General features: G+C 61.3%; 52 protein-coding genes (2 of these 52 cut by a window edge). 34 read left to right on the top strand and 18 right to left on the bottom strand.

The genetic code is table 11. The features are described 5' to 3' along the window. Together ACIPQ1_RS21695 and ACIPQ1_RS21690 are read left to right on the top strand one after the other, a co-directional pair. Positions 1-928 carry the end of an FdhF/YdeP family oxidoreductase gene (locus ACIPQ1_RS21695; RefSeq protein WP_446534755.1) on the top strand. It extends 1,421 nt beyond the left edge of the window, so the window shows 928 of its 2,349 coding nt (coding positions 1,422-2,349); its start codon lies beyond the left edge, outside the window; the stop codon is at positions 926-928. Between the two features lie 360 nt (positions 929-1,288). Further along, positions 1,289-1,774, top strand: coding sequence for a glycine zipper domain-containing protein (locus tag ACIPQ1_RS21690; protein WP_053181061.1), 486 nt, complete (start codon positions 1,289-1,291; stop codon positions 1,772-1,774). Between the two features lie 84 nt (positions 1,775-1,858). Here ACIPQ1_RS21690 and ACIPQ1_RS21685 read toward each other — a convergent pair whose 3' ends face one another. The 5 genes from ACIPQ1_RS21685 to ACIPQ1_RS21665 form a co-directional block, all read right to left on the bottom strand. Further along, positions 1,859-2,278, bottom strand: a complete 420-nt coding sequence (locus ACIPQ1_RS21685; RefSeq protein WP_411386203.1) for an acyl-CoA thioesterase — start codon at positions 2,276-2,278, stop codon at positions 1,859-1,861. A 42-nt stretch (positions 2,279-2,320) separates the two neighbouring features. After that, the gene (locus ACIPQ1_RS21680; RefSeq protein WP_446534754.1) at positions 2,321-3,547 is read right to left on the bottom strand and encodes a 3-hydroxyacyl-CoA dehydrogenase NAD-binding domain-containing protein; all 1,227 of its coding nucleotides are present in this window, start codon (positions 3,545-3,547) and stop codon (positions 2,321-2,323) included. A gap of 109 nt (positions 3,548-3,656) precedes the next feature. Next, positions 3,657-5,585 carry a RecQ family ATP-dependent DNA helicase gene (locus ACIPQ1_RS21675; RefSeq protein WP_446534753.1) on the bottom strand — a complete coding sequence of 643 codons (1,929 nt, stop codon included), beginning with the start codon at positions 5,583-5,585 and terminating at the stop codon, positions 3,657-3,659. Between the two features lie 181 nt (positions 5,586-5,766). Continuing rightward, on the bottom strand, positions 5,767-5,994 hold the full coding sequence (locus ACIPQ1_RS21670) for a DUF7683 domain-containing protein (RefSeq protein ID WP_250961846.1): 228 nt from the start codon (positions 5,992-5,994) through the stop codon (positions 5,767-5,769). Then, the gene (locus tag ACIPQ1_RS21665) at positions 5,991-7,202 is read right to left on the bottom strand and encodes a colicin E3/pyocin S6 family cytotoxin (protein ID WP_446534752.1); all 1,212 of its coding nucleotides are present in this window, start codon (positions 7,200-7,202) and stop codon (positions 5,991-5,993) included. The genes ACIPQ1_RS21670 and ACIPQ1_RS21665 overlap by 4 nt, the downstream gene beginning before the upstream one ends. Positions 7,203-7,392: 190 nt before the next feature. On the opposite strand from ACIPQ1_RS21665, the gene ACIPQ1_RS21660 reads away from it, so the two are divergent. After that, the gene (locus ACIPQ1_RS21660; RefSeq protein WP_446534751.1) at positions 7,393-7,755 is read left to right on the top strand and encodes a DUF1493 family protein; all 363 of its coding nucleotides are present in this window, start codon (positions 7,393-7,395) and stop codon (positions 7,753-7,755) included. A gap of 138 nt (positions 7,756-7,893) precedes the next feature. Here the strand turns inward: ACIPQ1_RS21660 and ACIPQ1_RS21655 are convergent, their stop codons facing one another. The 3 genes from ACIPQ1_RS21655 to ACIPQ1_RS21645 all read right to left on the bottom strand — a co-directional run bounded on the left by ACIPQ1_RS21655 (position 7,894) and on the right by ACIPQ1_RS21645 (position 11,216). Then, a complete protein-coding gene (locus tag ACIPQ1_RS21655; RefSeq protein WP_186707301.1) occupies positions 7,894-9,438 on the bottom strand; it encodes a phosphoenolpyruvate carboxykinase in 1,545 nt (514 codons plus the stop codon). A gap of 178 nt (positions 9,439-9,616) precedes the next feature. Further along, positions 9,617-10,519, bottom strand: a complete 903-nt coding sequence (gene hslO, locus ACIPQ1_RS21650) for an Hsp33 family molecular chaperone HslO (RefSeq protein ID WP_446534750.1) — start codon at positions 10,517-10,519, stop codon at positions 9,617-9,619. 292 nt (positions 10,520-10,811) lie between these two features. Continuing rightward, positions 10,812-11,216, bottom strand: coding sequence for an RNA-binding S4 domain-containing protein (locus ACIPQ1_RS21645; protein ID WP_060739670.1), 405 nt, complete (start codon positions 11,214-11,216; stop codon positions 10,812-10,814). A gap of 236 nt (positions 11,217-11,452) precedes the next feature. Here ACIPQ1_RS21645 and rimB point away from each other — a divergent pair, with 236 nt between their 5' ends. Further along, a complete protein-coding gene (gene rimB, locus ACIPQ1_RS21640; RefSeq protein ID WP_446534749.1) occupies positions 11,453-11,935 on the top strand; it encodes a retropepsin-like aspartic endopeptidase RimB in 483 nt (160 codons plus the stop codon). Continuing rightward, on the top strand, positions 11,932-12,837 hold the full coding sequence (rimK, locus tag ACIPQ1_RS21635) for a 30S ribosomal protein S6--L-glutamate ligase (protein ID WP_053117324.1): 906 nt from the start codon (positions 11,932-11,934) through the stop codon (positions 12,835-12,837). Before rimB ends, rimK begins: the two co-directional genes overlap by 4 nt. Positions 12,838-12,905: 68 nt before the next feature. Here rimK and ACIPQ1_RS21630 read toward each other — a convergent pair whose 3' ends face one another. Both ACIPQ1_RS21630 and ompR read right to left on the bottom strand, forming a co-directional pair. After that, the gene (locus ACIPQ1_RS21630; protein WP_186707303.1) at positions 12,906-14,219 is read right to left on the bottom strand and encodes an ATP-binding protein; all 1,314 of its coding nucleotides are present in this window, start codon (positions 14,217-14,219) and stop codon (positions 12,906-12,908) included. 114 nt (positions 14,220-14,333) lie between these two features. Then, complete coding sequence (gene ompR, locus ACIPQ1_RS21625; RefSeq protein WP_003196691.1) at positions 14,334-15,074, bottom strand: osmolarity response regulator transcription factor OmpR; 741 nt, start codon at positions 15,072-15,074, stop codon at positions 14,334-14,336. A gap of 358 nt (positions 15,075-15,432) precedes the next feature. On the opposite strand from ompR, the gene ACIPQ1_RS21620 reads away from it, so the two are divergent. From ACIPQ1_RS21620 to tauD, 7 genes are all read left to right on the top strand, one after another. Continuing rightward, complete coding sequence (locus tag ACIPQ1_RS21620; protein ID WP_446534748.1) at positions 15,433-17,757, top strand: Tex family protein; 2,325 nt, start codon at positions 15,433-15,435, stop codon at positions 17,755-17,757. Further along, positions 17,757-18,140 (top strand): PaaI family thioesterase, encoded by a 384-nt coding sequence (locus ACIPQ1_RS21615; RefSeq protein ID WP_250961837.1) that lies wholly within the window; start codon positions 17,757-17,759, stop codon positions 18,138-18,140. The genes ACIPQ1_RS21620 and ACIPQ1_RS21615 overlap by 1 nt, the downstream gene beginning before the upstream one ends. Before the next feature lie 269 nt (positions 18,141-18,409). Then, positions 18,410-19,993: a glutamate--cysteine ligase gene (gshA, locus tag ACIPQ1_RS21610; RefSeq protein WP_446534747.1), complete on the top strand. Its 1,584-nt coding sequence runs from the start codon at positions 18,410-18,412 to the stop codon at positions 19,991-19,993. Between the two features lie 247 nt (positions 19,994-20,240). After that, positions 20,241-21,218 carry a taurine ABC transporter substrate-binding protein gene (tauA, locus tag ACIPQ1_RS21605; protein ID WP_186707306.1) on the top strand — a complete coding sequence of 326 codons (978 nt, stop codon included), beginning with the start codon at positions 20,241-20,243 and terminating at the stop codon, positions 21,216-21,218. Positions 21,219-21,238: 20 nt separating this feature from the next. Then, entirely contained in the window at positions 21,239-22,033 is a 795-nt protein-coding gene (tauB, locus tag ACIPQ1_RS21600) for a taurine ABC transporter ATP-binding subunit (RefSeq protein ID WP_446534746.1), read from the top strand. After that, positions 22,030-22,869 (top strand): taurine ABC transporter permease TauC, encoded by an 840-nt coding sequence (tauC, locus tag ACIPQ1_RS21595; RefSeq protein ID WP_411386192.1) that lies wholly within the window; start codon positions 22,030-22,032, stop codon positions 22,867-22,869. Before tauB ends, tauC begins: the two co-directional genes overlap by 4 nt. Before the next feature lie 50 nt (positions 22,870-22,919). Next, the gene (tauD, locus tag ACIPQ1_RS21590) at positions 22,920-23,762 is read left to right on the top strand and encodes a taurine dioxygenase (protein WP_446534777.1); all 843 of its coding nucleotides are present in this window, start codon (positions 22,920-22,922) and stop codon (positions 23,760-23,762) included. A gap of 197 nt (positions 23,763-23,959) precedes the next feature. Here the strand turns inward: tauD and mgrA are convergent, their stop codons facing one another. Both mgrA and ACIPQ1_RS21580 read right to left on the bottom strand, forming a co-directional pair. Further along, positions 23,960-24,997, bottom strand: coding sequence for an L-glyceraldehyde 3-phosphate reductase (gene mgrA, locus ACIPQ1_RS21585; RefSeq protein WP_411386191.1), 1,038 nt, complete (start codon positions 24,995-24,997; stop codon positions 23,960-23,962). Positions 24,998-25,327: 330 nt separating this feature from the next. Beyond that, on the bottom strand, positions 25,328-26,218 hold the full coding sequence (locus ACIPQ1_RS21580) for a LysR family transcriptional regulator (RefSeq protein ID WP_250961832.1): 891 nt from the start codon (positions 26,216-26,218) through the stop codon (positions 25,328-25,330). A gap of 128 nt (positions 26,219-26,346) precedes the next feature. Between ACIPQ1_RS21580 and ACIPQ1_RS21575 the strand changes: the two genes are divergently transcribed. After that, complete coding sequence (locus tag ACIPQ1_RS21575) at positions 26,347-27,087, top strand: SDR family oxidoreductase (RefSeq protein ID WP_186729766.1); 741 nt, start codon at positions 26,347-26,349, stop codon at positions 27,085-27,087. A 129-nt stretch (positions 27,088-27,216) separates the two neighbouring features. Here the strand turns inward: ACIPQ1_RS21575 and betT are convergent, their stop codons facing one another. Then, the gene (gene betT / locus ACIPQ1_RS21570; RefSeq protein WP_411387449.1) at positions 27,217-29,178 is read right to left on the bottom strand and encodes a choline transporter BetT; all 1,962 of its coding nucleotides are present in this window, start codon (positions 29,176-29,178) and stop codon (positions 27,217-27,219) included. 481 nt (positions 29,179-29,659) lie between these two features. On the opposite strand from betT, the gene ACIPQ1_RS21565 reads away from it, so the two are divergent. The 12 genes from ACIPQ1_RS21565 (at position 29,660) to ACIPQ1_RS21510 (ending at position 42,046) form a co-directional block, all read left to right on the top strand. Further along, positions 29,660-30,658: a D-cysteine desulfhydrase gene (locus ACIPQ1_RS21565; protein ID WP_446534776.1), complete on the top strand. Its 999-nt coding sequence runs from the start codon at positions 29,660-29,662 to the stop codon at positions 30,656-30,658. Between the two features lie 316 nt (positions 30,659-30,974). After that, positions 30,975-31,775: a cystine ABC transporter substrate-binding protein gene (gene tcyJ / locus ACIPQ1_RS21560; RefSeq protein WP_186707313.1), complete on the top strand. Its 801-nt coding sequence runs from the start codon at positions 30,975-30,977 to the stop codon at positions 31,773-31,775. Further along, positions 31,775-32,440, top strand: a complete 666-nt coding sequence (tcyL, locus tag ACIPQ1_RS21555; RefSeq protein WP_186707314.1) for a cystine ABC transporter permease — start codon at positions 31,775-31,777, stop codon at positions 32,438-32,440. Before tcyJ ends, tcyL begins: the two co-directional genes overlap by 1 nt. Positions 32,441-32,443: 3 nt before the next feature. Next, a complete protein-coding gene (gene tcyN, locus ACIPQ1_RS21550) occupies positions 32,444-33,205 on the top strand; it encodes an L-cystine ABC transporter ATP-binding protein TcyN (RefSeq protein WP_186707315.1) in 762 nt (253 codons plus the stop codon). Between the two features lie 419 nt (positions 33,206-33,624). Beyond that, complete coding sequence (locus ACIPQ1_RS21545; RefSeq protein ID WP_411386190.1) at positions 33,625-34,395, top strand: hypothetical protein; 771 nt, start codon at positions 33,625-33,627, stop codon at positions 34,393-34,395. Between the two features lie 374 nt (positions 34,396-34,769). Then, on the top strand, positions 34,770-36,011 hold the full coding sequence (locus tag ACIPQ1_RS21540) for an SfnB family sulfur acquisition oxidoreductase (protein ID WP_250961828.1): 1,242 nt from the start codon (positions 34,770-34,772) through the stop codon (positions 36,009-36,011). A 23-nt stretch (positions 36,012-36,034) separates the two neighbouring features. After that, a complete protein-coding gene (locus tag ACIPQ1_RS21535; protein WP_250961827.1) occupies positions 36,035-37,228 on the top strand; it encodes an SfnB family sulfur acquisition oxidoreductase in 1,194 nt (397 codons plus the stop codon). Next, positions 37,228-38,586 carry an LLM class flavin-dependent oxidoreductase gene (locus ACIPQ1_RS21530; RefSeq protein ID WP_446534745.1) on the top strand — a complete coding sequence of 453 codons (1,359 nt, stop codon included), beginning with the start codon at positions 37,228-37,230 and terminating at the stop codon, positions 38,584-38,586. Before ACIPQ1_RS21535 ends, ACIPQ1_RS21530 begins: the two co-directional genes overlap by 1 nt. 161 nt (positions 38,587-38,747) lie before the next feature. Continuing rightward, positions 38,748-39,557 carry a MetQ/NlpA family ABC transporter substrate-binding protein gene (locus ACIPQ1_RS21525; protein ID WP_411386187.1) on the top strand — a complete coding sequence of 270 codons (810 nt, stop codon included), beginning with the start codon at positions 38,748-38,750 and terminating at the stop codon, positions 39,555-39,557. Between the two features lies 1 nt (position 39,558). Continuing rightward, positions 39,559-40,683, top strand: coding sequence for a methionine ABC transporter ATP-binding protein (locus ACIPQ1_RS21520; protein WP_411386186.1), 1,125 nt, complete (start codon positions 39,559-39,561; stop codon positions 40,681-40,683). Next, positions 40,673-41,317 carry a methionine ABC transporter permease gene (locus ACIPQ1_RS21515; protein ID WP_186707322.1) on the top strand — a complete coding sequence of 215 codons (645 nt, stop codon included), beginning with the start codon at positions 40,673-40,675 and terminating at the stop codon, positions 41,315-41,317. Before ACIPQ1_RS21520 ends, ACIPQ1_RS21515 begins: the two co-directional genes overlap by 11 nt. A 102-nt stretch (positions 41,318-41,419) precedes the next feature. Further along, a complete protein-coding gene (locus ACIPQ1_RS21510; RefSeq protein WP_411386185.1) occupies positions 41,420-42,046 on the top strand; it encodes a class I SAM-dependent methyltransferase in 627 nt (208 codons plus the stop codon). Between the two features lie 195 nt (positions 42,047-42,241). Here ACIPQ1_RS21510 and ACIPQ1_RS21505 read toward each other — a convergent pair whose 3' ends face one another. Next, complete coding sequence (locus ACIPQ1_RS21505; protein WP_411386184.1) at positions 42,242-42,808, bottom strand: transporter substrate-binding domain-containing protein; 567 nt, start codon at positions 42,806-42,808, stop codon at positions 42,242-42,244. Between the two features lie 132 nt (positions 42,809-42,940). Here ACIPQ1_RS21505 and ACIPQ1_RS21500 point away from each other — a divergent pair, with 132 nt between their 5' ends. Continuing rightward, a complete protein-coding gene (locus ACIPQ1_RS21500) occupies positions 42,941-43,366 on the top strand; it encodes a DUF4399 domain-containing protein (protein WP_250961822.1) in 426 nt (141 codons plus the stop codon). A 188-nt stretch (positions 43,367-43,554) separates the two neighbouring features. Here the strand turns inward: ACIPQ1_RS21500 and serA are convergent, their stop codons facing one another. Next, positions 43,555-44,784, bottom strand: a complete 1,230-nt coding sequence (gene serA, locus ACIPQ1_RS21495) for a phosphoglycerate dehydrogenase (RefSeq protein ID WP_053117264.1) — start codon at positions 44,782-44,784, stop codon at positions 43,555-43,557. 204 nt (positions 44,785-44,988) lie between these two features. Here serA and ACIPQ1_RS21490 point away from each other — a divergent pair, with 204 nt between their 5' ends. The 4 genes from ACIPQ1_RS21490 to ACIPQ1_RS21475 all read left to right on the top strand — a co-directional run bounded on the left by ACIPQ1_RS21490 (position 44,989) and on the right by ACIPQ1_RS21475 (position 49,289). Then, positions 44,989-46,389 carry an FAD-binding oxidoreductase gene (locus ACIPQ1_RS21490; RefSeq protein ID WP_411386183.1) on the top strand — a complete coding sequence of 467 codons (1,401 nt, stop codon included), beginning with the start codon at positions 44,989-44,991 and terminating at the stop codon, positions 46,387-46,389. Between the two features lie 36 nt (positions 46,390-46,425). After that, complete coding sequence (locus tag ACIPQ1_RS21485) at positions 46,426-47,091, top strand: fumarylacetoacetate hydrolase family protein (protein ID WP_411386182.1); 666 nt, start codon at positions 46,426-46,428, stop codon at positions 47,089-47,091. A gap of 231 nt (positions 47,092-47,322) precedes the next feature. Then, positions 47,323-48,255 carry an SdiA-regulated domain-containing protein gene (locus ACIPQ1_RS21480; RefSeq protein ID WP_411386181.1) on the top strand — a complete coding sequence of 311 codons (933 nt, stop codon included), beginning with the start codon at positions 47,323-47,325 and terminating at the stop codon, positions 48,253-48,255. Positions 48,256-48,374: 119 nt separating this feature from the next. Then, on the top strand, positions 48,375-49,289 hold the full coding sequence (locus ACIPQ1_RS21475; protein ID WP_411386180.1) for an SdiA-regulated domain-containing protein: 915 nt from the start codon (positions 48,375-48,377) through the stop codon (positions 49,287-49,289). Positions 49,290-49,434: 145 nt separating this feature from the next. Here the strand turns inward: ACIPQ1_RS21475 and rpiA are convergent, their stop codons facing one another. Beyond that, positions 49,435-50,109 carry a ribose-5-phosphate isomerase RpiA gene (gene rpiA, locus ACIPQ1_RS21470; RefSeq protein WP_411386179.1) on the bottom strand — a complete coding sequence of 225 codons (675 nt, stop codon included), beginning with the start codon at positions 50,107-50,109 and terminating at the stop codon, positions 49,435-49,437. Positions 50,110-50,407: 298 nt separating this feature from the next. On the opposite strand from rpiA, the gene ilvA reads away from it, so the two are divergent. Together ilvA and ACIPQ1_RS21460 are read left to right on the top strand one after the other, a co-directional pair. Beyond that, on the top strand, positions 50,408-51,922 hold the full coding sequence (gene ilvA / locus ACIPQ1_RS21465; RefSeq protein WP_411386178.1) for a threonine ammonia-lyase, biosynthetic: 1,515 nt from the start codon (positions 50,408-50,410) through the stop codon (positions 51,920-51,922). Positions 51,923-51,967: 45 nt separating this feature from the next. Then, positions 51,968-52,393, top strand: a complete 426-nt coding sequence (locus ACIPQ1_RS21460) for a DUF2269 family protein (RefSeq protein ID WP_446534744.1) — start codon at positions 51,968-51,970, stop codon at positions 52,391-52,393. 99 nt (positions 52,394-52,492) lie between these two features. Here the strand turns inward: ACIPQ1_RS21460 and ACIPQ1_RS21455 are convergent, their stop codons facing one another. Then, positions 52,493-53,149, bottom strand: coding sequence for a histidinol-phosphatase (locus ACIPQ1_RS21455; protein WP_186707333.1), 657 nt, complete (start codon positions 53,147-53,149; stop codon positions 52,493-52,495). Positions 53,150-53,292: 143 nt separating this feature from the next. Between ACIPQ1_RS21455 and ACIPQ1_RS21450 the strand changes: the two genes are divergently transcribed. Together ACIPQ1_RS21450 and ptsP are read left to right on the top strand one after the other, a co-directional pair. Next, positions 53,293-53,772 (top strand): RNA pyrophosphohydrolase, encoded by a 480-nt coding sequence (locus ACIPQ1_RS21450; RefSeq protein ID WP_003186867.1) that lies wholly within the window; start codon positions 53,293-53,295, stop codon positions 53,770-53,772. A 22-nt stretch (positions 53,773-53,794) separates the two neighbouring features. Then, entirely contained in the window at positions 53,795-56,074 is a 2,280-nt protein-coding gene (gene ptsP, locus ACIPQ1_RS21445) for a phosphoenolpyruvate--protein phosphotransferase (protein WP_186707334.1), read from the top strand. A gap of 126 nt (positions 56,075-56,200) precedes the next feature. Here the strand turns inward: ptsP and ACIPQ1_RS21440 are convergent, their stop codons facing one another. Then, on the bottom strand, positions 56,201-56,849 hold the 3' portion of the coding sequence (locus tag ACIPQ1_RS21440; protein WP_250964211.1) for an NRDE family protein. The gene runs 98 nt beyond the window's last position; only the last 649 of its 747 coding nucleotides appear in the window; its start codon lies off the right edge, out of view; its stop codon occupies positions 56,201-56,203.

The raw sequence follows: 56,849 nt of genomic DNA, 5'->3' as shown, positions 1-56,849 counted from the left end.
CAATTTCGCCCAAGCCACGCCGGACAGCCACCGCACGTTCCAGGCCCTGGCCAATTGCGATCTGACAGTGCAGATCAGCACCAAGCTCAACCGCAGCCACCTGGCCCACGGCAAGGACGCGCTGATCCTGCCGTGCCTGGGCCGCACCGACATCGACCTGCAAACCGAAGGCGCGCAAGCGGTGACCGTGGAAGACTCCTTCAGCATGGTGCATGCCTCCATGGGTCAGTTGCAGCCACTGTCGAACCAGATGCGCTCGGAACCGTGGATCGTCGCCGGCATCGCCGCCGCCACTCTGGGTAGCCGCCCGGTGGATTGGAACTGGCTGGTGGCCGACTACAGCCGCATTCGCGACCTGATCGCCGAGACCGTCCCCGGCTTCAAGGACTTCAACGAAAAGCTGAAGAACCCCGGCGGATTCTACCTGGGCAACAGCGCCGGCTCGCGACGCTGGAACACCCCGTCGGGCCGCGCCAACTTCAAGCCGAACCTGTTGCCGACCGACCTCGTGCATGAGCGCACCCGTGCCACCGGCCAGTTGCCCGACCTGATCATGCAGTCCATGCGTTCCCACGATCAGTACAACACCACTATTTACGGCCTCGACGACCGCTATCGCGGTGTAAAGGGCCAGCGCGACGTGTTGTTCGTCAACGAAGCGGACATCATTCGCCTGGGCTTCAAGCCGGGGCAGAAAGCTGACATCGTCTCGCTCTGGGAAGACGGTCGCGAGCGCCGGGTCAAGGGTTTCACCTTGCTGGCGTTCGACATTCCGGCCGGGCAGGCTGCGGCCTACTACCCTGAGGTGAACCCGCTGGTCCCGCTGGAAAGCACCGGTGATGGCAGCCATACGCCGACGTCGAAATTCGTCGCGATCCGCCTGGAAGCGGCGAGTGAGAACGGACTGATCGTGGCCAAGTCGGCTTGATACAACCTTTTGGATCATGGTGGTCGTGTGGCGAGGGAGCTTGCTCCCGCTGGGCTGCGTAGCAGCCCCTTCCATCCATTCACCTGAAACGCCGAGATGCTAAGCTTCAGGGCCGCTTCGCGCCCCAACGGGAGCAAGCTCCCTCGCCACAAACGACTTTTCGAACGGGCACAAAAAAGGCCGTTTCCCATGGAAAACGGCCTGTCTCAAGTAGCTAAAGACCGGCCAATTCACCTTAAGTTCCCACCGAAAAACAATAACTTAGAGAATTGTGCACAAGTCGTGCTACTCGTCGGATTTCGATTGTAAGCAAGCGAAGCCAGCCTCAGGATCGCGCCGTCATCCCTTTGAGGCTCCTCTATGAAGTTCTCCTCCATTCTCTTGTTGTCCCTTAGCCTGGCCAGTGGCATCGCTTCCGCCGGTGGTACTGCCGAAGCAGGTGTGGGCGGCGCATTAGGCGGGGTTTTGGGTTCGGTCGTCGGCCAGTCCCTGGGCGGCAATACCGGTTCCACTATCGGCGCGGCGCTGGGCGGTGCAGGCGGTAGTGCAGTCGGTGCAGACAGACACAGCCGCGGCGAAGCGGCAATCGGCGGCGCGCTGGGTGCGGCTGGCGGTAACGTGGTCGGCCGTAGCGTCGGCGGCAGCACCGGCAGCCTGATCGGCGCCGCAGCGGGCGGTGGCGCGGGTGGCGCCCTGGGTAACTACATGGGCAAGGACGATGACGATGACCGCCGTTATGACGGCCGCCGTGGCGACCGCCGCTACTACCGTGACGGCCATCCGGGTCGCGGCCATGCCTATGGGCATCGCAAGCACAAGCATAAACATCGTTATTACGACGATTGATCGCTGGCTTTGATACCTGCCGGTAAAAGATCGCAGCCTTTGGCAGCTCTTCACAGAGCCTGACCGGAGGCTGCGATTTTTGTTTCAGACCACCAAACGCTCCATCGCCCCACGCAGCCGATCCGGAATCGCCACCGGCCGATTCGATGTCCGATCCACGAATACGTGGACAAAACGCCCCGCCGCGCAGGCCTCTTCCTCGCCCGCCTTGAACACCGCCAGCTCGTACTGCACCGAACTGCTGCCCAACTTGCCGACCCGCAGGCCGATTTCAATCCGGTCTGGAAAGGCGATCGAGGCAAAATAGTCGCAGGCCGAACTCACCACGAACCCCACCACCTCTCCGTCATGGATATCCAGGCCACCGACCTCGATCAGGTAGGTATTCACGGCGGTATCGAAAAAGCTGTAGTAGGTAACGTTGTTGACGTGACCGTACACATCGTTGTCGTGCCAACGCGTGGTGATGGGTTGCAAGTGTGGGTATTCGCTACGTTGGGGCATCAAGTGCTCTTCATGGTTGTTCAATGACTTCAGGATGACAGCCTACCGGCTCGCGAACCCCTTGCCCTGCGCCGCCAGTTCGCCGATCAGGCGCGCGGGCTGCCACTGGTCACCCTGCTTCGTTTCGAGCTCCAGCAGGCGCTCGTGGATAGCTTCCAGCCCCTGCCCGTCGGCCCAGGCCATCGGCCCGCCCTTTTCCGCGGGAAAGCCGTAGCCGTTGAGGTAGACCAGGTCGATATCATGGGCCGACTCGGCAATACCTTCCTGCAAGATCTTCGCCCCCTCGTTGACCAGCGCCAGCAAGCAGCGCTCAAGGATTTCCTCCGGGCCGATCTCGCGACGCTGGAACCCCAACGCTTCGCTGACCCGCAGCACCAGCGCATCGACCTCGACGTCATGCTCGGCCTGTCGGCTGCCCGACTCGTAGTGATAGTACCCATTGCCGCTTTTCTGGCCGAACCGCCCCAGTTCGCACAAACGATTGTCCACTTGCACCTCGGGCGCGTCCTGGCCCTTCCCCGCCAGCTCACGGGCACGCCATTCCAGGTCGATGCCGACGACGTCGTACATGCGGAACGGCCCCATGGCGAAGCCAAAGCCTTGCAACGCCGCATCCACCTGGTAGGGGAACGCCCCCTCCAGCAGCATCTTGCGCGCTTCCAGCACATACGGGTGGAGCATCCGGTTACCGATGAAACCATGGCAGTTGCCCGATATCACGCTGACCTTGCCCATGCGCTTGCCCAGCACCAAGGCCGCGTCCAGAACCGCTTTGGAGGTTTGCGCACCGCGGACGATTTCCAGCAGCTTCATGATGTGCGCCGGGCTGAAGAAATGCAGGCCCAGGACTTGGGCTGGCCTGCGAGTGACAGCGGCGATGGCATCGATGTCCAGTGCCGACGTATTGCTCGCCAGGATCGCCTCGGGCTTCAGCAGGCCGTCCAGCTCGCGAAAGATAGTCTGCTTGAGCTCCAGGTTTTCGTAGACCGCCTCGATCACCAGGTCCACGTCGCGGATCGCCGCGTAATCCTGTGCCCGCGTCACCCGGGCGATCCGCGCATCCGCCTCACCCTGGTCGATACGGCCCTGGCGCACGCCATGGGCGTAGGTCTCGGCTACGGCGGCCAACGCTTGCTCGAGCATTTGCGGATTGTTGTCGACCCATTGCACCGCCACGCCGGCATTGGCCAGGCACATCACGATGCCCCGTCCCATGGTGCCTGCACCGACCACCGCGGCGCGCTGAATATCGAAGGGTGTCTGGCTCATGTCTGCTCTCTTGTTTTGGCGATCCGAAGACAGCCTTCACCTTAGTCAGCCAACGAATATTTTTGAAATTTATTCGTGTGATGAGGGGCATTCAGCGGATGGATGCAGCTCACAGGTGCGCTTGGGCCCACTGGCGAACTTCAGCGTATGGATACGTTTCCAGTGCGGCATACCCATGGATCTTCCGTGCCTTCAAACGGGTGAACAGTGGCACGCTGATTCCGCACAGGAATCGGGTGAGGCGCTCGGCAGACGGCACGCTGCCGCTGTGCTGCTCATGCGTGTGGATAAAATCGCCACACAGCGCCTCGAAATTTTTATCCACAAGCGCCGGCAATACGGGCGGCTCCGGTAGGCGGGCGACATGCCCATGGCACACCGAACAATGGCCGCACTGGCGTGGCGCATTGCCGTCGCCGAAGTACTCCGCCAAGCGATGACCCAGGCAACGGGCAGTGGCGAACAATTCGAGCATGGCGTGGATCCGCGCGATCTCACCGTGTTCGTGCCGGGTGAAGTAGGCGTGTAGCTCGGTGCTCAAGAGCTGCGCATCCAGATCCGCTTCCAGCACGCTGTACACCTCGGTCATCTGTTTGCTTTCCAGCTCGATCCAGCCCTTTTCCTGGAAATAATCCAGCGCCTTCACCACCCGATTACGCTCAGCGCGATACTGCTGGTACATCCCGTCAAAATCCACCGTGGCCCAACTCCGGGCGCGACTGGAGGTTTGGATGATGGCCGCGACGAAGTCCCGTCGCTCACCTTCGAAGCGCTCCAGCAGCTCGTGCGGCTCGGTCAGGAACTTGAAGCGGTACTCGGCGAAATAGGCATAACGCGGCGCGATCAGCCGGCGCAATTCCAACTGGACCAGCAGCGTCTTGAGCGGCAGTTGCCGGATGTTGCTCTGGTCCGCCAGCGGTCCCAACAAGAATTCCCACTGCCCGTCGGCTGCCGCGGCCTTCAGTTCATCGAGCACGCAACGAATGCCGGTAAGCTCCGGCGTATCGCCATACACGAAGTTCTCCAGCACGTTGAGGCTGTCGCGGTTGGCCAGCACCAGGCAATCGGAGGGCTTCCCGTCCCGTCCCGCGCGGCCGATCTCCTGGCTGTAGTTTTCGATGGACTTGGGCAAGTCGAAATGCACGACGTTGCGGATGTCGCTCTTGTCGATGCCCATGCCAAAGGCGATGGTCGCGATGATGCAATTGGATTGGCCGCCCATGAATCGCCGCTGGATGGTTTCGCGCTGTTCATGGGGCAAACCGGCGTGATAGGCCTCGGCCTGGATACCGTGCCGCCCCAAGTGTTCAGCGATCTGCTCGGCGGTTCGCTGCAAGGTGACGTAGACGATGCTCGGCTGCCCGGCACGCTCGCCCAACCACTGCACCAGTCGCGCGCGCTTGTCGGCACCACGCACGGGCTCGACCAGCAGATTGAGGTTCGGTCGGTAGAAACCGGTCGTCACCACATCGGCGGCAGCGATGACGAATTTCGCCTGCATGTCGGCGATGACCTTGGGTGTCGCGGTGGCCGTCAGCAGCAATACCTGGGGAATATTGAACTGGTGCTGGTAATCGGGAAGCTTGAGGTAATCAGGTCGGAAGTTATGCCCCCATTCCGAAATGCAGTGGGCCTCGTCCACCACCAGCAACGAGATCGGCACCTGCTGCAGGAAATTGCGAAAGCGCTCGTTCTTCAGGCGCTCCACGGAAACCATCAGGATCTTCAACTCACCCGAACGGGCCCGCGCCATGGCGTCGTTGGCTTCGTCACGGCTCTGGGCCGAATCGATGCTGGCCGCCGCGATGCCGTGGCGCTGGAGGAACGCCAACTGGTCCTGCATCAACGCCAGCAACGGTGAGACCACCAGCGTCAGGTGCGGCAAGAGCAGGGCCGACAATTGATAACACAGGGACTTGCCCGATCCGGTGGGAAAGATGGCCGCCGCCGACCGACCGGCACGCACGGCGCCGATGGCCGCCTCCTGACCGGGACGAAACTGTGGATAACCGAAAACCTGTTCCAGGGTGCTGTGCATGCGCGGTCGCTCCTTTGACTGCTGCGATGCCCAAAGCCTAGCGGGACAATGCGGCGAGTCGAGAAAAGGTCGGGGTTGAATCGATACGGGATGATACAGCCTGAATGGCCGCGACGCGGATCGACTCAAGAGGCAACGCAAGCGAGAAGACGTTTGATAACTGACCGTTTGAGCTTGGCGTTCAGTCATAAGACGTTAAATAAAGATCCAGCCCCGGCGGAAAATTCAATGAGGCCAATCGTTCAATTTCAAGCACCTGCTCTGCTGAAAGTCTGAAGTCCGCACCGATGTGATCATTGCTACCTGCCCATTGCATCACAGGCTTCAAGTCCTCCACCGACAAGCTGATGCTCTGTTCAAATACCAGCTCATCCTTGCCAGGATAAAAACCCAACACCCCAAAACTCATGGCTCTACCTTCCTTGCCTTATCCGCTTTTTTGGTCTGTTCACCCGTGATGTGATTGAACTCACCTAAATGTTTTCCACGCGGGTTGTACTTTTCAAGAGCGCCATGCTGCCGGTCCCATTCATAAATATTACCTTTGCGGTCGTGCCAACGTGGACGTAATCCTCCACCTCCTTGTACGGGAGTTTTAGAGCGACCGCGAACAAGGTCAGGAAAAGCAGGAAGTACGCCTGTCGGGGTCGGGTAATATTTGTGATCAGAAATGCTGAGCACGATATACAACGGCGAAACCCCAGAATCCGCCGGAAACACAAGAATGAAATCCTTATACTCCGGCGGATAGATCGGGTTGACGATGATGCTGTCCGCCGCAGGTGTCGGCGGAAAAATCCAGATGTGCGGAGCCTGTGGCGCGGCCTCCAGCGCCGGGATGCCCAACGTCGCGGATGGATCGACCGCAGGCGTCCAGATCAACTCGACCCCATCGCCAAAGTCCGCCACTTGTTGCTCGCCGCGAGCCTGGAACGTCACCACCGGGATCATTTCCCAGTCACGTCGTGCCTGGGTGTTATAGCCGTATCCCTTGAGCGTGCCATCGGCCTGGGTCTCGACGTGCAACCGCACCCGCGTACGTGCCTGCTCCAGGGAGCGCAGTTGCTCTTCGGTGTACAACGAACCGTCACCCAGGCTCGTGGGCATCAGCAGCCCCACCAGGCCGATCAGTACACCCGCCGCCACGGGTGCAGTGACCGCGCCAGCAGCCCCCGCCGCCACACCAAGGGAAACCGGCATCGCCCTACCCAAGGCAAACGAGCCGAAGCTTGCCGGCAACGACCCACTGATATTCTTGAGCTGAATGCGCCCTGACTCGTCAGCTTGACGCCCGCCCAACAAGGTAAATTGGCCGTACTCCCTCAGGGCTTCAGTCGGGATGTAGCCGCTCGGGTTGTGATAGTCGATCACCGAATCAGGCAGCTTGCAGGACTTGGCAAATACACAGCCCTTCACGTCGGAAGGTGATGCTTCGCGGACCTGGGTCAAACGCTCGCTCATGTACGCCGTCTGCCTGGCGAGCATGGCCTCATAGGCCTGTTGATCGTCGTCTCTTTTTGCCAGTTCGCTGGGGGTCATGTCCCGCAGGATCCTGTAGCCCCGATCGCCACCGTAATGCTCCCAGGACTGCGGAACACCGGCCTTCCCTTTCGTCATGCTCATCCCTGCTTGGTCGCCATTAACCCCCATTAAAAGGGCGTGGCGAACCTTACCGAGCGGCCAGGGAAATACTCAGCAGACGGTTCCGAGACCACTGTGAGATCTTTCTTCTTTTTCCAATGGGCAACGATTCCTCCTAAACTTTCCCTCCAGACGAACACACGCCAACACCCCCGGAAACCTCGCCATGCACCTCGCCCCAGACTTCCCCGACGATCACGCCATGCGCCAGCTCATGGAGCTGCTCCACGAAGAAATCGGCCTGCCTGAACGCAAGACGATTCGCCTGGACACCGCGATCAATCTCGACTGGGGTTGTGACGGCGCGGACGCTCGGCATCTGATGGAAGCAGTGGAGGAACGGTTCGCCATCGATTTCATCGACTACGACGCCTACCGCTATTTTCAGCCTGAAGGGTTCGATGTGTTTCAAAAGCGCAGGGCCAAGGGCCGGGGAAACAAGCTGCCACTGACCATCGGCATGCTTTACAAGGCGATCAAGGCACAGAAATGGGATACGCGGGAAGTGGAGGAGAACGAGGTGATTTGAGCACCTTAAGTGGCATTATTCTGGCTGTCTGGCTCGATTTCAGCTGGAATAATGACAGTTTCCAGCCCCTACGCACCTAACTAACCGCCCATAAAAAACCGCCCATTGAAGGGCGGTTTTTTATTCAACAACCAAGCCTTACAGCTGTGGACCTGCCGCCTTGATCGCGTCGCTCACGTCGAACTTCTTGAAGTTCTCGATGAACAGACCGGCCAATGCCTTGGCGGCTTCATCGTAGGCGGCTTTGTCGGCCCAGGTGTTGCGTGGGTTCAACAGGCCAGTCTCGACGCCTGGAACTGCCAGCGGCACGTCCAGGTTGATGATGTCCAGGTGTTCGGTTTCAGCACCGATCAGCGCGCCGCTCTGGATCGCTGCGATCACAGCACGGGTGGTCGGGATGTTGAAGCGCTTGCCGACGCCGTAGCCACCGCCGGTCCAACCGGTGTTGACCAGGTAGACCTTGGAGCCGAAACCACGGATGCGCTTGATCAGCAGCTCAGCGTATTCACCGGCTGGACGCGGGAAGAACGGGGCGCCGAAGCAGGTGGAGAAGGTCGACTTGATGCCGCTGCCCGAACCCATTTCGGTCGAGCCCACCAGTGCGGTGTAGCCGGACAGGAAGTGATAGGCGGCTTGTTCTTCGCTGAGGATCGACACCGGCGGCAGAACGCCGGTCAGGTCGCAGGTCAGGAAGATTACAGCGTTGGGCTCGCCACCGAGGTTTTTCGGTGCGCGTTTTTCGATCAGCTCACGCGGGTAGGCGGCGCGGCTGTTCTGGGTCAGGCTGTCGTCGGCGTAGTCGGCTTTCTTGGTGACGGGGTCCAGAACGACGTTTTCCAGTACGGCACCGTGCTGGATGGCTTTCCAGATGACCGGCTCGTTTTTCTCGGACAGGTCGATGCACTTGGCATAGCAACCGCCCTCGATGTTGAAGACCACGCCCACGCCCCAGCCGTGCTCGTCGTCACCGATCAGGTAACGGCTTTCATCGGCGGACAGGGTGGTCTTGCCGGTGCCCGACAAGCCGAAGAACAGGGTCACATCGCCCTCTTCGCCCATGTTCGCGGCGCAGTGCATCGGCAGCACGTCAACAGCCGGCAGCAGGAAGTTCTGCACGGAGAACAGGGCTTTTTTCATCTCACCGGCGTAGCGCATGCCGGCGATCAGCACTTTCTTGGCCGCGAAGTTGATGATCACGGTGCCGTCGGAGTTGGTGCCGTCGCGCTCAGGCTCGCAGACGAAATTCGGCGCGTTGAGGATCTGCCATTCATCCTTGCCGCCGGCGTTGTATTGCTCGGGGTTGATGAACAGGCAACGGCCAAACAGGTTGTGCCACGCGGTCTCGGTGGTCATCTTGACTGGCAGGTAGTGCGCAGGATCGGAGCCTACATGCACGTGGGATACAAAACGCTCGCGCTCGCCCAGGTAGGCTTCAACGCGGCTCCACAGGGCATCGAACTTGTCGGCCGGGAACTTGCGGTTGATCGGGCCCCAGGCGATGGCGTCCTGGGTGGTTGGCTCTTCCACAATGAAACGGTCGACTGGCGAGCGACCGGTACGATGACCGGTACGAACAACCAGCGCGCCAGTATCGGCAAGCTCGCCTTCACCGCGATTCAGGGCTTCTTTGACCAGATCATCGACACTCAGATCGGTGTACACGGCGTTATTGGCTTGCGTCATGAGATTCCCCGTCGGCCCGTGGCCGAGTGCTCCAAACGTTTTGTAGTAGGAAGTCGCGCACTACTACCCGAAAAAAGTGGGCCGGATTATGCCAGAAAACCCCAAAAAGAGTAGGGCCCTCCCGTCAGTACGGCGTAAATCCGGCGTTTGCCAGGAGATTTACCTGCGCTGAACCGTTTTAGTGTCGAGTATCTGACGGTGTATCGACACCCGCACCGGCGAACAATTGAGCGATATCCGCCGCGTCGAACAGGTAGCGTTCGTTGCAGAACTGGCAGTCGACTTCGATGGCGCCGCCATGCTCGATGACCAGTTGCTGCGCATCTTCCAGACCCAGACTGACCAGCGCATTGCCGGAACGTTCACGAGAGCAACTGCATTGGAAGCGCAACGACTGACCGTCGAACAAGCGCACCTGCTCTTCGTGGTAGAGGCGATGCAGCACCGTTTCGTTGTCCAGGCCCAGTAGCTCATCGGCGCTCAAGGTGCTGGCCAGAGCGGTGATGTGCTGCCAGCTGGCATCACGTTCTTCCGGGTCACGCAGGCGATCGGCAGGCAGCTGTTGCAGCAGCAAACCACGCGCGCGCCGCCCGTCGGCGTAGAGCCAGAAGCGGGTATTGGTCTGCTGGGACATGACGAAGTAGTTGGTGAAGCATTCAGCGAGGGTTGCCCCGTCCAGATCGACGATGCCCTGGTAACGCTGGCCTTGGGTCGGATCGACCGTCAGGGCCAGCACGCCGTTGGGCATCATGTCGGCCAGGGTGGCGTCGGGCGCGATCTGTTCGGCCTCATACCGGGCCAAGCCACGGATCTCACGCTCGCTGGAGCACTCGATCATCAGCAACGGCACCGGACCGTCGGAACGCGCCTGGAGAATCAGCAAGCCATCGAACTTCAGGGTGCCCACCAGCAACGCTGCGGCCGCCATCAGCTCGCCGAGCATTTGTGCGACCGGCTCAGGATACGGGTGCTTGGCGAGGACTTCGGCGTAGCTACGCTCCAACGCCACCAGCTCGCCACGGGCGTCGCTGTCATCGAAGATGAAACGCTGGGTGTAGTCGGTATCCGGTAAATCAGTCATAGGGTCTGGTATCTGAGGTGATGACAAATGATGGCAGGCATTTTAGGGGCATTCAGGATGGGTTCCAAGCAAGGCTTGGGTTTGCCTGACGGGAAGGGATTGACCACCTACCTGTAGACGCTGCGTAGGAGCTGTGTAGGAGCTGTCGAGTGCAACGAGGCTGCGATCTTTCCCCAGACAGTTGAGTCCAGAGCGAAAGATCAAGATCAAGATCAAAAGATCGCAGGCTTCGCCAGCTCCTACAGAGCCAGCGGGAGCAAGCTCCCTCGCCACGGGTGACATGACCGGTGCTTTATTCGTTGTTGCTGCCATGAAACTTGAACAGGTCCCGGCGCTGCTTCTTGCTCGGTTTGCCGTCGGTGCTGACCCCCAGGGCGCCGGCCTTGCGTTGCGCGGCGGCGGCTTCGCGCTTGGCGATGCTGGCTTCGGTTTCACGATACAGCGCCTGTGCTTCAGGCGCGCCGCGCCGCACGATCGACAGGGCCTCGACCACCACGGTCTTTTCATCGAACCCGGTGCGGATGACAAACTCATCGCCGATACGTGGCTCCTTGCCCGGCTTGCAACGTTCTCCGCGGTGATGGACCTTGCCGCTTTCGATGGCGGTCTTGGCCAGGGCCCGCGTCTTGTAGAATCGCGCCGCCCATAACCATTTATCGAGACGGACCTTGTCGTCCTCTTCCTTTTTTTGTGCCACTGCCATTCCTCTTTTCTGCCAATAGCCGGAACTGTACTACCGTTTTTGTCGGGCGCACGAATCCGGCCCGACGGATAGAATGCCCGTCAAACCGACGCCATACGCATCGCAGGGGTCGGAATCGGTTACACGCACAAACAAGTGCGTAGATAACTGTCGCCATTTTGTGATTATTCTGCGTGAATACCGCGATTCGCGGAGTCCACGATCCGATGCACTGATCGCAGGTTTTTTTATTGAAGATTTTTGACCATTTGACCGTTGTCGGTCTGCGCGAGTGGGTGGCGCTCCCGGATCTGGGAGTCGCGGGCCTGCGGGCAAAAATCGACACCGGGGCCAGCACCTCCAGCCTGCATGCCACTGACATCGAACCCTTCGAGCGCGATGGCGAAAAGTGGGTACGCTTCACCGCGCACCTCGGCACGGTGGTGCAGTTGCGCCATCGCCGCTGCGAAGCCCCCCTGGTGGCGCGCAAGACCATCAAGAGTTCCAACGGTCACGCGCAGGTCCGCTACGTGATCAGCACCACGTTGGCGCTGGGCGACCGGATCTGGCGGGTCGAGTTCACCCTGGCCTGCCGCAAATCCATGCGATATCGCCTGTTACTGGGTTCCAAAGCCTTGATCGACGGCCAACTGGTGGTCAATCCGGGTAGCAAATACGTTCAAGACAAGCCGGCATTCCCGGTGTCCACTACCTCTGCCACAGGTGTTGCATGAAGATCGCTGTGCTGTCGCGTAATCCGCGTCTGTATTCCACCCGTCGCTTGGTCGAAGCAGGGACCGAACGTGGCCATGAAATGGTGGTGATCGACACCCTGCGCGCCTACATGAACATCGCCAGCCACAAGCCGCAGATCCATTACCGTGGCAAACCGCTGGAAGGGTTCGACGCGGTGATCCCGCGGATCGGCGCATCCGTGACGTTCTATGGCTGCGCGGTGTTGCGCCAGTTCGAAATGATGGGGGTGTTTCCCCTCAACGAGTCGGTGGCCATCGCCCGTTCCCGGGACAAATTGCGCTCGTTGCAGTTGCTGTCACGGCGTGGGATCGGCCTGCCGGTCACCGGTTTTGCCCACTCCCCCGACGATATTCCCGACCTGATTGCGATGGTCAACGGCGCACCGCTGGTAATCAAGGTGCTGGAAGGCACCCAGGGCATCGGCGTGGTCCTGTGTGAGACCGCGACGGCGGCGGAGTCGGTGATCGAAGCGTTCATGGGCCTGAAGCAGAACATCATGGTCCAGGAATACATCAAGGAAGCCGGGGGCGCAGACATTCGCTGCTTCGTGGTCGGCGACAAGGTGATCGCGTCGATGAAACGCCAGGCCAAGCCCGGTGAGTTCCGCTCCAACCTGCATCGCGGCGGCAGCGCCAGCCTGATCAAGATCACGCCGGAAGAACGCATGACCGCCCTGCGGGCTGCAAAGGTCATGGGCCTGGCCGTGGCCGGCGTGGATATCCTGCGCTCCAACCATGGGCCGCTGGTGATGGAGGTCAACTCCTCGCCGGGCCTGGAAGGCATCGAGACCACCACGAACAAGAACGTGGCGGGGATCATCATCGAGCACCTGGAAAAGAATGGCGGGCCGAACATGACCCGGACCAAGGGCAAGGGCTGATTCAACACAAATCCCTGTGGGAGCCGAGCTTGCTTCCACAGCTTCTCTGTCTTGCTTGAGAGAGATCGCTACACCGCATCCCGAGGCAGCATCAAGCCCAACGGCAACCGCACCCGAGCTTCCAATCCGCCACCGGCGCGGTTGCGCAACTCGACGTTGCCGCCGTGCATCGAGGCGATGCGCTTGACGATGGCCAGGCCCAGCCCCGTGCCCTTCCCCCCACGGGCGCGATCGCCCCGGGTGAAGGGGTTGAAGATGGCTTCCAGCTCCGATGGATCGATGCCGGCACCACGGTCCATGACGCTCAGCACCACGTAGGGCGCGCTGGTGTCGCCGGAGACATAGGCCGCGACTTCGACGCCAGCACCGGCATGGTTCAGGGCATTGCCGATCAGGTTGTTCAGCAAACGCTTCATCGACACCCGGCGTAATGGAAACGGCTGGATCGGTTCCAGGCGCAACTGCACTTTCTCGTCGTTCTGGTTATAGGGCGCGACCACTTCCCGCACCAACTCGCTGAGGTCCACCTCTTCCACGGACTCATCACGTCCGTCGCGAATGAACGCCAGGAACTGGTCGAGAATCGCGTCCATATCCTCGATGTCGCGGACCATCTCGTCGGTCAGGTCGGTGTGCTCACCCATCAACTCCAGCGACAGCCGCAGCCGGGTCAGCGGCGTACGCAGGTCGTGGGAGACGCCCGCAAGCATCAATTCGCGCTCGCGCCCGGCCTGTTCTACATCCTCGGCCATCTGGTTGAAGGCACGGTAGACCTCAGTCATCTCGCTGGGCGTATCGCTGATGGGCAGCCGCACGCTGCGCCCCTGGCCCAGTTGCCGAGCGGCGTAGACCAGGCGCTTCAACGGTTGGTTGAGCTGGCTGACGAAGATCCACGCCGACGCAGTCGACAGCAGGCCGATGGCCAGGAACCAGCCGAGCACGTTCCAGATTTTCTGACCGCGCAGCGGATGCGGATACAGCGGCACCTTCAGCCAGCCATCCCCCAGGCTCGGGGCTCGCACCCAAAGCGCCGGCGGCGAATGCATGCGCAATCGCACCTCGGTATCGGCGCCCAGTTCGGCCTGCATCTGGCGTTGATAAATCTCGCTGTACGGCCAGTGCTGCTCGCCCACCGGCACGCCGGCACCGACGACGCGGATCAGCGTCGCCGCCTCGGCGATTTTCGCCCGGTTGGTTTCGTCCGCCGCCCAATAAGCCCGTAGGGTCAGAGCAACACCATGGCTGTACTGCCGGTCCACGAGCACGTCTTCGTTCATCAGCAGGTACACCAACGTCAGTGCCTTGGAGAAGAGCACGACGATCAGCACCAGCCAGAGGGTGCGGGAGAAGAAACTCTGGGGGAACCACACGGGGGTTTTCATGAATAACCGCTACACACTTGCAGGAGCGAGCGATGCTCGCACAATGACAGACCGCGAGTCGCCTGGAAGAAGACATTTCAACCGGCCAGGCCACCCGCTCCTACAAATCGCCGATCACTTGCTGGCGGCGCCATCCGGCACGAACACGTAACCGACGCCCCAGACGGTCTGGATGTACCGCGGCTTGGAAGGATCGGGCTCGATCATCCGGCGCAGGCGGGAAATCTGCACGTCGATGGAGCGCTCCAGCGCATCCCACTCACGGCCACGGGCCAGGTTCATCAGTTTGTCGCGGGTCAGCGGCTGGCGGGCGTTCATCACCAGGGCCTTGAGCACGGCGAACTCACCGGTGGTGAGCATGTGGACCTCATCGCCGCGCTTGAGCTCGCGGGTGGCCAGGGACAGTTCATAGTCGCCGAAGGTCACGCTTTCGTCTTCGCTGCCCGGCGCACCCGGCACCGGTGCCGACTGGCGACGCAGCACCGCCTTGACGCGGGCCATCAGCTCGTCGGGGTTGAACGGCTTGGCCAGGTAATCGTCGGCGCCCAGTTCAAGGCCCTTGATACGGCTCAGCTCGTCGCCCTTGGCGGTGAGCATGATGATCGGGATCTGGTTGTTGGCGCCGCGCAGGCGGCGGCAGGCAGTCAGGCCGTCTTCGCCGGGTAGCATCAGGTCGAGTACGACCAGGTTGAACACTTCACGGGCCAGCAACCGGTCCATTTGCTCGGTGTTCGGGACGGTGCGGGCGCGGTAGCCCTTGCTGACGAAAAAACGCTCCAGCAGGCTGCTCAGCCCTGGATCGTCGTCAACAATCAGAATTTTTTCGCCTTCAGCAGTTTGTGCAGTGCTGCTCATAGGAAGCTCCTTTGATCTCGGCGCGCATTATGGCCTAGCTGCCGTTATACGCACCGTGTGCATTGTTAGCAGATTTTTCCTCGATCTCCAGCAAACCGCCCATCAAAGCCACATTCCACAACGCCCCCCGAACAGCGGAACGCTGGTTATAATGCGCGGCCCTTTGTGCCAGGGCAGACCGGATCGCCGGATCGGCGCCGCGCTTTATTATCCTGGCAAGGCAGCACTTTTTGAATTTCGCGGGTCAACAGGCAGCCTTTTGACCCAGGCAGCGGCGCATGCCAGGCCGCTCAACCAGTCTCGCCGAGCCCCGTTTGCGCGGTGGCGAGCCTGATTTCACAATTTGTCAGGTGGTTTTATGGACAGCATCAACAGCCGCATCGCCGAGGAACTCGGTGTACGCCCACAGCAGGTCGAAGCGGCCGTCGCGCTACTCGATGAAGGCTCCACGGTGCCTTTCATCGCCCGTTACCGGAAAGAAGTGACCGGCAGCCTCGATGACACCCAATTGCGGCATCTGGAAGAGCGCCTGCGCTACCTGCGAGAACTCGACGAACGGCGCATCAGCATCCTTTCCAGCATCCAGGAGCAGGGCAAGCTGACCCCGCAACTCGAGCGCGACATCAAGCAGGCCGACACCAAGACTCGTCTCGAAGACTTGTACCTGCCCTACAAGCAAAAGCGCCGCACCAAGGGCCAGATCGCCCTGGAAGCCGGCCTCGGCGAGCTGGCCGACGGCCTGTTCAACGACCCGACCCTGGCCCCGGAAACCGAAGCCGCGCGCTTCGTCGATGCCGAAAAAGGCGTGGCGGACGTGAAGGCGGCACTGGAAGGCGCCAAGTACATCCTCATGGAGCGTTTCGCCGAAGACGCCAACCTGCTGGAAAAGCTGCGCAGCTACCTCAAGCAGGAAGCCACCCTCAGCGCCCGGGTCATCGCCGGCAAGGAAGAGGAAGGCGCGAAGTTCCGCGACTACTTCGAACACGACGAGCCGCTCAAGAGCATGCCGTCCCACCGCGCCCTGGCGATTTTCCGTGGTCGCAACGAAGGCATCCTCAGTTCCGCCCTGAAGGTCGGCGAAGAACTGCCCGGCACCATGCACCCGTGCGAAGGCATGATCGGCCAGCAGTTTGGCATCCAGAACCAGAACCGCGCCGCCGACAAATGGCTGGCCGAAGTGGTGCGCTGGACCTGGAAGGTCAAGCTCTATACCCATCTGGAAACCGACCTGCTGGGCGAGTTGCGCGACAACGCCGAGACCGAGGCGATCAACGTGTTCGCCCACAACCTGCACGACCTGCTGCTGGCCGCGCCGGCCGGGCCGCGCGCCACCCTGGGCCTTGACCCGGGCCTGCGCACCGGTTGCAAGGTGGCCGTAGTGGATTCCACCGGCAAACTGCTGGACCACGCCACGGTCTACCCGCACGTGCCGCACAACAAGTGGGACCAGACCCTCGCCGTGCTCGCCGCCCTGTGCGCCAAGCATTCGGTGGACCTGATCGCCATCGGCAACGGCACCGCCAGCCGTGAGACCGACAAGCTGGCCGCCGAGCTGATCAAGAAATACCCTGCCATGAAGATGACCAAGGTCATGGTCTCCGAGGCCGGCGCTTCGGTTTACTCGGCGTCGGAACTGGCTTCCAAGGAATTCCCGGACCTGGACGTGTCGATCCGTGGCGCGGTGTCCATCGCCCGTCGCCTGCAGGATCCACTGGCAGAGCTGGTGAAGATCGACCCTAAATCCATCGGTGTCGGCCAGTACCAGCACGACGTCTCCCAATTGAAACTGGCGCGTGGCCTGGACGCCGTGGTGGAAGATTGCGTGAACGCCGTGGGCGTGGACGTGAACACCGCTTCGGTGGCGCTGTTGGCGCGCATTTCCGGCCTGAACGCCACGCTGGCGCAGAACATCGTCACCCACCGTGACGAACACGGCGCGTTCAAGACTCGCGCCGCGCTGAAGAAGGTCCCACGCCTGGGCGAGAAAACCTTCGAACAGGCCGCCGGTTTCCTGCGAGTCATGAATGGCGACAATCCGCTGGATTCCTCGGCGGTCCACCCTGAAGCCTACCCGCTGGTGCAACGTATCGCCGCCCAGACCGACCGCGACATCCGCTCGCTGATCGGTGATGCCGCGTTCCTCAAGCGCCTGGATCCGAAGAAATTCACCGACGAAACCTTCGGCCTGCCGACCGTGACCGACATCCTGCAAGAACTGGAGAAACCGGGCCGCGACCCGCGTCCAGAGTTCAAGACCGCCGAGTTCCAGGATGGCGTCGAAGACCTCAAGGACCTGCAACCGGGCATGATCCTCGAAGGCGTAGTGACCAACGTCACCAACTTCGGTGCCTTCGTCGACATCGGCGTGCACCAGGACGGTCTGGTACACATCTCGGCCTTGTCCGAGAAGTTCATCAAGGACCCGCGCGAAGCGGTGAAGGCCGGTGATGTGGTGAAAGTGAAGGTCATGGAAGTCGACATCCCGCGCAAACGCGTCGGCCTGTCGATGCGCATGAGCGACACGCCGGGCGAGAAAGTCGACGGTGCCCGTGGTGCGCGTCCTGGCTCGACGCCACGCCAGTCGCAAAACACCGCGCCACGCAAGGAAACCGCCACCGCAGCCCCGGCGAACAGCGCCATGGCTTCGTTGTTCGCCAACGCCAAGCAGTTGAAGAAACGCTGATGGACGCACCGGCCGGGTTGGTGGAGAGCGCGTTCTTCAAGCTGCTCGGCTGCCGTCTGCAGAGCCTTGGGGATGGGGTGGCGCAAGTCGCCCTGAGCCTCGAGCCGCCGCTGCGCAACCGCGGCGGCAAGCTGCACGGCGGCGCGCTGTTCAGCTTGGTGGACATTGCCATGGGACTGGCCTGCTCCAGTGTCCATGGCTTTGACCAGCAGAGCGCGACCATCGAATGCAAGATCAATTACATTCGCGCCGTGTCCGACGGCGACGTGTTGTGCACCGCCCGGGTCATCCACCCCGGCCGGCGCACGCTGGTGGTCGAGGCCGAGGTGGTGCAAGGCGACAAACTGGTCGCAAAAGCGCAAGGCACGTTCGCTGTCCTATAGCTCCCTGTCATCGATTTGAGTTAATTTCGATGCCATGAATACCGCGCCGAAACCCCTTGTGGGAGCGAGCTTGCTCGCGATAGCGGTGGACCAGTCAATATAAAGTTGACTGACATACCGCTATCGCGAGCAAGCTCGCTCCCACAGTAAGGTTGCGGTGGCTGGCTTTTGGCACAAAAACCAGGCGAAAACGCCAGTTTTAACTTCACCCTTGTAGACCGTCTTGCCCACCCCCATATTGGGGCGACTGACGCGTGAAGGAATTCAACTTGAGCGACCTTTTAAACCGCCGCCTGGCCCTGCTCGGCGAGCGCGCCAACCTCTCCCTGCTCGAACAGTGCCTGCACGGCATCGAGCGTGAATGCCTGCGCGTCACTGGCGATGGGCGCCTGGCGCAGACCCCGCATCCCAAGGCCCTGGGTTCGGCGCTGACCAACGAACAGATCACCACCGACTATTCCGAGTCGCTGCTGGAATTCATCACGCCGGCCCTGGCCGACCCGGCCGATACCCTGCGCAGCCTCGACAAGATCCACCGGTTCGCCTACAGCAAGCTCGGCGACGAGTACTTGTGGAGCCCCTCGATGCCGTGCCCGTTGCCGGCGGAAGAAGACATCCCGATCGCGTATTACGGCACCTCGAATATCGGTCGACTCAAGTACGTCTATCGCCAGGGCCTGGCCCTGCGCTACGGCAAGACCATGCAATGCATTGCCGGGATCCACTACAACTTTTCCCTGCCGGAAAAACTCTGGCCGCTGCTCCGGCAGGACGAAGCCGCCGATGTGAGCGACCGTGACTTCCAGTCGTCGGCCTACATCGCATTGATCCGCAATTTCCGCCGCTACAGCTGGTTGCTGATGTACCTGTTCGGTGCCTCGCCGGCCCTGGACATCGGTTTCCTGCGAGGCCGTCCGCACCAGTTGGAGCAGTTGGATCCGGACACCTTGTACCTGCCCTACGCCACCAGCCTGCGCATGAGCGACCTGGGTTACCAAAGCAACGCCCAAGCCGGCCTCACGCCGTGCTACAACGACCTGGCGAGCTATACCGACAGCCTGCGCAAAGCGGTGGCGACGCCCTACGCGCCGTACGTCGAAGTCGGCACTCACCAGAACGGCGAGTGGGTACAGCTCAATACCAACATCCTGCAGATCGAAAACGAGTACTACTCCAATATCCGCCCCAAACGCGTGACCTACACCGGCGAGCGGCCGATCCAGGCCCTGATGGCCCGGGGCATCCAGTACGTCGAAGTGCGTTGCCTGGACATCAACCCGTTCCTGCCGATGGGCATCGACCTCACCGAGTCGCGCTTCCTCGATGCGTTCCTGCTGTATTGCGGCCTCAATGACAGCCCGCAGTTGGAAAACAACGAGTGCGGCAACGCCACCAACAACTTCCTGACCGTGGTCAAGGAAGGTCGCAAGCCTGGCCTGCAATTGCAGCGTCAGGGCCAAGCGGTGGATATGCAGGCCTGGGCCGTCGAATTGCTGGAAAAAATCGCCCCGCTGGCCTCGTTGCTCGACCAGAGCCAGGGTGGCAATGCCCACCGCCAGGCCCTGGATGCGCAACTGGCGAAAGTCCGCGACCCGTCCTTGACCCCTTCCGCCCAGGTGCTGGCCGCCATGGCCGAACACCAGGAAAGCTTCGCCCAGTTCTCCCTGCGCCAGAGCAAGGCCCACGCCGAATTCTTCCGCGCCGAGCCGTTGCCTGCCCAGGAGCAAGCGACGTTCGAGGAAACTGCCCGTAAGTCATTGGTCCAGCAGACCGAGCTGGAACAGAACGAGGTGGGGGATTTCGATGTGTTCGTGGGCTCGTATCAGGCGAGCATCCTGGCGATCAGTAACTGACTCCCCGCTGGCGAGAACGCTTTTGTGGCGAGGGAGCTTGCTCCCGCTCGGCTGCGCAGCAGTCGTAAAAACGGGCCTGCTGCGCAGTCCAGCGGGAGCAAGCTCCCTCGCCACAAAGGGTATTGGTCGGTTCCAATAGATTTTTTCGAAAATAAGCTCATTCGAAAAAGTTATTTATTTTCTAATTCTTAGATCATTTAGTCTCCTCCAACGCCGAACTCCCGGCGGCCTGTTGAGGAGTTTCCCCATGTCTTTGCGCTTCCCCCTTCGCCTTCTCGCAGCCGCCTCCCTGGCTGCAACGAGTCTTTTTGCCCAGGCGGCCGACCTGACTGTCGCCTACCAGACCACCGTCGACCCGGCCAAAGTCGCCCAGGCCGATGGCGCCTATGAAAAAGCCACCCAAGCCAAGATCGACTGGCGCAAGTTCGACAATGGCGCCGACGTCATCACCGCCATCGCCTCGGGCGATGTGCAAATCGGCTACCTCGGTTCCAGCCCTTTGACCGCGGCCATTACCCGCCAGGTCCCGGTGGAAACCTTCCTCATCGCCACGCAGATCGGCGCCGCCGAAGCCTTGGTGGTGCGTGACGGTTCCGGCATCAATTCGCCAAAAGACCTGATCGGCAAGAAAATCGCCGTGCCGTTCGTCTCCACGGGCCACTACAGCCTGCTCGCCGCGTTGAAACACTGGAACATCGACCCGTCGACAGTCACCGTGCTCAACCTGGCGCCACCGGCCATCATCGCTGCCTGGAAGCGTGGCGACATCGACGCCACTTATGTCTGGGACCCGGCCCTGGGCGTGGCCAAGGAAAACGGCAAGGTGCTGATCACCTCCGCGGAGCTGGCCAAGTTCGGCGCACCGACCTTCGACGCCTGGATCGTGCGCAAGGACTTCGCCCAGAAGCATCCCGAGATTGTCACCGCCTTCGCTAAAGTGACCCTGGACGCCTACGCCCAGTACCGCAAGGACCCACAGGCCTGGCTGGCCGATGCGTCCAACGTCGACAAACTGGTGAAGCTTTCCGGCGCCAAGGCCAGCGATATCCCGCTGTTGCTGCAAGGCAACGTCTTCCCCTTGGCAGCCGATCAGGTCGTGAGCCTCGGCGCACCGACTACCCAAGCCATCACCGACACCGCAGCGTTCCTGAAGGAACAAGGCAAGGTCGACGCCGTGCTGCCGGACTACGCACCGTACGTCAGCGCCAAATACATCACTCGCTGATCGAAAAAGGGAGACACGCGATGGCCTTGCTACAGCTGGAGCGCATCAGCGCACAGTACCCCGGCGCGACGGAACCGGTGCTGGCGGATATATCCCTGACCCTGGGGCCGAAGCAATTGCTGGTTGCCCTCGGCCCGTCCGGCAGCGGCAAGACCTCGCTGTTGAACCTGATTGCCGGGTTCGTCGAGCCCAGCGCCGGACAGATCACCCTCGACGGCACACCCGTCAAGGGCCCGGGCGCCGAGCGCGGCGTGGTGTTCCAGGACGATGCGCTGCTGCCTTGGCAGGACGTGTTGGCAAACGTTGGGTTCGGCCTGGAACTGGCCGGGGTCGCCAAGCAAACGCGCGAAGCCCGGGCTCGGGAAATGCTGGCACTGGTGGACCTGGCCGGCTTCGAGCAACGCCGCGTCTGGCAGCTCTCCGGCGGCCAGAAACAACGTGTTGGCCTGGCCCGGGCATTGGCGGCCAACCCGCGCGTGCTGTTGATGGACGAACCGTTCGGTGCCCTGGATGCCTTCACCCGCGAGCAGATGCAGGAACTGTTGCTGCAGGTCTGGCAGCGCACCGCCAAGCCGGTGTTCCTGATCACCCATGACATTGAAGAAGCCGTGTTCCTTGCCACTGACTTGATTCTGCTGGCACCGAACCCGGGGCAGATCGTCGAGCGCCTGAGCCTGGATTTCGGCCAGCGCTACGGGGCCGGGGAATCGGCGCGGTCGATCAAGTCCGACCCGCGCTTCATCGAAACCCGCGAGCACGTGCTCGCCAAAGTGTTCTCCCAACGCAGCACCACTCGGCCACAGGAGCGCGCATGAGCAGCTATGAAATTCCAGCGGTGGTCCGTGACGCGGCGACCAAGCCCACGGCCCGTGGCTTGAGACCCCACCTGAGCACGCGCTGGATCAGCGGCTTGACCCTGATCGCCTTGCTGGCGATCTGGTGGGCCGTCACCGCCAGCGGCCTGATCGAACCGCTGTTCCTGCCCTCACCGTCGGCCGTGCTGGAAAAAGGCTGGCTGCTGGCGACTCGCGGCTACATGGATTCCACCCTCTGGCAGCACTTGGCCGCCAGCCTTGAACGCATTGGCCTGGGACTGTTGTTCGCGGTGCTGACGGCGGTGCCGGTGGGCATCGCCATCGGCACCAACCGCATCGCGCGCGGCGTGCTCGATCCGTTGATCGAGTTCTACCGGCCGATTCCACCGTTGGCGTACCTGCCGTTGATCGTAATCTGGTGCGGCATCGGCGAGCTGTCGAAGGTGCTGCTGATCTACCTGGCGATCTTCGCCCCGATCGCCATTGCCACCGCCACCGGCGTGCGCACCGTCGACCGGACCAAGCTGCGCGCGGCGCAATCGTTGGGTGCCACGCGGGCCCAGTTGATTCGCCATGTGATCGTGCCCAGTGCCCTGCCGGACATTCTCACCGGCATTCGCATTGGCCTGGGCGTGGGTTGGTCGACGCTGGTGGCCGCCGAACTGATTGCCGCCACCAGTGGCCTGGGGTTCATGGTGCAGTCGGCGGCGCAGTTCCTCGTTACTGACGTGGTGGTGCTGGGCATCCTGGTGATCGCACTGATCGCCTTCGCCATGGAAATGGGCCTGCGCGCCCTGCAACGCAAACTGGTGCCGTGGCACGGCCAGACCCATTGATATCCAATGACCACGCCGACCATTCGGCGCCCCAGACCGAGAACATTGCGATGAACCGTCCGACCATTACGCCTTTGAGCACCGCCCTCGGCGCGCAGATCGATGGGATCGACATCAGCCAGCCGCTGAGCCTGGCGGATCGCGACACCGTTGAGCAGGCGCTGCTTGAGCATCAGGTATTGTTTTTTCGTGACCAGCCGATCGAGCCGTCCCAGCAGGCACGCTTCGCCGCGTATTTTGGCGACCTGCACATTCATCCGATCTACCCCAACGTGCCGGAGCAGCCCGAAGTATTGGTGCTCGACACCGCCGTCACCGATGTGCGCGACAACGCCGTGTGGCACACCGACGTGACCTTTCTCCCGACGCCCGCCCTGGGCGCGGTGCTCAGTGCCAAGCTGCTACCGACGGTGGGTGGCGATACGTTGTGGGCCAGTGGCATCGCCGCCTACGAAGCCTTGTCGACGCCCATGAAACGTTTGCTGGAAGGCCTGACGGCGACCCACGATTTCACCCGCTCGTTTCCGTTGGAGAGGTTTGGCAATAGCGCCGAGGACCTCGCGCGCTGGGAAGAAGCACGGCGAAAAAACCCGCCGCTGTCCCATCCGGTGATCCGCACTCATCCGGTGAGCGGGCGACGGTCGCTGTTCGTCAATGAAGGCTTCACCACGCGCATCAACGAGCTGTCGGACACCGAGAGCGAGGTGATCCTGAAACTGCTCTTCGCCCACGCCACCCGCCCGGAGTTCACCCTGCGCTGGCGCTGGCAGGTCAACGACGTGGCGTTCTGGGACAACCGCGTCACCCAGCATTTTGCCGTGGACGACTACCGCCCTGCCCGGCGGGTGATGCACCGGGCGACGGTGTTGGGGGATGTACCGTTTTTCAGGTGAGTGTCTTGCCCGAATGGTTTCCGGGGTAACGCATATCCCCGTGGCGAGGGAGCTTGCTCCCGCTCGACTGCGCAGCAGTCGCAAAACCTGTCCCACTGCTTTTCCTGATACGCAGTGTTGAATGGGTTTGGGGTCGCTTCGCGGCCCAGCGGGAGCAAGCTCCCTCGCCACAGGGATTTGTGTGCACCCTACTTGCGTTACTCAGCCGACGAAGGCTTCTCCCAAAGATTGATCCCGCCTTCCTGGGCAAACCGGTCGATCTCGGCCAGTTCGTCGGCGCTGAAATTCAAATTCTGCAACGCCGCGACGTTCTCGATGATCTGCTCCGGCCGGCTGGCGCCGATCAGGGCGGAGGTGATCCGTGGGTCGCGCAAAGTCCAGGCCAGGGCCATCTGGGCCAGGCTCTGGCCGCGTCGCTGGGCGATCTCATTGAGCGCTCGCACGTGGGCAAGGTTCTCCTGCGACAAGTGCGAAGCCTGCAACGAACCGCCCCCCGGACGATTCACCCGGGCATCGGCCGGAACACCCTTGAGGTACTTGTCGGTCAGCAGGCCTTGGGCCAATGGCGTGAAGGCGATCACACCCGTACCCAATTCCTCGGTGGCATCCAGCAGGTCTTTTTCCACCCAGCGGTTGAGCAGGTTGTAGGCCGGCTGGTGAATCAGCAATGGGACTTTCCATTCCTTGAGCAGCGCCGCCATTTCCCGGGTCTTCACTCCGGAATACGAGGAAATGCCGATGTACAGCGCCTTGCCCTGCTGCACCGCAGTGGCCAGCGCACTGGCGGTTTCTTCCAGGGGCGTATCGGGGTCGAAACGGTGGGAATAAAAGATATCCACATAGTCCAGCCCCAGGCGCTGCAGGCTCTGGTCGAGGCTGGCCAGCACATATTTGCGCGAGCCCCCGCCCTGGCCGTAAGGCCCCGGCCACATGTCCCAACCGGCCTTGCTGGAGATGATCAACTCATCGCGGTACTGCTTGAAGTCTTCACGTAGCAAGCGGCCAAAATTGATTTCGGCGCTGCCGTAGGGCGGGCCGTAATTGTTCGCCAGGTCGAAATGGTTGATGCCCAGGTCGAACGCCGTGCGCAGCAAGGCGCGCTGGGTGTCGATGGGCGTGCTGTCGCCAAAGTTATGCCACAACCCCAGCGACAACGCCGGCAGCACCAGCCCGCTGCGCCCGACGCGTCGGTAAGGAATGGACTCGTAGCGGTTTTGCGCAGCGGTGTAGGTCATCGAAAAGGCTCTCTGTTCGGACGGCTGGAGGCAGAAACTAACATTTCACAGACGCCTCGGTCAGGCGGAAAGTTCGCGAATCAGGTGTGGGAGCGAGCTTGCTCGCGAACGCATCTGCCCAGACAACCCAGAACCCGTGGCGAGGGAGCTTGCTCCCGCTGGCCTGCGCAGCAGGGCCCCAGCATGCTGACAGGCAGAACGCGTTGTTTGATTTTACGACTGCTGCGCAGCCGAGCGGGAGCAAGCTCCCTCGCCACAGGGGCTTGGCAATGGCCGGAATTGGGTACCCATCCCACAGGGTTTTGCAGTGCGAGGAAATCGGGGACCACGTTAACGCGCCTGCGCAAACACCTCCGCCACCCAATCCACGAACACGCGAACCCGCGGCGACATGAGTCGGTTGTGCGGATAGAGCACTGACACCGGCATGGACGGTGGTGGGGTGTTGGTGAGGACCTCCTGCATCAGGCCCTGCCGGATCGGCTCTTCCATTCGGTAATGCGGGCATTGGATCAGGCCCAGGCCGGCGATGGCCGAGGCGGCGTAGATTTCCGCGCCGGACACCGACAACGTGCCCCCGATCGGTACCTCCTTGAGTTCGCCATCGACCATGAACTCAAACGGATAGAGCTTGGCGGTGGTCCGCGAGACGTAATTCACTGCCCGGTGATGTTTCAAGTCATCGAGGCTCTTCGGCTCGCCGTACTGGCGCAGGTAACCGGGACTGGCACAGGTGATCTGCCGAAGATTGGCGACACGCCGGCCAATCAATGAAGAGTCCGCGAGCGAACCGGAGCGCAGCACGCAATCGACGCCTTCGGCAATCAGGTCGACGAAACGATCTGCTTCGCTGATGAACAGTTCTATTTCGGGGTAGCGGGCCATGAATTGCGGCAACGCCGGAATCACGAAATACCTGGCCTGGGTGCCATGCAGGTCCACCCTCAGTTTGCCTTTTGGCGCCACGCCGCGAAACGCCAGCTCGGCTTCTTCCAGCTCCGCCAGCAACTGCACGCAACGCGGGTAATAGGCTTCGCCGTCGAGGGTCGGGCGCACCTTGCGGGTGCTGCGCTCCAGCAAACGCACGCCCAGCCAGGCTTCGAATTGGTTGAGTGTGTGGGTCAGCGTGGCCCGGGGCATGTTCAGGTCTTCAGCGGCCAGAGTGAAACTGCTGCGCTCGTAGATGCGGACAAACACTCTCATTGCCTTGACCTGATCCATCTGAATCCTGCGCTCTGATTGTTGGGAAATGTTGAACAGTCAAGGCAACTTTCCGGCATTTATCGTCAAGAGTAAACATGTGAATCTGGCTTCAACGACTCAAGCCTCAACAACAAAGGAACCCTCACATGACTGTTCAAAACTCGAAAGTTGCCATCGTGACCGGCGCCTCCCGCGGCATCGGCGCCGAAATCGCCAAGCACCTGGCCAGCGAAGGCTTCGCCGTTGTCGTCAATTACGCCAATAGCGCCAGCGAAGCGTCCAAGCTGGTGGTGCAATTGCGCCAGGCCGGCCACCAAGCCATAGCGGTCAAGGCCGACGTGTCATCTGCCGCCGATGTGCGTCGGTTGTTCGATGAGACCGAAGCGCAGTTGGGCAAGGTCGATGTGTTGATCAACAACGCCGGCATCCTCCAAGTGATGCCCCTGGCGCAGCACAGCGACGAGTTGTTCGACCAGACGTTCGCCATCAACACCCGTGGCACCTTCAACACCCTGCGCGAAGCCGCGACCCGCCTGAACGACGGTGGCCGGATCGTGAATTTTTCCAGTAGCACCGTAGGCCTGAACCTGCCCGGCTACTCGGTGTACATCGCCAGCAAGGCGGCGGTGGAATCCTTGACCCAGGTATTTGCCAAGGAACTGCGCGGTCGCCAGATCACGGTCAATGCCGTAGCTCCCGGCCCGGTCGCCACTGAGTTGTTCATGCACGGCAAGAGTGAGGAGCAAGTGCAACACTACGCCAAGATGCCGCCCCTGGAGCGCCTCGGCCAGCCGCAGGACATTGCCAGCATCATCGCGTTCCTGGTGAGCCCGGCCGCTGGATGGGTGAATGGCCAGATCTTGCGGGCCAACGGTGGGCTGGTCTGAGACTTTTTCCCGCGTCGCCAGTCAAGGCGCTATCGCGAGCAAGCTCGCTCCCACAGGGAACCACTTAACCCTGTGGGAGCGAGCTTGCTCGCGATGAGGCCGGTGAAGATGGAAGATCTGGCGCCTCGGTCACCGCACCAAGTGCAGGAACTGCAGGTGCCGCTCGTACTGGTCGAGGATGTCGTTGATGACTTGCTCCTTGGTGTAGCCCACCAGGTCGTAATCCTGGCTGCCTTCGCTCAAGTGCACCTCGGCGCGGTAGTAACGACGGTTGTTCAATTGCTTGGACCCCATGCCGCCACGGGCGAAGGACGGCGTGAAGTAGCCGCGCATCTGCACCTGGTAGATGAACGGATGCTGCTCGCCATGGCCAATCTCCAGGCTGACGCTGTCGTTGGCCGGGTCGGGCTGGGTCACCACCGTCAGGCCCTTCTCGGCAAACACCGCGGTCACTTCTTCAATGGCCGGGCGCACCGTGGTGTCGAGGAAACGGTACACCTCATCACGGGACGGGAAATGCACCGCCTGGCTCAAGCGTTGGCGCCAGCCGCCCGTGCCCCGACGTGAACCCGAGACCGGTGCCAGGGAATGCAATTGTGCGATCTGCTTCTGGGATTCCAGGTAGAACGCCTTGTGCAGGCCCCACATCATCAGCAAGAGAATCAGCGAGAACGGCAGGGACGTCAGCACCACCGCCGACTTCAAGGCATCGATGCTGCCGGAGAACAACAACGCACTGGTCACCAGGGCGGTCATCGCGCCCCAGAACACTCGCAACCATTTCGGCCCGTCCTCGTCGGGGTTGCCACCCTTGGCCGACAGCGTCGACAGCACCACGGTGCCTGAGTCGGCGGACGTGACGAAAAACACGAAGCTGATGAACACCGTGACCGCGATGACGGTCTTGCTCCAGGGGTAGGTCTCCAGCAGCAGGTAAAGGCTCATCGATGGGTTTTCCAAGGCGGACATGCCCAAGGCACTCATGCCGTGGTTCAACACCTGGTCGATGGCACTGTTGCCGAAGATCGACATCCACGCCAAGGTGAACCCCAGGGGAATCAGCAGCACACCAAAGACAAATTCACGGATGGTGCGACCGCGGGAAATCCGGGCGATGAACAGCCCCACGAACGGCGACCACGCGATCCACCAGGCCCAGTAGAACACCGTCCAGCCACCCAGCCAGTCGCTGGGTTCGTTGTAGGCATACAGGTCGAAACTCTTCATCGGCAGGGCGCCGAGGTAATCGCCGATGTTCTGGATCAAGGTGTTGAGCAAATGCTGGGTCGGGCCGGCGAACAACACGAACAGCAACAACGCGCAGGCCAGCAGCATGTTGATGTCGGACATGACCCGCACGCCCTTGTCGACGCCGGCCACGGCGACGATGATCGCCGCCCCCATCATCAGCACGATCAGGCCGACCTGAATCCATTGGGTATGGGCGATGCCGAACAGATAATCGAGCCCGGAATTGAGGTGCAGCACACCAAAGCCCATGTCCGCGCCGAGGCCGAACACCGTCGCGATAATGCCGAAGCCGTCCACGGCGTAACCGATGGGACCGTTGATGCGCTTGCCGATCAGCGGGTAAAGCGCCGAGCGCAGGGCCAGGGGCAAATTGTGCCGGTAGGCGAAGTACGCCAGGGCCATGCCGACGAATGCAAAAACGCCCCAGCCATGCAGGCCCCAGTGCAAGAACAAGATCTGCATGGCCTGGCGCGCTGCCTCCGCGGTACCGGCTTCGCCCTGGGGTGGTTGCACCATGTGAGTGAGTGGCTCGGACACGCAGAAGAAAAACAGCGTGATGCTGATGCCGGCGGCGAACAACATGCCGGCCCAGGACAGATAACTGAATTCGGGCTCGTCGTGGTCGGCACCGAGCTTGATCTTGCCGTAGCCGGACAAGGCGGTGACCACCACGAAGACCAGATACAGCGTCATCGCCAACATGTAGTACCAGCCGACCGTATTGGCCGCCCAGTTCTGCGCCGCCAGCAACCAGGCGCCGGCCTGCGCGGGCATGGCGATCACCACCAGGCCGAACAGCAGAATGAACGTCGCGGCGAAGTAAAAGACCGGCGGGTTCATGCGGACCAGGCCGCTGGGTGGAAGGGACGAAGCGCTCATGGACGAAGCACCTCGGGAAGCGAAAGGGCGGCAGTGAAATACGGACTCGGCAAAGGCAAGCCTCCTGTTGTGAGCGGGCAGCAAACCGACGGTTTAACTTGAATGAACGTTCAAGTTAAACATGAATAGGCAGCTAAGGACTAATCGCAGGGCTAAACGGCATGCTTCCTACACTAGCTTACGGTTGGGTATGACGGTGCCAGTAGAGCATTCGTTCATTAGCGGCATCCCAATGTGGGAGCGGGCTTGCTCGCGAAGGCGTCGGCATATCCAACATCATCGGTACAGACAGATCGCTTTCGCGAGCAAGCCCGCTCCCACAGGTCAAGTACAGGACAAGCGGACGGTGTCGCCAGATTCACGCTCGGACAAAAACATGCCGGTTGCCCCTGAATATCGGCGTGCCTATAGTCCAGGCATCGCCTACAACCAGTACGGACCCATGATCAAACAACAGCTGTCTCGCTTTAACCGTCTCGACCTGCTCGGCCATCCGACACCGCTGGAAAAACTCGACCGCCTCTCCACCTGGCTCGGCCGCGACCTCTATATCAAGCGCGACGACCTGACGCCCCTGGCCTTGGGCGGCAACAAGCTGCGCAAGCTCGAATACCTGGCCGCCGATGCCATCGCCCAGGGCGCCGATACCCTCGTCACCGCCGGGGCGATCCAATCCAACCACGTGCGCCAGACCGCCGCCCTGGCCGCGAAGCTCGGCCTGGGTTGCGTGGCCTTGCTGGAAAACCCCATCGACACCGAAGACAGCAATTACCTGGGCAACGGTAACCGGCTGCTGCTGGAGCTGTTCGATGCCAAGGTCGAATTGGTGGCAAACCTGGACAATGCCGATGAACAATTGCAGGCCCTCGCCGGTCGCCTGCGCAGCAATGGGAAAAAGCCCTACCTGGTGCCGATTGGAGGTTCGAACGCCTTGGGTGCGCTGGGTTATGTACGCGCCGGCCTGGAACTGGCCGAGCAGATCAAGGACACCGGGATCGAGTTCGCCGCCGTGGTATTGGCCTCGGGCAGTGCCGGGACCCACAGTGGCCTGGCGTTGGCCTTGAGCGAAAGCCTGCCGGCGCTTCCGGTCATTGGCGTCACGGTTTCGCGCAGCGAGGAAGACCAGTTTCCGAAGGTCCAGGGCCTGGCCGAGCGCACGGCCGCGTTACTCGAAGTCGCCCTTCCAGAAGCGTTCAAAGTGAACCTGTGGGAAGAGTATTTCGCCCCCCGCTACGGCGAACCGAACGCCGGGACACTGGCGGCGATCAAGCTGCTGGCCAGCCAGGAAGGGCTGTTGCTCGATCCGGTCTACACTGGCAAGGCCATGGCCGGCCTGCTTGACGGCGTGGGTCGCAACCGTTTCGACGAAGGCCCGATCATCTTCCTGCACACCGGCGGCGCACCGGCGCTGTTTGCCTATGACGCAGCGTTCCAGGCTTAGTGGAAGACTCGATGGAAGGCTTTTTGTGGGAGCGAGCTTGCTCGCGATAGCGGTCGATCAGCCGACAATTGTTTAACTGACACACCGCCATCGCGAGCAAGCTCGCTCCCACAGGCTTTTCATTCCAAATAAGCATAGATGCTTGATTTAATATTATTTTCCAATCTATAAAAGCCACCCTATAGTCTCGCCGCAGGCACATTTGCCGCGAGACGCCCAGGCTGCTTTAAGGCAGGATGTGGCAATCTTTTTGGATCGCGGCTACGCCTTATCTCAGCCAAAATAACCTCTTCATAAGAAAACACAGGGGCTTGTCATGAATTTTTCCGCATTACGTCGCAACCTGTTGGTGGGTTCGCTGGGCCTGGCATTGAGCGCCGGCCTGTTGGGGCAAGCGGTTGCCGGTGAGCAACTGCAGAAAATCAAGGATGCCGGTGAAATCAAGATCGGCTTGGAAGGCACTTATCCACCGTTCAGCTTCGTGGATGAAAGCGGCAAACTGACCGGCTTCGAAGTGGAGTTTTCCGAAGCCCTGGCCAAGGAGCTGGGTGTGAAGGTCAAGCTGCAGACCACCCCATGGGCGGGCATCCTCGCGGCGTTGGAATCCAAGCGTCTGGACGCCGTGGTCAACCAAGTGACCATCTCCGAGGAACGTAAGAAAAAATACGATTTCTCCGAGCCGTACACCGTTTCCGGGATTCAAGCGCTGGTCCTGACCAAGAAAGCAGCCGATCTGAACATCAAATCGGCAGCTGACCTAGGCGGTAAAAAAGTCGGCGTCGGCTTGGGCACCAATTACGAACAGTGGGTCAAAGCCAACGTACCCACCGCCGATGTGCGCACCTACGAAGATGACCCGACCAAGTTCCAGGATCTACGCGTAGGCCGCATTGACGCCATCCTGATCGATCGTCTGGCCGCGCTGGAATACGCCAAGAAAGCCAAGGACACGACGGCCGCCGGCGAAGCCTTCTCGCGCCAGGAATCCGGTATTGCCCTGCGCAAAGGCGAGCCTGAACTGCTGGCCGCCGTGAACAAAGCCATCGAAAAACTTCGCGCCGACGGTACGCTGAAAAAACTCTCGGAAAAATATTTCGACGCTGACGTCACCCAATAATGGAAGCAGCTCTTCAACTCGCGCTGGACTCCGCGCCCTTCTTGCTCAAGGGCGCGTACTACACGGTCATCCTCAGCCTCGGCGGCATGTTCTTCGGCTTGCTGCTGGGGTTCGGCCTGGCGCTGATGCGCCTGTCGCGTCTCAAGGTGATCAACTGGATCGCCCGCATGTACGTGTCGTTCTTTCGCGGCACGCCATTGCTGGTGCAGTTATTCCTGATCTACTACGGACTGCCGCAACTGGGCCTCGAACTTGACCCACTGCCGGCGGCGCTGATCGGTTTCTCGCTGAACATGGCTGCCTATGCGTGTGAAATCCTGCGGGCCGCCATCAGTTCCATCGAGCGCGGCCAGTGGGAAGCCGCGGCGAGTATTGGCATGACCCGTGCGCAGACCCTGCGCCGGGCCATCCTGCCGCAAGCCGCACGCACGGCCCTGCCACCGCTGGGCAACAGCTTCATTTCCCTGGTCAAGGACACCGCGCTGGCGGCGACCATCCAGGTACCGGAGCTGTTCCGCCAGGCGCAGTTGATCACCGCGCGAACCTTCGAAATCTTCACCATGTACCTTGCCGCCGCGCTGATCTACTGGGTTCTTGCCACCGTGCTCTCGCACCTGCAGAACGTATTGGAAGCCCGGGTCAATCGGCACGACCAGGAGTCCTGACCCATGATTGTCGTGGAAAAACTGACAAAGCAGTTCAAGGGTCAGGTGGTGCTCAACGGTATCGACCTGAAGATCGAAGAAGGCGAAGTGGTTGCGATCATCGGCCCCAGCGGCTCGGGCAAGACCACGTTCCTGCGCTGCCTGAACTTCCTCGAAGAGCCTACCAGCGGCCGGATCAAGGTCGGCGACATCGAGATCGATGGCAGTCGCCCGCTGAACCAGCAACAGGGCCTGGTGCGCCGCTTGCGCCAGCAGGTGGGCTTCGTGTTCCAAAACTTCAACCTGTTCCCCCATCGCACCGCGTTGGAAAACGTCACCGAAGGCCCGCAGGTGGTGAAGAAGGTTCCCCGGGCCGAAGCCGAAGCCCTGGGGCGCAAGCTGTTGGCCAAGGTCGGACTGGCCGGCAAGGAGGACGCCTACCCACGGCGCCTTTCCGGCGGCCAGCAACAGCGCGTGGCGATTGCCCGGGCGCTGGCGATGGAGCCGGCGGTGATCCTGTTCGACGAGCCAACCTCGGCCCTCGATCCGGAACTGGTAGGCGAGGTCCTGGCAACCATCCGTGGCCTGGCCGAAGAAAAACGCACCATGGTCATCGTGACCCACGAAATGGGCTTTGCCCGGGACGTGGCCAACCGTGTGGTGTTTTTCGACAAAGGCGTGATCGTCGAACAAGGCGAAGCCAAGGCCTTGTTTGCAGCGCCCAAGGAAGAACGCACGCGACAGTTCCTCAGCAAGTTCCTCTCTGCCGGACACGGCGATCAGTAAGTAAGTGTGCATCACTTCCAGGGATGGAAGTCATGCCATTACACAACTAACGCGTCTCGCTACTCATTTTATCCAGACAACACAACTTGCAACTTCTGCCTCACCAACCTCCTCAACTATTTATACAGTTTCAAATACCGAACAGCCTGGGAAAACGACCTGTGGCGCCGAGTATTCTTGACAGACAAGCGTAGGACGTTTCTGAAGCCATTCACAATGAGTTATTAGGCAACCCACTCTATTGACACTGAAACTATAGAGCCTTATCTAGTGGCCAACAGGCGACGTACATGACGTTAGTTGCGCAATGATTTAGCGCAGACAGCCCATATAGCTGCCTAAATAAAAATAGGCCGTATTATCCGTCGCCTTTGATCTTTCTGAAACGGACTTAGTTTTCAAGCATCAAGGAGAACACCATGACATGTAAGTCGAAGAGTCCCGAACTGGCCGCCCCGACCCTGGCCAATGCCCACCCTGCGGGCATCAACATCGCCAGCGCCGCTCACCTGGAAGTTGCCATCGCACCTTACCCCGGCATGGACGCGGGTGACCTGATCGAACTGTTCTGGGACGACTGCTACGTCGGCTCGCGCGTGCTCTCACAGGCCGACGTGCTGGACGGCATCACGATGCGCATCCCGGAGAGTTTCATCGTCAACGGGACCTCGCGCATCCATTATCGGGTGATGCGGGTTGGTCGCGGGCCGGCGCTGTCAACCAAGCAACGCGTGCAGGTCAAGCTCGACTGTCCCGGCGGCCAGCCCTCGGCCTTGAGCGGCGATGAAAACCAGGGCCTGGCGCCAGTGCGCATTCCCGCCACCATCCGACGCCAAGGGGTGAACCCGAACCAGATCAAACGTGGCGTACCGCTGACCATCGAACCCTACCTGAACATGGCCGCCGGTGATGCCGTGACCCTGCGCTGGGGCGACGTGCGCATGGACCTGCCGGCGGTCACCGCCAGCGACGTCGGCCAGCCAATCAATATCTGGGTCCCGCCGCAGATCATTCTGGAAGCGGGAGAAGACCTGCGCCTGGAAGTGACCTATTGCGTCCTCGACCGCGTGGGCAACAACTCCCACTGGGCACCGCCACGGACGTTGAAGATTGGTTGTGCCAATTCGTATCTGGACACTTCACCGAGACAGGCGCTCATGGTCGCTGAAACGCGCCGCCGAGAGCCCTGATGCAACCCTTTTTGCGGCCTACAGGCTTTTGTGGCGAGGGAGCTTGCTCCCGCTTGGGTGCGTAGCACCCACTGGCAAACAAAGAAGGGTCGCTGCGCAACCCAGCGGGAGCAAGCTCCCTCGCCACAAAAGCTGCCTGGCCTCGCTGAGTGTATGGCCTTCAAATTAAAACCAACCTATTCATATTCCTAAAAGTTAGTTTGAAAATAATTTATGCACGCTTAGGGTATATGAACCGGACCACCGGACATTCTTGATTTTTACTCGCCGCAATCATCGCGGCGCTTCTTGAGATGTGAGGTGGGTATGGAACGGAACACAATCAGCCCAGTGCAGTATGCCAAGGCTCTGCCCGCAGCCACGGAGTGGCTGTAATGTCGGATCTGGCGCAAGCAAAGGTCCAGAGCGACCTGGACATCGCACCCCTGCTGTTGCCCGCACAAGTGCTGCGCAACGATGCCGAAGCGATCAAAGCCGCCCACGAACTGGCACAGGTCGCCCGTCAACAAGCGGCGCGTCGTGACCAACAACGCAAGCTGCCTTGGGCTGAAATCGAGCAATTCACCCGCAGCGGCCTGGGCAGCATCGCCATTCCCCGGGCATACGGCGGCCCGCAGGTTTCGTTCGTCACCCTGGCCGATGTGTTCGCGATCATTTCCGCCGCCGACCCGGCCCTCGGGCAGATTCCGCAAAACCAATTTGGCGTGCTCCAACTGATTCTCGGCACCGGCACCGAGCGGCAGAAGAAAATCCTGCTGCAAAGCGTGCTCGAAGGCTGGCGCATCGGTAACGCCGGGCCCGAACGTGGCACTCGCAATACCCTTGAACTCAAGGCCCGGATCAGCGCCGACGGTGATGGGTTTGTCATCAATGGCCAGAAGTTCTATTCCACCGGGGCACTGTTTGCCCACTGGGTCGCGGTCAAGGCGCTGAACGACGAAGGTCGGCAGGTGCTGGCGTTCGTGCGGCGCGGCACCCCGGGCCTGCGGATCGTCGACGATTGGTCAGGCTTCGGCCAGCGCACCACGGCCAGTGGCACCGTGCTGCTGAACAATGTACGGGTGGATGCCGAGTTGGTCCTGGATAACTGGCGCATCAACGATACGCCCGGTGTGCAAGGGGCGATTTCCCAACTGATCCAGGCCGCCATCGATGCCGGCATCGCCCGCGGCGCCATCGACGATGCCATCGCCTTCGTGCGCGAACGCGCCCGGCCCTGGATCGACGCCAAGGTCGACCGGGCCCGTGATGACCTCTACGTGATCGCCGACATCGGCAAGCTGAAAATCGAACTGCACGCCGCCGAAGCATTGCTGCGCAAGGCTGGACAGGTACTGGACCAGGTCAGCGCCGCCCCCATCACGGCGCAATCGTCCGCCCGCGCCTCGATTGCCGTGGCCGAAGCCAAGGCGCTCACCACCGAGATCGCCCTGCAGGCCAGCGAAAAATTGTTCGAACTGGCCGGCAGCCGCGCCACCCTCGCTGAATTCAACCTCGATCGCCACTGGCGCAACGCCCGGGTCCACACCCTGCACGACCCGGTGCGCTGGAAATATCACGCGATAGGCGCCTACCACCTGAACGGCACCTTGCCGGCCCGACATTCCTGGATCTGACGACCCGACCTCTGGAGCAGCACATGCCGTTTTCCCAACACGTCGCGGTGATCACCAGCGATGAACAAGCCCTGATCGTGGCCAGTGACCTGGCCGATGACTTCAAGCGCGACAGCGCACTGCGCGACCGTGAGCGCCGCTTGCCGTATCCGGAACTGGAAGCTTTCTCCCGCTCCGGCCTGTGGGGCATCAGTGTGCCCAAGGCCTACGGCGGCGCCGGTGTGTCCAACGTCACCCTGGCCAAAGTGATCGCCTTGATTTCCCAGGCCGACGGCTCTCTTGGGCAGATTCCCCAGAATCATTTCTACGCGCTGGAAGTGCTGCGGGTAAATGGCAACGAAGCGCAGAAGCAACGTTTGTACGCCGAAGTCCTGGCCGGCCAACGCTTTGGCAATGCCCTGGCCGAGCTTGGCACCAAGACCGCCCACGACCGCGTCACTCAACTGCGACGCGACGGCGAGGGCTACCGCATCAACGGGCGCAAGTTCTACGCCACTGGTGCGATTTACGCCCAGCGCATCCCCTCGTCGGTGGTGGATGAAAACGGCGTGCAGCAACTGGCGTTCGTCCCTCGCGACAGCCAAGGCCTGACGGTGATCGATGACTGGAGCGGTTTCGGCCAGCGCACCACCGGCAGCGGTTCGGTGGTGTTCGAAGACGTGTACGTCGCTGCCGACGACATCGTGCCCTTCCAGAGCGCCTTCGAACGTCCCACACCGGTGGGGCCGCTGGCGCAGATTCTTCACGCCGCCATCGACACCGGCATTGCCCGCGCCGCCTATGAAGACGCCTTGCATTTTGTCCGTAGCAAAACCCGTCCCTGGATCGACGCCACCAGCGATGTCGCCACCGAAGACCCGCACACCCTCAAGAGTTTCGGCCAACTGAGTATCCGCCTGCACGCCGCCGAAGCCCTGTTGGAACGCGCTGGTGAATTCCTCGACCGGGCCCAGGCCGACACCCAGGCCGACACGGTCGCCGCCGCCTCGATTGCCGTGGCCGAAGCCCGCGCCATCAGCACCGAGATTTCCCTGGCCGCCGGCAGCACGCTGTTCGAATTGGCCGGCAGCCAGGCGACCCTGGCCGAGCATGGTCTCGACCGCCACTGGCGCAACGCCCGGGTGCACACCCTGCATGACCCGGTGCGCTGGAAATACCACGCCGTAGGCAACTTCTACCTCAACGATGAAAAACCGCCCCTGCGGGGGACGATCTGATGGCGGTCGGGAAGAAGAAAATCCTCCTCAATGCGTTCAACATGAACTGCATCGGGCACATCAATCATGGCCTGTGGACCCATCCACAGGACACATCGACCCAGTACAACACGATCGAATACTGGACCGCCCTGGCCCAATTGCTCGAGCGCGGATTGTTCGACGGGTTGTTCATCGCCGACATCGTCGGGGTCTACGACGTGTATCAACAGTCGGTGGACGTGACGCTCAAGGAGTCGATCCAACTGCCGGTCAATGACCCGCTACTGCTGGTGTCCGCGATGGCCGCCGTGACGAAAAACCTGGGTTTCGGCCTCACCGCCAACCTGACCTACGAACCGCCCTACCTGTTCGCCCGGCGCATGAGCACCCTCGACCACCTGAGTCGCGGCCGGGTCGGCTGGAACATCGTTACCGGCTACCTGGACAGTGCCGCCAAAGCCATGGGCCTGACGGCGCAGGTCGAGCATGACCGCCGCTACGACCAGGCCGACGAATACCTGCAAGTGCTCTACAAATTGTGGGAGGGCAGCTGGGAAAACGACGCGGTCATCAACGACCGCGAACAGCGAATCTATGCCCAACCGGAAAAAGTGCACAAGGTCCGGCACCAAGGCGAGTTCTACCAGGTCGAGGGCTATCACCTGTGCGAGCCCTCGCCCCAACGCACGCCGGTGCTGTTCCAGGCCGGCAGCTCCGAGCGCGGCTTGACGTTCGCCGGGCGGCATGCCGAGTGCGTGTTCATCAGTGGCCAGAACAAACCGACGACCAAGGTCCAGGTGGACAAGGTCCGCGCCAGCGCCGCCGAGGCCGGGCGCAACCCCGAAGACATCAAGGTGTTCATGGGCCTGAACGTGATCGTCGGTGAGACCGAAGCCGCCGCCTGGGCCAAGCATGCCGAGTACTTGGGGTACGCCAGCGCCGAGGCCGGGGTGGCGCACTTCTCCGCGTCAACAGGGATCGATTTTTCCCAGTACGAACTGGACGAGCCGATCCAGTACGTCAAGAGCAACGCGATCCAGTCGGCCACCAAGACCTTGCAGAACAACGATTGGACCCGGCGCAAATTGCTCGAACAGCACGCCCTGGGCGGTCGCTACATCACGGTGGTTGGCTCAACCGAACAGGTGGCCGATGAGCTGGAATCGTGGATCACCGAAACCGGCCTCGACGGCTTCAACCTGACCCGCATCGTCACGCCGCAAAGCTACGTGGACTTCATCGACCTGGTGATCCCCGAGTTGCAGCGACGCGGCTCGTACAAGACCGAATACGCCAGCGGCACCCTGCGCGAGAAGCTGTTTCACGCCGGGGACCAGTTGCCCGAACAACACACTGGCTCGACCTACCGGCACTGACCCCGGGGCTACCGACACTGATCCTGTGGCGAGGGAGCTTGCTCCCGCTGGTGGGCGAAGCCCGCCCAAAAAGGCTTTGGGGCCACTTCGTAGCCCAGCGGGAGCAAGCTCCCTCGCCACAAAGGCCTGAGACTCATCCATTAATGACTGGAATAACCGACATGACCAAACACTTCCTCACCCTGCCAGTCAAAACCCTGGCCCTGGCCCTCGGCCTGTTCAGCTCGGCGCTGTTTGCCGCCGACGCACCGTTGAAGATCGGCACCACCGCCGCCTTCGCCATTCCCCTGGAAGCGGCGGTCGAAGAAGCCGACAAGCAGGGCCTGAAAGTCGAGTTGGTGGAGTTCAGCGACTGGATTGCGCCCAACGTCAGCCTGGCCTCCGGTGATATCGACGTGAATTACTTCCAGCACATCCCGTTCCTGGAAAATGCCAAGGCTGCCGCCGGATTCGACCTGGTGCCCTTCGCCCCGGGGATCATCAACAACGTCGGCCTCTATTCGAAAAAATACAAAAGCTTCGACGAACTGCCTAAAGGCGCCAGCGTCGCCATCGCCAACGACCCGATCAACAGCGGTCGCGGCCTGCAATTGCTGGCCAAGGCCGGGCTGATCAGCCTCAAGCCGGGCGTCGGCTACAAGGCCACCGAAGACGACATCGTCGCTAACCCGAAGCAACTCAAGATCCTGCAAGTCGAAGCCGTGCAACTGGTGCGCGCTTATGAAGACGCCGACCTGGTGCAGGGATATCCGGCCTACATCCGCCTGGCCAAGACTTTCGATGCCAGTTCCGCCTTGCTGTTCGACGGCCTCGATCACAAGGAATACGTGATTCAGTTCGTGATCCAGCCCAAGAGCAAGGACGACCCGCGGCTGATCAAGTTCGTCGACATCTACCAACACTCGCCCGCCGTGCGCGCCGCCCTGGACAAGGCCCACGGCAAGCTCTACCAAGCCGGCTGGGAAGGCTGACATGAACGCCGTCAACGCTCGACTCCGCCACGAAGCCCCCGCGCCGCAAAGCGCCGACCAGACCGAACTGCACCCGGAGCTGAACCGCGCCCACGTGCGCTTCATCGGCCTGGGCAAGACCTACAATGGCGCCCAAGGGCCGGTGGCTGCCCTGCAAGGCATCGACCTGGCGATCCAACACGGCGAAGTGTTCGGGATCATCGGCCGCAGCGGCGCCGGCAAGTCGTCGCTGATCCGCACCATCAACCGGCTCGAACGACCCACCAGCGGCCGGGTGTTGATCGATCGGGTGGACATTGGCGAATTCGATGAAGACCACCTGGTGGAACTGCGCCGACGCATCGGCATGATCTTCCAGCACTTCAACCTGATGTCGGCAAAGACCGTGTGGCAGAACGTTGAACTGCCCTTGAAAGTCGCTGGCATGCCCAAGGCGCAGCGCCAGCGCAAAGTCCGCGAGCTGCTGGAACTGGTGGGCCTGCAAGGCAAGCACCTGGCCTATCCGGCACAACTTTCCGGTGGGCAGAAGCAGCGGGTCGGGATTGCCCGGGCGCTGGTGCACGACCCGCAGATCCTGCTGTGCGACGAGGCCACCTCGGCCCTGGACCCGGAGACCACCCAATCGATCCTCGGGCTGCTGCGCGAGATCAACCAGCGGCTGGGCCTGACCATCGTCTTGATCACCCACGAGATGGCGGTGATTCGCGAAGTCTGCGACCGGGTGGTGGTGCTCGAGCAAGGACGAATCGTCGAGCAGGGCCCGGTCTGGGAAGTTTTCGGCAACCCTCGACACGAGGTCAGCCGGACGCTGCTGGCGCCGTTGCAACACGCCATCCCGGAGGAACTGCAAAGTCGCTTGCAGGTGCAGCCGGCGCCGGCTGACGCGGCGACGGTGCTGCGCCTGCAATTCACTGGCGCAGGTGATGATGAAGTAGACCTGGCCGCCTTGTTCAGTGCCCTCGGTGGGCGGGTGCGCTTGCTGCACGGCGGCATCGAACGGATTCAGGGCCACGGGCTGGGTCAGTTGCTGCTGGCCGTGAGTGGTTCGTCGTGGGGTGCCGAGGAGCTGCGCCAACGGGCGGGCAATTGGGCGCAACGGGTGGAGGTACTGGGTTATGTGGTTTGATCGGTTGTTGCAGGGTTTCATCGACACGTTCCTGATGGTCGGCGTGTCGTCGTTGATCGCATTGATGGCGGGCATACCGCTGGCGGTGATCCTGGTCACCAGCGGCAAGGGCGGGATCTATGAAGCGCCAGTCTTGAACAAGGCCCTGGGCGCGTTCGTGAACCTGTTCCGCTCGATACCGTTCCTGATCCTGATGGTGGCGCTGATTCCGTTTACCCGGCTGATCGTCGGCACCACCTATGGCGTGTGGGCTGCGGTCGTACCGCTGACCATCGCCGCCACGCCGTTCTTCGCCCGCATCGCCGAAGTCAGCCTGCGGGAAGTCGACCATGGCCTGATCGAAGCGGCCCAGGCCATGGGTTGCAGGCGCTGGCACATTGTCTGGCATGTGCTGCTGCCCGAAGCCCTGCCGGGCATCGTCGGTGGTTTTACCATTACGCTGGTGACCATGATCAACTCCTCGGCCATGGCCGGAGCGATCGGTGCCGGTGGCCTGGGCGACATTGCCTACCGTTATGGCTACCAGCGTTTCGACAGCCAGATCATGCTCACGGTGATCGTATTGCTGGTGGCGTTGGTGGCGGTGATCCAGTTGGGTGGTGACCGCCTGGCACGGGGCTTGAATAAACGCTGAAATGCATTTCACTGTGGGAGCGAGCTTGCTCGCGATTGACCGCAAAGCGGTCAGTACGCTTGCGGTATAGTCACCTGACGCTCCCTACCCAAGCCCGCGATCATGAAACACACCACCGAAGACCTGCACGCCATCACCGCCACGACCCTGGGCCACTACAACGCCGTGGCGGAAAGTTTCCGCGAAGGCACCCGCGACCACGATGTCAGCCAGAACATCGACGCCTTGCTGCGCCATATCCAGGGCCAGGCACCGCTGCACATCCTGGATCTGGGCTGCGGCCCGGGGCGCGACCTGCGCACATTCACGGCCTTGGGCCATGTCGCGGTCGGCCTCGACGGCTCAGAAGAATTTGCCCGAATGGCGCGCCAGGACAGCGGCTGCGAGGTGTGGCAACAAGACTTCCTGGCGCTCGACCTGCCGGCCGAACGTTTTGACGGGATTTTCGCCAACGCGGTGCTGTTTCATGTCCCCGTCCAGGAGCTGCCCCGGGTGCTCAAGCAATTGCACGCCACGCTCAAGCCCGGCGGCGTGCTGTTCAGCTCCAACCCCCGGGGCGAAAACCAGGAAGGCTGGAATGGCCAGCGCTTCGGCGCCTACCACGACCTCGCGGCCTGGCAAACGCTGCTTGGCGAAGCAGGCTTCGTGGAGCTGGAGCACTACTACCGACCGGCGGGGCTGCCACGGGAGCAACAGCCTTGGCTGGCGAGTGTGTGGCGTAGACCTTGAAGGCAAACCCGCCCGAACCGGATGGACGCTGGCCCCTGTGGCGAGGGAGCTTGCTCCCGCTGGGCCGCGAAGCGGCCCCAATCCGGATGATGTGATTTTTCCAGGCAGACGGCGTCATCGGCTTTACGACGGCTGCGCCGCCGAGCGGGAGCAAGCTCCCTCGCCACAAGAGTTGCGCTTGATTCAAGGTTTTCCTCACTCCTGCTTTTTCAACCACTTCTGCGACAACTGCTCCAGCCTCCCATCATCCTTGATCCGCGCCAGGGCATTATCCAGGCTGGCCTTGAACGCCGGGTTGCCCTTCTGGAACGGAATCACCAGGCTCGGCGGCGGGCCGCTCTTTTCTTCCGGCTGGAACGACTGCGCCATGACCAACGGACGCTGCGGCTCTTCCTTGCTCGCCAGCAGTTGCGCATCCGGACGGCTATAAGCCGCACTGAGGTCGAAACGTTCCGCCAGTTCCGGGGTCATTGCTATGTGGTTGATGGCGACGTCGTATTTGCCGCTTTCCACACCGGGCAGCAGATCCGCGGCATCGGTGACGACGAAGTCGGGGCGTACATCGAGCTCGGCCGCGAGCATTTCACCCAGCTCCACTTCGAAACCGGTGAGTTTGCCGTCTTCCTTGAAGTTGAAGGGCGCGGTGTTGGCCTCGAGAGCGATGCGCAGCTCGCCACGGTCATTGATGTCGTCGATCAGTTCGGCATGAGCCAGGGGGCTCAAAAGGGGTAGCAGGCAGATCAGGCCAGGCAGGAAACGCATGGTCACTCCTAGTATTTATACAAGCGACGCTCGTTTCAGGCTCGCTTTGCTATGGTTGTTGCAGGCTTCGACAACGATTGGCCATGAAGTTGTGATGGCCAGGCGGATTTCATGGAAAAACTGGAGAAAAAAATGAAAAGCTTTATGTCTCGTGCCGCGTTGGCCGGTCTGTTATTGGGCGCTTCGATGCTGGCAAGCGCCGCGACGCCGGCGCCCAAAGGCGCCGAAGTGTTCATCGTTTCCCCGGAAGACGGCGCCACGGTCGCCCAGGAATTCAAGGTCAAGTTCGGCGTCAAGAACATCGCCCTGGCCCCGGCGGGCGATGTGACCAAGAATACCGGCCACCATCATTTGCTGATCGATGTCGACGACGTACCCGCCGAAGGCGCGCCGATTCCGACCGACGCCCACCACATGCACTTCGGCAAGGCACAGACCGAGGCCACCATCAAACTGGCCCCGGGCAAGCACACCTTGCAATTGATCCTGGGCGACAGCGGCCACATGCCGTTCGACCCGTCGATTGTGTCCAAGAAAATCACTGTCAATGTGAAGTAAGACTGGGAAAGTGCAGCCCCCCCTGTGGGAGCGAGCTTGCTCGCGATAGCGGTGGTTCAGTCGATAGCTCTTTTTTCTGACACACCGCCATCGCGAGCAAGCTCGCTCCCACAGGGTTTCCAGATTGTGTCAGGAAAAAAAACGGGAGCCCTTTGGGGCTCCCGTTTTTCATTGCAAGCCAGAGCTGTTTAGAACAACACGCGGCAACGAATCGTGCCATTGATGTGCTGTAGCTTCTCTTGCGCCAGGTCCGAGTATTCGGCGTCGACGTCGATCACGACGTAGCCGACTTTCTCGTTGGTCTGCAGGAACTGACCGGAAATGTTGATGCCGTTTTCGGCGAAGACCTTGTTGATCTCGCTCATCACACCCGGGATGTTCTCGTGGATGTGCAACAGGCGGTGCTTGCCAGGGTGGGCAGGCAGGGCCACTTCCGGGAAGTTCACCGACGATACCGACGTACCGTTGTCGCTGTACTTGACCAGCTTCTCCGCCACTTCCAGGCCGATGTTGGCTTGGGCTTCAGCGGTGGAACCGCCGATGTGCGGGGTCAGGATCACGTTGTCCAGGCCACGCAGCGGGCTTTCGAAAATGTCGTCGTTGGAGCGTGGCTCCACCGGGAACACGTCGATGGCGGCGCCGATCAGGTGCTTGTCCTTGATCGCGTCGGCCAGGGCGTCGAGCTTGACCACGGTGCCACGCGCGGCGTTGATCAGGATCCCGCCCTTCTTGATGGCACGGATTTCCTTCTCGCCGATCATCCACTGGGTGGCAGCGGTTTCCGGCACATGCAGGGTCACGATGTCGGACATGCCCAACAACTCGTGCAAGTCGTTGACCTGGGTGGCGTTGCCCAGGGGCAGCTTGGTCACGGTGTCATAGAAGAACACCTGCATGCCAAGGCCTTCAGCCAGTACCGACAACTGCGTGCCGATCGAGCCGTAGCCGACGATACCCAGCTTCTTGCCGCGGATTTCGAAGGAGTTGGCCGCGCTCTTGATCCAGCCGCCACGGTGGCAGGAAGCGTTCTTCTCGGGGATGCCGCGCAGCAGCAGGATCGCTTCGGCCAATACCAGCTCGGCAACGGAACGGGTGTTGGAGTACGGCGCGTTGAACACCGCGATACCGCGCTCGCGCGCCGCGTTGAGGTCAACCTGGTTGGTGCCGATGCAGAAGCAGCCAACCGCGACCAGTTTCTTGGCGTGGTCGAAGATCTCTTCGGTCAGTTGAGTACGGGAGCGAATGCCGATGAAGTGAGCATCGGCGATCTTTTCCTTGAGCTGGGCTTCCGGCAGAGAACTGGTGATGTACTCGATGCTGGTGTAGCCCGCCGACTTGAGGACGTCGACAGCCGATTGGTGGACGCCTTCGAGAAGAAGGAACTTGATCTTGCTCTTATCGAGAGAAGTCTTGCTCATCTGCGTAAACCTGTGTCCCGGAGAAAAATGGCAGGGAATCGGACAGCGCATGCTGGCCCGACCGGCGTGACAGCCGTCGCCGCAGAACAGCCGTTGGGCACTACGCTGCGGGGTCGGTATGCTAGCATATGCCCCCCGCAAACACTCATTCCTGCGACGTGAAGCGTTCTCAGGATGACCATGAATTGTTCGAGAGTTCTGTCGATGACCCATCCTGCCGTGATAGATGAGCTGAAGACCCTGGTTGAGCCTGGCAAGGTCTTGACCGATGCTGACTCCCTGAACGCTTACGGCAAGGATTGGACCAAGCATTTCGCCCCGGCGCCTTCGGCCATCGTCTTTCCCAAGACCTCCGAACAGGTCCAGGCCATTGTGCGCTGGGCCAATGCGCACAAAGTCGCGCTGGTGCCCTCGGGCGGGCGCACCGGGTTGTCCGCCGCCGCCGTGGCTGCCAACGGCGAAGTGGTGGTGTCATTCGACTACATGAACCAGATTCTCGACGTGAACCTTACCGACCGCACTGCCGTGTGCCAGCCGGGCGTGGTCACCGAGCAACTGCAGAACAAGGCTGAAGAACATGGGCTGTACTACCCGGTTGACTTCGCTTCGGCAGGTTCCAGCCAGATTGGCGGCAATATCGGCACCAATGCCGGCGGAATCAAGGTCATTCGCTACGGCATGACCCGCAACTGGGTGGCGGGCATGAAGGTCGTCACCGGCAAGGGCGACCTGCTGGAGCTGAACAAGGACCTGATCAAGAACGCCACCGGCTACGACTTGCGGCAGCTGTTCATCGGCGCCGAAGGCACCCTGGGCTTCGTGGTCGAGGCCACCATGCGCCTGGACCGTGCGCCGAAGAACCTCACCGCCATGGTGCTCGGCACCTCGGACTTCGACTCCATCATGCCGGTGCTGCACGCCTTCCAGGGCAAGCTGGACCTGACCGCCTTCGAATTTTTCTCCGACAAGGCCCTGGCCAAGGTCCTCGGTCGTGGCGACGTACCGGCGCCATTCGAAACCGAGTGCCCGTTCTACGCGCTGCTGGAATTCGAAGCCACCACCGAAGAGGTCGCCAACCAGGCCTTGGAGACCTTTGAGCACTGCGTGGAGCAGGGCTGGGTGCTGGACGGTGTGATGAGCCAGAGCGAAACCCAACTGCAAAACCTGTGGAAATTGCGCGAGTACATCTCCGAAACCATCTCCCACTGGACGCCGTACAAGAACGACATTTCAGTGACCGTCTCCAAAGTCCCAGCCTTCTTGCAGGAAATCGACGGGATCGTTGGCGAACATTACCCGGACTTCGAAATCGTCTGGTTCGGTCACATCGGCGACGGCAACCTGCACTTGAACATCCTCAAGCCAGAAAACCTGAGCAAGGATGAATTCTTCGCCAAGTGCGCGACCGTGAACAAATGGGTCTTTGAAACCGTCGAGAAGTACAACGGCTCGATTTCCGCCGAACACGGCGTGGGCATGACCAAGCGCGACTACCTGACTTATAGTCGTTCGCCAGTGGAGATCGAATACATGAAAGCCGTGAAAGCCGTATTCGACCCGAACGGCATCATGAACCCGGGCAAGATTTTCGCGGTTAACGCCTAAAAAACACCTGATGAACCCCAGAGCAGGAGTCGGTAAATGAGCTATCAGCACCAGTATGTCGACGGTACACGTATTCATTTTCCGCTAGGGAAAGTGGTGTGCATTGGCCGCAACTACGCCGAACATGCCAAGGAACTGGATAACCCGGTGCCCACCGAACCCTTGTTGTTCATCAAGCCGGGCAGCTGCGTGGTGCCGCTGGAAGGCGGTTTCAGCATTCCCGCCGACCGTGGCTCGGTGCACTACGAGGCGGAAATCGCCGTGTTGATCGGCAAGCCGCTGTCCACCAAGCCCAGCGTTGAAGAGGTGCTGGACGCGATCTCCGGCTTCGCCCCGGCCCTGGACCTGACCCTGCGGGACAAGCAGGCCGAGCTCAAGGCCAAGGGCCTGCCGTGGGAGGTCGCCAAGTCCTTCGACGGCGCGGCAGTGATCGCGCCATTTGTCTCGAAGGATACGTTTGCCGACCTGACCGACATTCCCGTGCGCCTGACCATCAACGGTGAAGTGCGCCAGGACGGCAACAGCAGCCTGATGCTCAACCCCATCGTGCCGATGATCCAATACATGGCCGGTTGCTTCTCGCTGCAGGCCGGCGACGTGATCCTCACCGGCACCCCGGCGGGCGTCGGGCCACTGAATGCGGGCGATGAACTGGTCCTGGAACTGCCAGGGGCGAGCCGCTTCGAGAGCAGCGTTCGCTAACAGCTACACCTATGCCGCCTGTGGGAGCGAGCTTGCTCGCGATAGCGATCTATCCGACACATCAATGTGGGCTGACACACCGCTATCGCGAGCAAGCTCGCTCCCACAGGGTATAGAGGGTGCATATCCGATCATTTACCGTTTTTTTCACATGCCATCCGGATAATTCCGAGGAATGCGGCATCTGAGCCAGCCACTCCCTTAGCCGAACTTTCTGGAACGCATTCCCCGATGGCCAAAACCCAAACACTGCCTGCCGCCAAGCCTGCCCGCCGCTCTCGCTTCGCCCTGCCCTGGTATGCCTGGTCGCTGCTGGCGGTGGCTGCAGCCTATGGCTTGGCGTTTGCGATGCATTGGGACGACCGCGGCCTGCTTTGGCTGTCGGAACACTTCCAGAGCCCGGTCCAGCGCCAGGAAAGCATCTGGTTGCCAGACTATCGCGCCGTGATCGACGCCAAGCCGCTACCGGGCATGGAGAAGGACGAAGCGTCCGATGTGACCTATAACCCGCAGACCAAGACCCTGTTCGCAGTCATGGGCAAGAACCCATTCCTGGTGGAACTGACCCTGCAAGGCGATGTATTGCGCAAGATGCCATTGGTGGGCTGGGGCAATCCGGAAGGCGTGGCGTTTATGGAAAACGGTCTGCTGGCCATTACCGATGAACGAAAGCACCTGTTGTCGATCGTTCAGGTCGATGCCGACACCCGCGCGCTGAACATCAATGACTTTCCTCGCTATGACCTGGGCACGTCGAAGAATCAGAACAAGGGATTCGAAGCCATCGTCTGGGACCTGAAAAATCAGCGACTGGTCCTCGGCGAGGAGCGCCCACCTGCGCTGTTCACCTGGAAAAGTGACGGTAGCCAGTTGCTCAAGGGCGATAAGCAGATCCATGTCAGCAACGAATTGGACCTGCGCAACCTTTCAGCATTGGCCGTAGATCCCCGCACCGGTCACATGCTGGTGCTGTCAGCCGACTCCCATCTATTGCTGGAGCTGGACGAAGAAGGCGAGCAGGTCAGCTTCATGACCTTGCTGGGCGGCTTCAACGGCCTGAAAGACACGATCCCTCGTGCCGAAGGTGTCACCATCGATGAGGCCGGTAACCTGTACATGGTCAGCGAGCCGAACCTGTTCTATCGTTTCGAAAAACAGCGCTGACAACTAACTCTGTAGGATAAGTCCTCCTTCGTTGTAGGGTGTGGCACGCGGCCATTAAGTTTCAGTTCAGGCAGCCGTGGTATTTCCACCCACCTGTTCTTATCCGAGCCCACTCCAACATGCGTCGACTCGCCCACCCCAAACCCTTGATGCTGATACTGCTGACGCTGGTGCTGATCAGCCTGATCACCGTCGGCCAGCACCTGCGCCTGTTCGAACGCGCCTGGTTCAACCTGAATACGCTCTGGAAAAATACCAGCGAACAGGCCATTGCCCTGGATCAATACCGGGTCCACGTCGAGGCGCAGGTGATCGAAGGCCTGGACGATGACGTTTCCGCGCTGACGTTCGATCCGGTCCGCAAGAGCCTTTTCACTGTCACCAATAAAAACGCCGAGCTGATCGAGCTGTCGCTGGATGGCAAGATTCTGCGGCGCATCGCCCTGATCGGCTTTGGCGACCCGGAGGCGGTGGAGTTCATCAGCGAAGACACCTACGTCATCACTGACGAGCGCCAGCAACGGCTGATCAAGATTCACTTGGAAGACAACACCCAATTCCTCGACGCCGCCGACGCCGAACAGATCACCCTCGGCGTGCACATGAGGAGCAACAAGGGGTTCGAAGGATTGGCCTACGATTCGGTGGGCAAGCGCCTGTTCGTGGCAAAGGAACGCGACCCGATGCTGATTTATGAAGTGCATGGGTTTCCCCATCACAATCCGGAAAAATCCTACGCGGTCCATGTGATCAACAACCCCAAGCGCGATGCCGGGCTATTCGTACGCGACCTTTCAAGCCTGCAATACGATGAACGCAGCGGCCATTTGCTGGCGCTGTCCGATGAGTCGCGGTTGATTATCGAGTTGGATATCGACGGCCGACCGTTGAGCACGCTCTCATTGAGCAAGGGCCGCCAGGGGCTGCAGCAAACCGTACCCCAGGCCGAAGGCCTGGCCATGGACGACGATGGCAACCTGTACCTGGTGAGCGAGCCAAACCTGTTCTACGTGTTCAAGAAGCCGCAGCCTTGATGCACCACAAAACCAAATGCGGGAAACCCAATGTGGGAGCGAGCTTGCTCGCGATGGCGGTGGGTCAGCCAACATTGATGTGTCGGATAGACCGTTATCGCGAGCAAGCTCGCTCCCACAGGGTTCGGTGTTGAGTCAGCCCGGCTTATTCACCCCGCAGGGTCTTCACCCCATCAGCAGTCCCCAGCAACAGCACATCCGCCGGGCGAGCAGCGAACAAACCGTTGGTGACCACGCCGACGATGGCGTTGATCTGGCTTTCCAGTTCCACCGGGTTAGTGATCTGCAGGTTGTGCACATCCAGGATGATGTTGCCGTTATCGGTCAGCACGCCTTCGCGATACACCGGGTCCCCGCCCAGTTTCACCAGTTGGCGGGCCACATGGCTACGGGCCATGGGGATAACTTCCACCGGCAATGGGAACCCGCCGAGTACCGGCACCAGTTTGCTGGCGTCAGCAATGCAGATGAAGGTCTTGGCCACCGCCGCGACGATCTTCTCGCGGGTCAGGGCCGCGCCGCCGCCCTTGATCAGGTTCAGGTGCGCGTCGCTTTCATCGGCGCCGTCGATGTAGAACTCCAAGTCGCTGACGGTATTGAGTTCGTACACCGGGATCCCGTGGCCCTTGAGGCGCGCAGCGGTCGCTTCGGAGCTGGCGACTGCGCCATCGAACGCACCCTTGTGTTGCGCCAGCGCGTCGATGAAGCAATTGGCCGTGGAGCCGGTGCCGACCCCGACGACGCTCTTGTCATCCAGTTTCGGGAGGATGAGGTCGACGGCGGCCTGGGCCACGGCCTGTTTGAGTTGATCCTGGGTCATGCGGGCTCCGAAGGTGCCGAGAGAGAACGAAAGGCCGGCATTATAGGCGCCGAAAGGGCCCTGGTCATTGCCTGATTGGCACCGAGCCCGTGTGGCGAGGGAGCTTGCTCCCGCTCGGCTGCGAAGCAGTCGTGATTGATGTCTACCGCATATCGAAGGGGCCGCTGCGCGACCCAGCGGGAGCAAGCTCCCTCGCCACGGGGTTTCTGCGCTCAAAGTGCCTTAATCGTGTGGTCGCCCGGCCAAAAGCCGGGTTAGACTCCTTGGCCCTGCCCAACCCGCTCAGTGATGCTTTCCGATGCTTGAACAGTACGTCAAAAAGATCCTCACCTCGCGCGTTTACGACGTTGCCGTAGAAACCCCGCTGCAGGCCGCTCGCCAGCTCTCCGAGCGGCTGGGCAACAGCATCTTGCTCAAGCGTGAAGACTTGCAGCCAGTGTTCTCGTTCAAGATTCGCGGGGCCTACAACAAGCTGACCCAGCTCAGCGACGAAGAACGCGCACGCGGCGTGGTCACGGCTTCGGCGGGCAACCACGCCCAGGGCCTGGCCCTGGCGGCCAAGGTGCTGGGGGTCAAGGCCACCATCGTGATGCCCAAGACCACGCCGGAAATCAAGGTCGAAGGCGTGCGCTCCCGTGGCGGCAAAGTGGTCTTGCACGGTGACTCGTTTCCCGAAGCCCTGGCCTATTCGCTGAAACTGGTCGACGAAAAGGGCTACGTCTACATCCACCCGTATGACGATCCCCACACCATTGCCGGGCAGGGCACCGTGGCGATGGAAATCCTGCGCCAGCATCCTGGGCGCCTGGATGCGATTTTCGTCCCGGTGGGCGGTGGCGGGCTGATCGCCGGGATCGCGGCCTACGTGAAATACCTGCGCCCGGACATCAAGATCATCGGCGTCGAGCCGGACGACTCCAACTGCCTGCAAGCGGCCATGGCCGCGGGCGAGCGCGTGGTGCTGCCGACCGTGGGGCTGTTCGCCGACGGCGTTGCCGTGGCACAGATCGGCCAGCACACCTTTGATATCTGCAAGCACCACGTGGACGAAGTCATCACCGTCAGCACCGACGAGATCTGCGCCGCTATCAAGGATATCTACGACGATACCCGCTCGATCACCGAACCTGCCGGCGCACTGGGCGTGGCCGGGATCAAGAAATATGTCGAGTCACGGAACATCAGCGGCCAGACCCTGGTGGCGATCGACTCCGGCGCCAACGTCAACTTCGACCGCTTGCGCCATGTCGCCGAGCGCGCCGAGCTGGGCGAGGGCCGCGAAGCGATCATCGCCGTGACCATCCCCGAGAAGCCGGGCAGCTTCAAGGCGTTCTGCGAAGCCGTGGGCAAGCGCCAGATCACCGAATTCAACTATCGCTACAACACCGGCAGCGAAGCGCACATCTTCGTCGGCGTGCAGACCCACCCGGAAAACGACCCGCGCAGCGCGCTGATCGCCAGCCTGACCGAACAAGGCTTCCCGGTGCTGGACCTGACCGACAACGAACTGGCCAAGTTGCACATTCGCCACATGGTCGGCGGGCATGCGGCCCATGTCATCGACGAAGTGGTGCTGCGCTTCGAATTCCCGGAACGTCCGGGGGCGCTGTTCAACTTCTTGAACAAGCTGGGTGGACGCTGGAATATCTCGATGTTCCACTACCGCAACCATGGCGCGGCGGATGGCCGTGTGGTCGCGGGGCTCCAAGTGCCCCACGATGAACGCCACCTGGTCCCGGCCGCCCTGGAAGAAATCGGCTACCCGTACTGGGATGAAAGCGATAACCCGGCCTATCAGTTGTTCCTGGGTTGATAAAGCCGGGCTAGGCTGTGAGCAAGACTTAAGGAAATCGAACCCATGGAAACATTGACCGCGCTGAAGATCGCCCACGGCATCGCCACTGTATTACTGCTGGCGGGTGCCCTGGGGCTGGCCATCTGGGTCTGGCGCACGCGCCGCAACGGCGACGCCACGGCGGCGGCGCGCACGCTGCAACGTCCGCGGCTGTTCATCTGGCTGGTCATGATCCTGGCGCTGGCTAGCCTGCCATTCACTGGCTGGCGGATGGTTCATCAAATCGGCTGGCCACTGGGACAGACCTGGCTGCTGGCTTCCAGCGTGCTCTACACCTTGGCGGCGCTGGCGGGGTTCTGGCTGCTAGTGCGGCTGAACACATTGCGCAAGACGCCAGGCGGTAGCGGGAAGTTTACCTTTGTCCTGGCGCTGTTCAGTGTTGTCTGCTTTGTGGCCATTGCGGGGTTGATGGGGGCCAAGCCGGTTTAAGGCTTAGAGACCGCATCGCTTTTATCGCGAGCAAGCTCGCTCCCACACTGGATTTGGGTTGTTCCCCCTGTGGGAGCGAGCTTGCTCGCGATAGCTATATCAGCCGCGCAACGAAATCACGGGCCAACCCCGCTTCTGGGCCTCAGCCCGAAGATTCGGATCCGGATCCACCGCCACCGGATGCGTCACCGCTTCCAGCAACGGCAAATCGTTCATCGAATCGCTATAAAAGTAGCTATCGTCGAGCGAGTACCCGGTCTCTTCCAGCCAACGGTTCAACCGGGTCACCTTGCCCTCGCGGAAACACGGGATGTCGGTGCTGCGTCCGCTGTAGCGCCCGTCGACCATCTCGCACTCGGTGGCAATCAGGGTTTCGACCCCCAGGCGCTCGGCAATTGGCGCGGTAACGAAGCGGTTGGTGGCGGTGATGATGACCAGCTTGTCGCCGGCGTCACGGTGCTTTTTCAGCAGTTCGATGGCCTGGGGCAACACGATCGGCTCGATGCAGTCGCGCATGTAGTCCAAGTGCCACTGGGCCAGGATGTGCATTTCGGTACGGCCAAGGATTTCCAGGCAAAAGTTCAGGTACTCGGCATTGTCGAGCTTGCCGGCCAGGTAATCCTGGTAGAACGCGTCGTTGCGCGCCTTATAGGTGACAGCGTCCAGAAAACCGCGCTCGCACAGGTAATCGCCCCACGCGTGGTCGCTATCGCCGCCCAGCAATGTGTTGTCCAAGTCGAATAAAGCCAGCCGCATCGCAGTTACTCGCTGAAAAATCTAAAGAAAGGCGTCCAGAATACGGACTTTTCACAAGAGTGCACATAAGCTAGGGACGCTCGTTGCTGCTTTCACAACCTTTGTGGAACAATGCGGCGACATGCGTTTGCGAGGTTGTTGCCGTGATCGATCCCGATGGTTTCCGTCCCAATGTGGGGATCATTCTTACGAATGATGCTGGGCAGGTGCTATGGGCACGCCGTATCAATCAAGATGCCTGGCAGTTTCCCCAGGGTGGGATCAACCCCCAGGAGACGCCGGAAGAGGCCTTGTACCGCGAGTTGAATGAAGAAGTGGGGCTTGAGCGCGAAGATGTCGAAATACTCGCCTGCACCCGAGGCTGGTTGCGCTATCGTTTGCCGCAACGCCTGGTCAGGACGCACAGCCAACCGCTGTGCATCGGCCAGAAGCAGAAATGGTTTCTCCTGCGCCTGATCTCCAACGAGCAGCGGGTGCGGATGGATTTGACCGGTAAACCGGAGTTCGATGGCTGGCGCTGGGTCAGCTATTGGTATCCGTTGGGCCAGGTGGTGACATTCAAGCGCGAGGTGTACCGACGCGCCCTCAAAGAGCTTGCCCCGCGCCTGCTGACGCGCGACTGACGACGGAGTTCGACCCCGAGCCATGCTCAATACGCTGCGCAAGATCGTCCAGGAAGTTAACTCCGCCAAGGATCTCAAGGCGGCGTTGGGGATTATTGTATTGCGCGTCAAAGAGGCCATGGGCAGCCAGGTCTGCTCGGTCTACCTGCTGGACCCCGAGACCAATCGTTTCGTGCTGATGGCCACCGAGGGCTTGAACAAGCGCTCCATCGGCAAGGTGAGCATGGCGCCCAATGAAGGCCTGGTCGGTCTGGTCGGCACGCGCGAAGAACCCCTGAACCTCGAAAACGCCGCGGATCACCCGCGCTACCGCTACTTTGCCGAAACGGGCGAAGAACGCTACGCGTCGTTCCTTGGCGCACCGATCATCCACCACCGCCGCGTCGTCGGCGTGTTGGTCATCCAGCAAAAAGAGCGCCGACAGTTCGACGAAGGTGAAGAAGCTTTCCTTGTAACCATGAGCGCGCAACTGGCCGGGGTTATCGCCCACGCCGAGGCCACTGGCTCGATCAGCGGCCTGGGGCGCCAGGGCAAGGGTATCCAGGAAGCGAAGTTCGTCGGTGTGCCGGGTTCACCGGGCGCGGCAGTGGGCACGGCGGTGGTCATGTTGCCGCCCGCCGACCTCGACGTGGTGCCGGACAAGACCGTCGCCGACATCAATGCCGAGCTGGGCTTGTTCAAGACCGCCATCGAAGGCGTGCGGGCCGACATGCGGGCCCTGTCGGCCAAGCTGGCGACGCAGTTGCGCCCCGAAGAACGCGCACTGTTCGACGTCTACCTGATGATGCTCGACGATGCCTCCCTGGGCAGCGAAGTGACCACCGTCATCAAGACCGGCCAATGGGCCCAGGGTGCGCTGCGCCAGGTGGTGACCGACCACGTCAACCGTTTCGAACTGATGGACGACGCCTACCTGCGTGAGCGCGCCTCGGACGTCAAGGACCTTGGCCGTCGCTTGCTGGCGTACTTGCAGCAGGAGCGCCAGCAGACCCTGGTCTACCCCGACAACACCATCCTGGTCAGCGAAGAGCTGACCCCGGCCATGCTCGGCGAAGTGCCCGAAGGCAAGCTGGCGGGCCTGGTCTCGGTACTGGGTTCGGGCAACTCCCACGTGGCGATCCTGGCCCGGGCGATGGGCATTCCGACGGTGATGGGCCTGGTGGACCTGCCGTATTCCAAGGTCGACGGCATCCAGATGATCGTCGACGGCTACCACGGCGAGGTCTACACCAACCCCAGCGACGTGCTGCGCAAGCAGTTCGCCGATGTGGTGGAGGAAGAAAAGCAACTGTCCCTAGGGCTGGATGCGCTGCGGGACCTGCCGTGCATTACCCTCGATGGCCACCGCATGCCATTGTGGGTCAACACCGGCCTGCTGGCCGACGTCGCCCGGGCGCAGAAGCGTGGCGCCGAAGGTGTGGGGCTGTACCGCACCGAAGTGCCGTTCATGATCAACCAGCGCTTCCCCAGCGAAAAAGAACAGTTGGCGATCTACCGCGAACAACTGGCCGCGTTCCACCCACAACCGGTGACCATGCGCAGCCTGGACATCGGCGGCGACAAGTCCCTGTCCTACTTCCCGATCAAGGAAGACAACCCGTTCCTCGGCTGGCGCGGCATCCGCGTGACGCTCGACCACCCGGAAATCTTCCTGGTCCAGGCCCGCGCCATGCTCAAGGCCAGCGAAGGCCTGAACAACCTGCGCATCCTGTTGCCGATGATCTCCGGCACCCATGAACTGGAAGAAGCCCTGCACTTGATCCACCGGGCCTGGGGCGAAGTCCGCGACGAAGGCACCGACGTGCCGATGCCGCCGGTCGGCGTGATGATCGAGATTCCGGCCGCGGTGTACCAGACCAAGGAACTGGCGCGGCAGGTGGACTTCCTGTCGGTGGGTTCCAACGACCTGACCCAATACCTGCTGGCCGTGGACCGTAACAACCCACGGGTCGCCGACCTGTACGACTACCTGCACCCGGCGGTGCTGCAAGCTTTGCAGAACGTGGTGCGTGACGCCCATGCCGAAGGCAAGCCGGTCAGTATCTGCGGCGAAATGGCCGGCGACCCGGCGGCCGCGGTGCTGCTGATGGCGATGGGGTTCGACAGTTTGTCGATGAACGCCACCAACCTGCCGAAAGTGAAGTGGATGCTGCGCCAGATCAACCTCAGCAAGGCCCAGGAACTGCTGGCGGAAGTGATGACCATCGACAACCCGCAAGTGATCCACAGCTCCTTGCAACTGGCGCTGAAGAACCTTGGGTTGGCGCGGATGATCAATCCGGCTTCGAACAAGACCCTCTAGACAGTTCAGCGAGCATTTGTGGCGAGGGAGCTTGCTCCCGCTGGGCTACGAAGTAGCCCCAAGGCTTTTTTGGGCGGGCTTCGCCCACCAGCGGGAGCAAGCTCCCTCGCCACAAGTGACTCTCATTCAAATGTGTAGCGCCACTTCCCCCAAATGCCCCCCATGGGGCCCGAAACTGCGCTCGACCATCTGCCGCGTCCCATCGGCATGGACAATCAGCGCCGTACTCGCCCGCGTCCCATAAGCCGGGCTGGCGATGAACACACTCGACAACAATGCCTCGGTCGCCAGCCCGACGCCGGTGTCGGGCAGTTCAGCCACCGGCGCAGGTTGTGGATCGTTCAGCAACGCCAACAAGGCCTGGGGTTGCGGATCGTCCAGCACCTCCTCCAGCGCCAACCGGGCCTTGAGCAACTTGGGCCATGGCGTGTTCAGCCCAGCGTTCGACAGGCCATACACGCCCCTGGCCAATTGCTGTGGCCGGGTATCACGGGCGTTGTAGTGCCAGAGCTCGGCGCCATCGCCGAGCAGCAGGTTGAAGCCACCGTATTCGCCAGCACGGGGCACGACTTCGCTCAGGTAGTCGGCAATCGACAGATTCCCGGTGAGGAACCGCGCCACCAGCTCACCGCGGGACTTGAAGGCCGGCAATTGGCCTGGGTCGCGGATGTTGGTCAGCGCGGCAAAACGGCCCTCGGCGCCGATGCCGAGCCAAGTACCGCCGGCTTCAAGGTCGCGCCCTGCATGGACATGGGGCGCGTCAGGCCATTGGGCC

The sequence above is a fragment of the Pseudomonas sp. LARHCG127 genome (assembly GCF_052871455.1).
The sequence above is the reverse complement of the archived record's forward strand: the minus strand, read 5'-3'. Positions and strand labels throughout refer to the sequence as shown.

Bases quoted from the DNA above. Each gene is read 5' to 3' on its own strand.
- ACIPQ1_RS21690 (WP_053181061.1), top strand. From the start codon at position 1,289: ATGAAGTTCTCCTCCATTCTCTTGTTGTCCCTTAGCCTGGCCAGTGGC.
- ACIPQ1_RS21685 (WP_411386203.1), bottom strand. From the start codon at position 2,278: ATGCCCCAACGTAGCGAATACCCACACTTGCAACCCATCACCACGCGT.
- ACIPQ1_RS21680 (WP_446534754.1), bottom strand. From the start codon at position 3,547: ATGAGCCAGACACCCTTCGATATTCAGCGCGCCGCGGTGGTCGGTGCA.
- ACIPQ1_RS21675 (WP_446534753.1), bottom strand. From the start codon at position 5,585: ATGCACAGCACCCTGGAACAGGTTTTCGGTTATCCACAGTTTCGTCCC.
- ACIPQ1_RS21670 (WP_250961846.1), bottom strand. From the start codon at position 5,994: ATGAGTTTTGGGGTGTTGGGTTTTTATCCTGGCAAGGATGAGCTGGTA.
- ACIPQ1_RS21665 (WP_446534752.1), bottom strand. From the start codon at position 7,202: ATGACGAAAGGGAAGGCCGGTGTTCCGCAGTCCTGGGAGCATTACGGT.
- ACIPQ1_RS21660 (WP_446534751.1), top strand. From the start codon at position 7,393: ATGCACCTCGCCCCAGACTTCCCCGACGATCACGCCATGCGCCAGCTC.
- ACIPQ1_RS21655 (WP_186707301.1), bottom strand. From the start codon at position 9,438: ATGACGCAAGCCAATAACGCCGTGTACACCGATCTGAGTGTCGATGAT.
- hslO (WP_446534750.1), bottom strand. From the start codon at position 10,519: ATGACTGATTTACCGGATACCGACTACACCCAGCGTTTCATCTTCGAT.
- rimK (WP_053117324.1), top strand. From the start codon at position 11,932: ATGAAGATCGCTGTGCTGTCGCGTAATCCGCGTCTGTATTCCACCCGT.
- ACIPQ1_RS21630 (WP_186707303.1), bottom strand. From the start codon at position 14,219: ATGAAAACCCCCGTGTGGTTCCCCCAGAGTTTCTTCTCCCGCACCCTC.
- ompR (WP_003196691.1), bottom strand. From the start codon at position 15,074: ATGAGCAGCACTGCACAAACTGCTGAAGGCGAAAAAATTCTGATTGTT.
- ACIPQ1_RS21620 (WP_446534748.1), top strand. From the start codon at position 15,433: ATGGACAGCATCAACAGCCGCATCGCCGAGGAACTCGGTGTACGCCCA.
- ACIPQ1_RS21615 (WP_250961837.1), top strand. From the start codon at position 17,757: ATGGACGCACCGGCCGGGTTGGTGGAGAGCGCGTTCTTCAAGCTGCTC.
- tauA (WP_186707306.1), top strand. From the start codon at position 20,241: ATGTCTTTGCGCTTCCCCCTTCGCCTTCTCGCAGCCGCCTCCCTGGCT.
- tauB (WP_446534746.1), top strand. From the start codon at position 21,239: ATGGCCTTGCTACAGCTGGAGCGCATCAGCGCACAGTACCCCGGCGCG.
- tauC (WP_411386192.1), top strand. From the start codon at position 22,030: ATGAGCAGCTATGAAATTCCAGCGGTGGTCCGTGACGCGGCGACCAAG.
- tauD (WP_446534777.1), top strand. From the start codon at position 22,920: ATGAACCGTCCGACCATTACGCCTTTGAGCACCGCCCTCGGCGCGCAG.
- mgrA (WP_411386191.1), bottom strand. From the start codon at position 24,997: ATGACCTACACCGCTGCGCAAAACCGCTACGAGTCCATTCCTTACCGA.
- ACIPQ1_RS21580 (WP_250961832.1), bottom strand. From the start codon at position 26,218: ATGGATCAGGTCAAGGCAATGAGAGTGTTTGTCCGCATCTACGAGCGC.
- ACIPQ1_RS21575 (WP_186729766.1), top strand. From the start codon at position 26,347: ATGACTGTTCAAAACTCGAAAGTTGCCATCGTGACCGGCGCCTCCCGC.
- betT (WP_411387449.1), bottom strand. From the start codon at position 29,178: ATGAACCCGCCGGTCTTTTACTTCGCCGCGACGTTCATTCTGCTGTTC.
- ACIPQ1_RS21565 (WP_446534776.1), top strand. From the start codon at position 29,660: ATGATCAAACAACAGCTGTCTCGCTTTAACCGTCTCGACCTGCTCGGC.
- tcyJ (WP_186707313.1), top strand. From the start codon at position 30,975: ATGAATTTTTCCGCATTACGTCGCAACCTGTTGGTGGGTTCGCTGGGC.
- tcyL (WP_186707314.1), top strand. From the start codon at position 31,775: ATGGAAGCAGCTCTTCAACTCGCGCTGGACTCCGCGCCCTTCTTGCTC.
- tcyN (WP_186707315.1), top strand. From the start codon at position 32,444: ATGATTGTCGTGGAAAAACTGACAAAGCAGTTCAAGGGTCAGGTGGTG.
- ACIPQ1_RS21545 (WP_411386190.1), top strand. From the start codon at position 33,625: ATGACATGTAAGTCGAAGAGTCCCGAACTGGCCGCCCCGACCCTGGCC.
- ACIPQ1_RS21540 (WP_250961828.1), top strand. From the start codon at position 34,770: ATGTCGGATCTGGCGCAAGCAAAGGTCCAGAGCGACCTGGACATCGCA.
- ACIPQ1_RS21535 (WP_250961827.1), top strand. From the start codon at position 36,035: ATGCCGTTTTCCCAACACGTCGCGGTGATCACCAGCGATGAACAAGCC.
- ACIPQ1_RS21530 (WP_446534745.1), top strand. From the start codon at position 37,228: ATGGCGGTCGGGAAGAAGAAAATCCTCCTCAATGCGTTCAACATGAAC.
- ACIPQ1_RS21525 (WP_411386187.1), top strand. From the start codon at position 38,748: ATGACCAAACACTTCCTCACCCTGCCAGTCAAAACCCTGGCCCTGGCC.
- ACIPQ1_RS21520 (WP_411386186.1), top strand. From the start codon at position 39,559: ATGAACGCCGTCAACGCTCGACTCCGCCACGAAGCCCCCGCGCCGCAA.
- ACIPQ1_RS21515 (WP_186707322.1), top strand. From the start codon at position 40,673: ATGTGGTTTGATCGGTTGTTGCAGGGTTTCATCGACACGTTCCTGATG.
- ACIPQ1_RS21510 (WP_411386185.1), top strand. From the start codon at position 41,420: ATGAAACACACCACCGAAGACCTGCACGCCATCACCGCCACGACCCTG.
- ACIPQ1_RS21505 (WP_411386184.1), bottom strand. From the start codon at position 42,808: ATGCGTTTCCTGCCTGGCCTGATCTGCCTGCTACCCCTTTTGAGCCCC.
- ACIPQ1_RS21500 (WP_250961822.1), top strand. From the start codon at position 42,941: ATGAAAAGCTTTATGTCTCGTGCCGCGTTGGCCGGTCTGTTATTGGGC.
- serA (WP_053117264.1), bottom strand. From the start codon at position 44,784: ATGAGCAAGACTTCTCTCGATAAGAGCAAGATCAAGTTCCTTCTTCTC.
- ACIPQ1_RS21490 (WP_411386183.1), top strand. From the start codon at position 44,989: ATGACCCATCCTGCCGTGATAGATGAGCTGAAGACCCTGGTTGAGCCT.
- ACIPQ1_RS21485 (WP_411386182.1), top strand. From the start codon at position 46,426: ATGAGCTATCAGCACCAGTATGTCGACGGTACACGTATTCATTTTCCG.
- ACIPQ1_RS21480 (WP_411386181.1), top strand. From the start codon at position 47,323: ATGGCCAAAACCCAAACACTGCCTGCCGCCAAGCCTGCCCGCCGCTCT.
- ACIPQ1_RS21475 (WP_411386180.1), top strand. From the start codon at position 48,375: ATGCGTCGACTCGCCCACCCCAAACCCTTGATGCTGATACTGCTGACG.
- rpiA (WP_411386179.1), bottom strand. From the start codon at position 50,109: ATGACCCAGGATCAACTCAAACAGGCCGTGGCCCAGGCCGCCGTCGAC.
- ilvA (WP_411386178.1), top strand. From the start codon at position 50,408: ATGCTTGAACAGTACGTCAAAAAGATCCTCACCTCGCGCGTTTACGAC.
- ACIPQ1_RS21460 (WP_446534744.1), top strand. From the start codon at position 51,968: ATGGAAACATTGACCGCGCTGAAGATCGCCCACGGCATCGCCACTGTA.
- ACIPQ1_RS21455 (WP_186707333.1), bottom strand. From the start codon at position 53,149: ATGCGGCTGGCTTTATTCGACTTGGACAACACATTGCTGGGCGGCGAT.
- ptsP (WP_186707334.1), top strand. From the start codon at position 53,795: ATGCTCAATACGCTGCGCAAGATCGTCCAGGAAGTTAACTCCGCCAAG.